This is a genomic window from Parasphingorhabdus sp. (assembly GCF_036963705.1).
In the GTDB taxonomy this organism is placed as follows: Bacteria; Pseudomonadota; Alphaproteobacteria; order Sphingomonadales; family Sphingomonadaceae; genus Parasphingorhabdus.
This window is the reverse complement of record NZ_JBALUT010000001.1, coordinates 48,453-106,123: the sequence shown is the minus strand read 5'-3', so window position 1 is coordinate 106,123 and position 57,671 is coordinate 48,453. Positions and strand designations below refer to the sequence as shown.

General features: G+C 52.3%; 56 protein-coding genes and 1 tRNA gene (1 of these 57 only partly in view). 33 read left to right on the top strand and 24 right to left on the bottom strand.

Features of this window, described 5'->3' with window-relative positions:
• Positions 1-98 carry the 3' end of a monovalent cation:proton antiporter-2 (CPA2) family protein gene (locus V7680_RS00580; RefSeq protein ID WP_335651337.1) on the top strand. It extends 1,669 nt beyond the left edge of the window, so the window shows 98 of its 1,767 coding nt (coding positions 1,670-1,767); its start codon lies beyond the left edge, outside the window; the stop codon is at positions 96-98.
• Between the two features lie 21 nt (positions 99-119).
• Here the strand turns inward: V7680_RS00580 and aroB are convergent, their stop codons facing one another.
• From aroB to V7680_RS00565, 3 genes are all read right to left on the bottom strand, one after another.
• Positions 120-1,220, bottom strand: a complete 1,101-nt coding sequence (aroB, locus tag V7680_RS00575) for a 3-dehydroquinate synthase (protein WP_335651336.1) — start codon at positions 1,218-1,220, stop codon at positions 120-122.
• Positions 1,217-1,726, bottom strand: a complete 510-nt coding sequence (locus V7680_RS00570; protein ID WP_335651335.1) for a shikimate kinase — start codon at positions 1,724-1,726, stop codon at positions 1,217-1,219. Before V7680_RS00570 ends, aroB begins: the two co-directional genes overlap by 4 nt.
• 180 nt (positions 1,727-1,906) lie before the next feature.
• The gene (locus V7680_RS00565) at positions 1,907-2,038 is read right to left on the bottom strand and encodes a hypothetical protein (protein ID WP_335651334.1); all 132 of its coding nucleotides are present in this window, start codon (positions 2,036-2,038) and stop codon (positions 1,907-1,909) included.
• Here V7680_RS00565 and V7680_RS00560 point away from each other — a divergent pair.
• The 4 genes from V7680_RS00560 (at position 2,028) to V7680_RS00545 (ending at position 7,410) form a co-directional block, all read left to right on the top strand.
• A complete protein-coding gene (locus V7680_RS00560) occupies positions 2,028-3,872 on the top strand; it encodes a hypothetical protein (protein ID WP_335651333.1) in 1,845 nt (614 codons plus the stop codon). The two genes, V7680_RS00565 and V7680_RS00560, sit on opposite strands and share 11 nt — an antisense overlap.
• A gap of 39 nt (positions 3,873-3,911) precedes the next feature.
• Positions 3,912-4,808: a tyrosine recombinase gene (locus V7680_RS00555; protein WP_335651332.1), complete on the top strand. Its 897-nt coding sequence runs from the start codon at positions 3,912-3,914 to the stop codon at positions 4,806-4,808.
• Between the two features lie 31 nt (positions 4,809-4,839).
• Positions 4,840-5,787: an acetyl-CoA carboxylase carboxyltransferase subunit alpha gene (locus tag V7680_RS00550; protein WP_335651331.1), complete on the top strand. Its 948-nt coding sequence runs from the start codon at positions 4,840-4,842 to the stop codon at positions 5,785-5,787.
• A 147-nt stretch (positions 5,788-5,934) separates the two neighbouring features.
• Positions 5,935-7,410, top strand: coding sequence for a M48 family metalloprotease (locus V7680_RS00545; RefSeq protein ID WP_335651330.1), 1,476 nt, complete (start codon positions 5,935-5,937; stop codon positions 7,408-7,410).
• 86 nt (positions 7,411-7,496) lie between these two features.
• On the opposite strand, the gene V7680_RS00540 is transcribed toward V7680_RS00545, so the two are convergent.
• A complete protein-coding gene (locus tag V7680_RS00540) occupies positions 7,497-7,682 on the bottom strand; it encodes a Flp family type IVb pilin (protein ID WP_335651329.1) in 186 nt (61 codons plus the stop codon).
• Positions 7,683-7,794: 112 nt separating this feature from the next.
• Positions 7,795-7,968, bottom strand: coding sequence for a Flp family type IVb pilin (locus tag V7680_RS00535; RefSeq protein ID WP_335651328.1), 174 nt, complete (start codon positions 7,966-7,968; stop codon positions 7,795-7,797).
• Positions 7,969-8,060: 92 nt separating this feature from the next.
• On the opposite strand from V7680_RS00535, the gene V7680_RS00530 reads away from it, so the two are divergent.
• Positions 8,061-8,483: a (deoxy)nucleoside triphosphate pyrophosphohydrolase gene (locus tag V7680_RS00530; protein WP_335651327.1), complete on the top strand. Its 423-nt coding sequence runs from the start codon at positions 8,061-8,063 to the stop codon at positions 8,481-8,483.
• On the opposite strand, the gene V7680_RS00525 is transcribed toward V7680_RS00530, so the two are convergent.
• Positions 8,480-9,358: a methyltransferase domain-containing protein gene (locus V7680_RS00525; RefSeq protein ID WP_335651326.1), complete on the bottom strand. Its 879-nt coding sequence runs from the start codon at positions 9,356-9,358 to the stop codon at positions 8,480-8,482. The genes V7680_RS00530 and V7680_RS00525 overlap by 4 nt on opposite strands.
• Before the next feature lie 39 nt (positions 9,359-9,397).
• On the opposite strand from V7680_RS00525, the gene V7680_RS00520 reads away from it, so the two are divergent.
• The 5 genes from V7680_RS00520 (at position 9,398) to V7680_RS00500 (ending at position 11,923) form a co-directional block, all read left to right on the top strand.
• Complete coding sequence (locus tag V7680_RS00520) at positions 9,398-10,135, top strand: ComF family protein (RefSeq protein ID WP_335651325.1); 738 nt, start codon at positions 9,398-9,400, stop codon at positions 10,133-10,135.
• Positions 10,136-10,213: 78 nt separating this feature from the next.
• Positions 10,214-10,471: a glutaredoxin 3 gene (gene grxC, locus V7680_RS00515; protein ID WP_335651324.1), complete on the top strand. Its 258-nt coding sequence runs from the start codon at positions 10,214-10,216 to the stop codon at positions 10,469-10,471.
• Between the two features lie 6 nt (positions 10,472-10,477).
• Positions 10,478-11,311, top strand: a complete 834-nt coding sequence (locus V7680_RS00510) for a carbon-nitrogen hydrolase family protein (protein WP_335651323.1) — start codon at positions 10,478-10,480, stop codon at positions 11,309-11,311.
• Positions 11,308-11,802 (top strand): DUF1178 family protein, encoded by a 495-nt coding sequence (locus tag V7680_RS00505; protein ID WP_335651322.1) that lies wholly within the window; start codon positions 11,308-11,310, stop codon positions 11,800-11,802. The genes V7680_RS00510 and V7680_RS00505 overlap by 4 nt, the downstream gene beginning before the upstream one ends.
• A gap of 44 nt (positions 11,803-11,846) precedes the next feature.
• Positions 11,847-11,923: transfer RNA gene (locus V7680_RS00500), tRNA-Arg, on the top strand.
• Positions 11,924-12,045: 122 nt separating this feature from the next.
• On the opposite strand, the gene V7680_RS00495 is transcribed toward V7680_RS00500, so the two are convergent.
• Together V7680_RS00495 and V7680_RS00490 are read right to left on the bottom strand one after the other, a co-directional pair.
• A complete protein-coding gene (locus tag V7680_RS00495; protein WP_335651321.1) occupies positions 12,046-12,471 on the bottom strand; it encodes a hypothetical protein in 426 nt (141 codons plus the stop codon).
• Complete coding sequence (locus tag V7680_RS00490) at positions 12,440-13,387, bottom strand: hypothetical protein (RefSeq protein WP_335651320.1); 948 nt, start codon at positions 13,385-13,387, stop codon at positions 12,440-12,442. The genes V7680_RS00495 and V7680_RS00490 overlap by 32 nt, the downstream gene beginning before the upstream one ends.
• Before the next feature lie 594 nt (positions 13,388-13,981).
• Here V7680_RS00490 and V7680_RS00485 point away from each other — a divergent pair.
• Positions 13,982-14,581, top strand: a complete 600-nt coding sequence (locus V7680_RS00485; protein WP_335651319.1) for a hypothetical protein — start codon at positions 13,982-13,984, stop codon at positions 14,579-14,581.
• 30 nt (positions 14,582-14,611) lie between these two features.
• Here the strand turns inward: V7680_RS00485 and V7680_RS00480 are convergent, their stop codons facing one another.
• The 5 genes from V7680_RS00480 to V7680_RS00460 form a co-directional block, all read right to left on the bottom strand.
• On the bottom strand, positions 14,612-16,141 hold the full coding sequence (locus V7680_RS00480) for a recombinase family protein (protein WP_335651318.1): 1,530 nt from the start codon (positions 16,139-16,141) through the stop codon (positions 14,612-14,614).
• Between the two features lie 763 nt (positions 16,142-16,904).
• Positions 16,905-17,801, bottom strand: coding sequence for a transglutaminase family protein (locus V7680_RS00475; RefSeq protein ID WP_335651317.1), 897 nt, complete (start codon positions 17,799-17,801; stop codon positions 16,905-16,907).
• A gap of 53 nt (positions 17,802-17,854) precedes the next feature.
• On the bottom strand, positions 17,855-18,169 hold the full coding sequence (locus V7680_RS00470) for a hypothetical protein (RefSeq protein ID WP_335651316.1): 315 nt from the start codon (positions 18,167-18,169) through the stop codon (positions 17,855-17,857).
• Positions 18,166-18,852, bottom strand: a complete 687-nt coding sequence (locus V7680_RS00465) for an RHS repeat-associated core domain-containing protein (RefSeq protein ID WP_335651315.1) — start codon at positions 18,850-18,852, stop codon at positions 18,166-18,168. The genes V7680_RS00470 and V7680_RS00465 overlap by 4 nt, the downstream gene beginning before the upstream one ends.
• A gap of 218 nt (positions 18,853-19,070) precedes the next feature.
• Positions 19,071-20,198 carry a tyrosine-type recombinase/integrase gene (locus tag V7680_RS00460; RefSeq protein ID WP_335651314.1) on the bottom strand — a complete coding sequence of 376 codons (1,128 nt, stop codon included), beginning with the start codon at positions 20,196-20,198 and terminating at the stop codon, positions 19,071-19,073.
• A 201-nt stretch (positions 20,199-20,399) separates the two neighbouring features.
• On the opposite strand from V7680_RS00460, the gene V7680_RS00455 reads away from it, so the two are divergent.
• Positions 20,400-20,651: a hypothetical protein gene (locus V7680_RS00455; protein ID WP_335651313.1), complete on the top strand. Its 252-nt coding sequence runs from the start codon at positions 20,400-20,402 to the stop codon at positions 20,649-20,651.
• 121 nt (positions 20,652-20,772) lie between these two features.
• Here the strand turns inward: V7680_RS00455 and V7680_RS00450 are convergent, their stop codons facing one another.
• Positions 20,773-22,686 (bottom strand): M1 family metallopeptidase, encoded by a 1,914-nt coding sequence (locus tag V7680_RS00450; protein WP_335651312.1) that lies wholly within the window; start codon positions 22,684-22,686, stop codon positions 20,773-20,775.
• A gap of 545 nt (positions 22,687-23,231) precedes the next feature.
• Here V7680_RS00450 and V7680_RS00445 point away from each other — a divergent pair.
• Positions 23,232-23,846 (top strand): TetR/AcrR family transcriptional regulator, encoded by a 615-nt coding sequence (locus V7680_RS00445; RefSeq protein ID WP_335651311.1) that lies wholly within the window; start codon positions 23,232-23,234, stop codon positions 23,844-23,846.
• 79 nt (positions 23,847-23,925) lie between these two features.
• A complete protein-coding gene (locus V7680_RS00440; protein ID WP_335651310.1) occupies positions 23,926-24,300 on the top strand; it encodes a nuclear transport factor 2 family protein in 375 nt (124 codons plus the stop codon).
• A 72-nt stretch (positions 24,301-24,372) separates the two neighbouring features.
• On the opposite strand, the gene V7680_RS00435 is transcribed toward V7680_RS00440, so the two are convergent.
• A complete protein-coding gene (locus tag V7680_RS00435; protein WP_335651309.1) occupies positions 24,373-25,848 on the bottom strand; it encodes a carotenoid oxygenase family protein in 1,476 nt (491 codons plus the stop codon).
• A 472-nt stretch (positions 25,849-26,320) separates the two neighbouring features.
• Positions 26,321-27,625: a sugar MFS transporter gene (locus tag V7680_RS00430; RefSeq protein WP_335651308.1), complete on the bottom strand. Its 1,305-nt coding sequence runs from the start codon at positions 27,623-27,625 to the stop codon at positions 26,321-26,323.
• 394 nt (positions 27,626-28,019) lie between these two features.
• Here V7680_RS00430 and V7680_RS00425 point away from each other — a divergent pair, with 394 nt between their 5' ends.
• Positions 28,020-29,048: a LacI family DNA-binding transcriptional regulator gene (locus V7680_RS00425; RefSeq protein ID WP_335651307.1), complete on the top strand. Its 1,029-nt coding sequence runs from the start codon at positions 28,020-28,022 to the stop codon at positions 29,046-29,048.
• 97 nt (positions 29,049-29,145) lie between these two features.
• Here the strand turns inward: V7680_RS00425 and V7680_RS00420 are convergent, their stop codons facing one another.
• Both V7680_RS00420 and V7680_RS00415 read right to left on the bottom strand, forming a co-directional pair.
• Entirely contained in the window at positions 29,146-30,186 is a 1,041-nt protein-coding gene (locus V7680_RS00420; RefSeq protein WP_335651306.1) for an SMP-30/gluconolactonase/LRE family protein, read from the bottom strand.
• Entirely contained in the window at positions 30,183-32,483 is a 2,301-nt protein-coding gene (locus V7680_RS00415; protein WP_335651305.1) for a glycoside hydrolase family 3 N-terminal domain-containing protein, read from the bottom strand. The genes V7680_RS00420 and V7680_RS00415 overlap by 4 nt, the downstream gene beginning before the upstream one ends.
• A 93-nt stretch (positions 32,484-32,576) precedes the next feature.
• Here V7680_RS00415 and V7680_RS00410 point away from each other — a divergent pair, with 93 nt between their 5' ends.
• Positions 32,577-33,119 (top strand): gluconokinase, encoded by a 543-nt coding sequence (locus V7680_RS00410; RefSeq protein WP_335651304.1) that lies wholly within the window; start codon positions 32,577-32,579, stop codon positions 33,117-33,119.
• On the opposite strand, the gene V7680_RS00405 is transcribed toward V7680_RS00410, so the two are convergent.
• A complete protein-coding gene (locus V7680_RS00405) occupies positions 33,096-34,454 on the bottom strand; it encodes a GntP family permease (RefSeq protein ID WP_335651303.1) in 1,359 nt (452 codons plus the stop codon). The genes V7680_RS00410 and V7680_RS00405 overlap by 24 nt on opposite strands.
• A gap of 385 nt (positions 34,455-34,839) precedes the next feature.
• Between V7680_RS00405 and zwf the strand changes: the two genes are divergently transcribed.
• Genes zwf through eda form a run of 5 tightly spaced genes read left to right on the top strand, consistent with a single transcriptional unit; the run spans position 34,840 to position 40,339 of the window.
• A complete protein-coding gene (gene zwf, locus V7680_RS00400) occupies positions 34,840-36,282 on the top strand; it encodes a glucose-6-phosphate dehydrogenase (protein ID WP_335651302.1) in 1,443 nt (480 codons plus the stop codon).
• On the top strand, positions 36,275-36,919 hold the full coding sequence (locus V7680_RS00395) for a 6-phosphogluconolactonase (protein ID WP_335651301.1): 645 nt from the start codon (positions 36,275-36,277) through the stop codon (positions 36,917-36,919). Before zwf ends, V7680_RS00395 begins: the two co-directional genes overlap by 8 nt.
• Positions 36,916-38,751, top strand: a complete 1,836-nt coding sequence (gene edd, locus V7680_RS00390) for a phosphogluconate dehydratase (protein ID WP_335651300.1) — start codon at positions 36,916-36,918, stop codon at positions 38,749-38,751. The genes V7680_RS00395 and edd overlap by 4 nt, the downstream gene beginning before the upstream one ends.
• Positions 38,751-39,722 carry a glucokinase gene (glk, locus tag V7680_RS00385; RefSeq protein ID WP_335651299.1) on the top strand — a complete coding sequence of 324 codons (972 nt, stop codon included), beginning with the start codon at positions 38,751-38,753 and terminating at the stop codon, positions 39,720-39,722. The genes edd and glk overlap by 1 nt, the downstream gene beginning before the upstream one ends.
• The gene (gene eda / locus V7680_RS00380; protein ID WP_335651298.1) at positions 39,719-40,339 is read left to right on the top strand and encodes a bifunctional 4-hydroxy-2-oxoglutarate aldolase/2-dehydro-3-deoxy-phosphogluconate aldolase; all 621 of its coding nucleotides are present in this window, start codon (positions 39,719-39,721) and stop codon (positions 40,337-40,339) included. Before glk ends, eda begins: the two co-directional genes overlap by 4 nt.
• Before the next feature lie 27 nt (positions 40,340-40,366).
• Here eda and V7680_RS00375 read toward each other — a convergent pair whose 3' ends face one another.
• Positions 40,367-41,467: a helix-turn-helix transcriptional regulator gene (locus tag V7680_RS00375; protein WP_335651297.1), complete on the bottom strand. Its 1,101-nt coding sequence runs from the start codon at positions 41,465-41,467 to the stop codon at positions 40,367-40,369.
• Between the two features lie 29 nt (positions 41,468-41,496).
• Here V7680_RS00375 and cysD point away from each other — a divergent pair, with 29 nt between their 5' ends.
• From cysD to V7680_RS00360, 3 genes are read left to right on the top strand one after another with little or no spacing between them, the layout of a single operon-like run.
• Positions 41,497-42,465, top strand: coding sequence for a sulfate adenylyltransferase subunit CysD (gene cysD, locus V7680_RS00370; RefSeq protein ID WP_335651296.1), 969 nt, complete (start codon positions 41,497-41,499; stop codon positions 42,463-42,465).
• Complete coding sequence (gene cysN, locus V7680_RS00365) at positions 42,465-44,390, top strand: sulfate adenylyltransferase subunit CysN (RefSeq protein ID WP_335651295.1); 1,926 nt, start codon at positions 42,465-42,467, stop codon at positions 44,388-44,390. Before cysD ends, cysN begins: the two co-directional genes overlap by 1 nt.
• A gap of 8 nt (positions 44,391-44,398) precedes the next feature.
• Complete coding sequence (locus V7680_RS00360; RefSeq protein WP_442954949.1) at positions 44,399-45,130, top strand: 3'(2'),5'-bisphosphate nucleotidase CysQ; 732 nt, start codon at positions 44,399-44,401, stop codon at positions 45,128-45,130.
• 12 nt (positions 45,131-45,142) lie between these two features.
• Here V7680_RS00360 and V7680_RS00355 read toward each other — a convergent pair whose 3' ends face one another.
• Both V7680_RS00355 and V7680_RS00350 read right to left on the bottom strand, forming a co-directional pair.
• Positions 45,143-45,529, bottom strand: a complete 387-nt coding sequence (locus V7680_RS00355) for a response regulator (RefSeq protein ID WP_335651293.1) — start codon at positions 45,527-45,529, stop codon at positions 45,143-45,145.
• 16 nt (positions 45,530-45,545) lie between these two features.
• Positions 45,546-46,331 carry a response regulator gene (locus V7680_RS00350; RefSeq protein WP_335651292.1) on the bottom strand — a complete coding sequence of 262 codons (786 nt, stop codon included), beginning with the start codon at positions 46,329-46,331 and terminating at the stop codon, positions 45,546-45,548.
• 420 nt (positions 46,332-46,751) lie between these two features.
• Here V7680_RS00350 and V7680_RS00345 point away from each other — a divergent pair, with 420 nt between their 5' ends.
• Both V7680_RS00345 and V7680_RS00340 read left to right on the top strand, forming a co-directional pair.
• Positions 46,752-47,144 carry a response regulator gene (locus V7680_RS00345; protein WP_335651291.1) on the top strand — a complete coding sequence of 131 codons (393 nt, stop codon included), beginning with the start codon at positions 46,752-46,754 and terminating at the stop codon, positions 47,142-47,144.
• Positions 47,141-49,438, top strand: coding sequence for a CHASE domain-containing protein (locus V7680_RS00340; RefSeq protein WP_335651290.1), 2,298 nt, complete (start codon positions 47,141-47,143; stop codon positions 49,436-49,438). The genes V7680_RS00345 and V7680_RS00340 overlap by 4 nt, the downstream gene beginning before the upstream one ends.
• Before the next feature lie 849 nt (positions 49,439-50,287).
• Here V7680_RS00340 and V7680_RS00335 read toward each other — a convergent pair.
• Positions 50,288-50,455: a hypothetical protein gene (locus V7680_RS00335; protein WP_335651289.1), complete on the bottom strand. Its 168-nt coding sequence runs from the start codon at positions 50,453-50,455 to the stop codon at positions 50,288-50,290.
• 199 nt (positions 50,456-50,654) lie between these two features.
• Between V7680_RS00335 and V7680_RS00330 the strand changes: the two genes are divergently transcribed.
• From V7680_RS00330 to V7680_RS00315, 4 genes are all read left to right on the top strand, one after another.
• Entirely contained in the window at positions 50,655-51,170 is a 516-nt protein-coding gene (locus V7680_RS00330) for a helix-turn-helix transcriptional regulator (RefSeq protein WP_335651288.1), read from the top strand.
• A gap of 63 nt (positions 51,171-51,233) precedes the next feature.
• Positions 51,234-51,572 carry a hypothetical protein gene (locus V7680_RS00325; RefSeq protein WP_335651287.1) on the top strand — a complete coding sequence of 113 codons (339 nt, stop codon included), beginning with the start codon at positions 51,234-51,236 and terminating at the stop codon, positions 51,570-51,572.
• Positions 51,573-51,860: 288 nt separating this feature from the next.
• Positions 51,861-52,628 carry a JAB domain-containing protein gene (locus V7680_RS00320; protein ID WP_335651286.1) on the top strand — a complete coding sequence of 256 codons (768 nt, stop codon included), beginning with the start codon at positions 51,861-51,863 and terminating at the stop codon, positions 52,626-52,628.
• A gap of 447 nt (positions 52,629-53,075) precedes the next feature.
• Positions 53,076-53,672, top strand: a complete 597-nt coding sequence (locus tag V7680_RS00315) for a hypothetical protein (protein WP_335651285.1) — start codon at positions 53,076-53,078, stop codon at positions 53,670-53,672.
• Positions 53,673-54,197: 525 nt separating this feature from the next.
• Here V7680_RS00315 and V7680_RS00310 read toward each other — a convergent pair.
• Positions 54,198-54,365: a hypothetical protein gene (locus V7680_RS00310; protein ID WP_335651284.1), complete on the bottom strand. Its 168-nt coding sequence runs from the start codon at positions 54,363-54,365 to the stop codon at positions 54,198-54,200.
• A 342-nt stretch (positions 54,366-54,707) separates the two neighbouring features.
• On the opposite strand from V7680_RS00310, the gene sthA reads away from it, so the two are divergent.
• Together sthA and V7680_RS00300 are read left to right on the top strand one after the other, a co-directional pair.
• Complete coding sequence (gene sthA / locus V7680_RS00305; protein WP_335651283.1) at positions 54,708-56,129, top strand: Si-specific NAD(P)(+) transhydrogenase; 1,422 nt, start codon at positions 54,708-54,710, stop codon at positions 56,127-56,129.
• Between the two features lies 1 nt (position 56,130).
• Positions 56,131-57,240 (top strand): GGDEF domain-containing protein, encoded by a 1,110-nt coding sequence (locus V7680_RS00300; protein WP_335651282.1) that lies wholly within the window; start codon positions 56,131-56,133, stop codon positions 57,238-57,240.
• The last annotated feature ends 431 nt before the right edge of the window (positions 57,241-57,671 follow it).

Below are 57,671 nucleotides of genomic sequence, written 5' to 3'. Positions count from 1 at the left end.
GCGATTGCGACCGGCTGGAAGCGCAAATGAAATCCGGCGGTGACATGCTAGCCGGTGCGGAGCTCAGGTTCGAAAATAATCCGGTCAAGAAATTCTGATCGGCGATTTGCCGAAGTGGGTTAGTCCGTTTCGTCCAGAAACGCCGCGACATCTTCCAGATCCACGTCCTGCGCCAGAAATGACTTGCCGATGCCGTTGGCGAGCAGAAAGGGCAGGGTACCGCCGCTCATTTTCTTGTCGTGCATCATGTGGCCGACCAGTCGCTTGCCCGATGCCTGAACCGACGCAGTTGAGAGGTTGTAAGGCAGGCCCACAGACTTCAGATGCGCGGCGACTCGTTCCGCATCCGCAGCGTCGCAATGGTCGCGCCGGACCGAATATGCGAATGCAAGCGCCATGCCCGCTGCGACCGCTTCACCGTGGACCAGCTTGTTCGAAAAGCCGGTTTCTGCCTCTAATGCGTGACCGAAAGTATGGCCGAGATTGAGGAGAGCGCGGCGACCGCTGAGCTCTTTCTCGTCTTCCGCGACGATCAGGGCTTTGGCTCGGACGCTGTGGGTGATCGCTTCGCTAAGAGCCTCCGGATCGCGGCGCAGTAGTTTGCTGCTATTGGCTTTGCACCAGGCGAAGAAATTGGCATCGTTGATCAATCCATATTTGACGACTTCGGCGTAACCTGCCCGCAATTCTCTATCCGGCAAGCTGTTCAGCACCAGGGGGTCGATCAGCACGAACCGGGGCTGATAGAAATGCCCGATCAGATTCTTTCCCGCAGCGCTATTGATCGCCGTCTTGCCACCGACGCTGCTATCGACTTGCGCAAGCAGGCTGGTCGGTATCTGGGCAAATCCGCACCCACGCTTGACGATAGACGCGGCAAATCCGGTAAGGTCTCCTATGACGCCGCCACCAAGCGCCACTAGCGTATCGGACCGCTCGACGCCTTCGGACAGAAGCCAGTCGGTTACCAGTTCCAGCTGACGCCAACTTTTGCTCGCTTCTCCTGCAGGGAGGCTTCTGACGACAAGTTCAATTCCGCTGCCGTCAAAGGCTTGTTCCAGTTTCGGCAATATTTGTGGGCCGACATTCTCATCGCTCAGAACGAATAGCCGGCGGTTATTGGCGAATTTCTCGAGATGTGTAGCGGCCAGTTCCAGAGCACCGGGCTGAACCAATATCGGGTAGCTATGATCGTTTAATTCAACAGTGATTTGGGTCAACGCTGCAATGCCTCAATGATCTTGTCTACGGTTGTCTCATGGGGCGAATCATTGCCCATGACATGAATATGTGCGGTGGCATAAACCGGATTTCGCTTCGCGGCCAGATCGGCCAGAATCTTCGCCGGATCACCGGATTTGAGCAACGGCCTGGTGTTGCGCCGCGAAACACGTTTTACCAAAGTGTCGATATCCGCGTCCAGCCAGATCGCAATTGCCTTTTCAAGAATTAACGCGCGGGTTTCTTCGTTCATAAATGCGCCGCCGCCAGTGGCAATAACCTGACGTTTTCCTTCGATCAGGCGGGCTATGACGCGCCGCTCTCCATCGCGAAAATAGTCTTCGTCGAAGCGGTCGAAAATTTCTTCGACTGTAAGGCCCGCTGCCCGTTCGATTTCCTCATCGGCGTCCACAAAGCCAAGACCCAGCTGTTTTGCCAGGCGGCGACCCACTGTGGTTTTGCCCACACCCATCAATCCGACAAGCACAATCGACTGGTCCGCCACGGAATCAGGTCTTTCACCGGAATTTCCTGCTGAATTGTCGAAAGAGGCTTTAATGTTTTTGTCCATTGGGGCAAAGGCTATACAGCGGTTAGCTACGGGTGCAATTTCCAATGCTGATTATGCTAGTTTTTTAACCGTTCGAAAGATTGAACCACATCAATGCCGCGTCAGTTAGTATATTTAATTCTGTTTGTCGTGATCTTGATCGGCGCGGCTTTCTTTTTTGCGTCGATGGACGTCGAACAGCCGCTGCAACCGGTTGAAAAGCCCGTAATTGGTGATGATCTGCAATAAGATGCGAATGCGTATCAAGCATATTTCTTTCGCCGCTGTGAGCCTTGGTGCGCTTCTTGTCGCGCTTCCGGTATTGGGACAGAACTCGCCAGAGTCTTTGCTTCCTCCAGGTTTTGGCGATCCTGCTCCTACTCCTAGCCCCGCACCGGTGGTAGCACCGACACCAGCGCCGGGGCCGGTTTCAGCACGGCCCGCCCCTCCTCAATCGGGCGATTCGCCGGGCAGGACTGTTGAAGATCGGACTGTTGCGGAAATCGACTCAAATTTGCCGGCGCTTAAGCTCGACGAAAATGGAGAACTTGATCTGAATGCGCTGGATGACGCACTCCAGCCCCAATATCGTCTATCCGCAGGAGAGCGGCGGTCGATGTTAGAAATCGGCGTGCTGACGCCACAAACCAATGGCCTGCCGACTGGTGCCTTTGGCGATGAAGGTGGTCAATATCTGACCAACTTGATCAAAAATTTGAATGGGCCGATCATTTCTCGCTGGGGTTCAATACTGCTCCGTCGCGCGTTGCTCAGCAAGGTTACCAGCCCCGAGAATGTTAATCCGGCGGATTGGACTGCCGAACGGGCTTGGCGGTTGCTGTTGATGGGCGAAGCCGATGCCGCTCGCTCGCTGGTTTTGAAAGTCGACGGTGATAATTTTACTCCACGTCTTTATGAAGTAGCCATGCAGGCTCATTTGGCGACCGCGGATCCGGCCGGTATCTGTCCGCTTGTCGATGGTGGTGCGCGCGTTAGCGAGGCGCCGACATGGGTAATGTTCCGACCCATTTGTGCATCTCTTTCGGGCGAGCAAAGCAGGGCGAGCAGCTTGCTGCGGCAAGCGAGACGCGACAAAGCGGCTACAGGAATCGACTATTTGCTAGCGGAAAAGACGATTGGCGCCGGTTTCGAGGGTCGCGGCGCTGTTTCAATCCTCTGGGATGATATCGAATTTTTCAATAACTGGCGCTTTGGTTTGGGCGCGGCTACCGGCGTTGAAGCACCGGATCGTCTCTATGCCCAAGCTGGCCGCCACGTACAGGGTTGGCGTGCACGGGCACCTATGCTTTCGATGGATTCGCGGATGAAAGCCGCAGATACCGCAGCCGCCATGGGCGTATTTTCCAGTCAGGCGATGGTTGATCTCTACTCGGCAGCATATGATGATCCCGAAGCCAGCGCCGACCGGAAGGCTTTGGCGTCGACGTTGCGTCAAGCCTATACCAACGATAATGCGAAAACCCGCATTGCAGCGATGCGCGATTTATGGGGCCGGTCCAAAGGTGCGCTAACGCGATATTCGGCAAAGATATTGACCGCTCGCGCAGCTGCAAAAATTCGCCCCTCTACTGAGCTTGACGAACAAAGTGCAGACCTTATCGCTTCAATGCTTTCCGCCGGCCTCGATCGCAGTGCCGTCAGATGGGCGGAAATTGTCGATGAGGGAAGTGACAGTTGGGCTCTGTTAGCCGTGGCTTCGCCGAGCAGGAATATTCCGGTCTCATATGACGCGCTCGGTGACTTTAGCAGCAATGACGTTAGTGAAGAGCAGCTCCGCAGCAAATTTTTACTGGCGGCGATTGCTGGCTTGGGACGAGCCGATCAAGAGACAGTTGACGATTTTGCCAATGATCTGGAGGTTGACTTCAACCGCTCGACCAGATGGACGCGAGCAATCCAGTCGGCCGCTCGCCGTGGCCAGCAAGGTACCGTGGCGTTACTTGTTGCAGTCGGTATGCAAGGCCGGGACTGGCGCGCAATGTCGCCGTTGCACCTATTTCACATCATGCAAAGTTTGAAACGCGTCGGTCTGGAGCCAGAAGCGCGCATGATTGCTGCAGAAGCCTTGTCACGGACATAAGCTTTGCATCGCAGGCTGTGAGGGCTATTCTTGAGCGCTATGAGTGATGATGCCAATCTGATTGAACGCTTCCTTGAAATGCTCGTCGCTGAGACCGGCGCCTCTCGGCACACGTTATCGGCTTATCGGACGGATCTGGAACAAGCGTCGGCGATAATGGGCGGTAGCCTGTCCTGTGCAGACCGGGAGCTGATCAAAAAACTGCCATCTCGTTGGCGTCATTTGCAGAATAGCACGGTTGCTCGCAAAACATCGAGCCTGAGGCGTTTTTTCGGATTTCTCGTGGAAGAAGGATTTCGGGAGAATGATCCGTCCAATGCGCTACCCCGCCCAGGTGTCGTCCGTTCATTGCCCAAGACCCTGTCCCATGCCGAAATAGGAAATCTTTTCCGGTTGATTGCCGAGGGATTGGATTGCGATCCAGTTAAACCTCCCGCCCTCCGGCTTTCGGCGATCATGGAACTGCTTTACGGCTCCGGTCTCCGGGCAAGTGAACTGGTAAGCTTGCAACGTTCGTCACTTTCTGGCGACAAGCCTTTTCTTATCATCAAGGGAAAAGGAGGAAAGGAACGACTGGTCCCTATTTCGCAACAGGCCCGTGTTGCTGTGCGTCGATGGATGGAATTTGTTGAGCCCAAGGAAGTCTGGCTGTTTCCTTCGCGAAAGAGCCACATAAGTCGGATCAGGCTATATCAGATTATCAAGGAACTTGCGGTCAAGGCCGGGATTAACCCTGCAAATATTAGCCCGCACGTTTTGCGTCATGCTTTTGCGACCCATCTCTTGGAAGGAGGGGCTGATCTACGGGCATTGCAGACCCTGTTGGGCCATAGTGACATCAGCACGACGCAAATCTACACGCATATCGACAGCGCGCGTCTGGTTGAGCTGGTAAATAATCGCCATCCCTTGAGCCAACGCAATCTCGCGCGTTGACGTTTCGGCTGTCCGGTTCTAACTCTTTTTCATGACATCATATCTCGATTTTGAAAAACCAATTGCGGCCCTCGAATCCCGTATTCTTGAACTGAAAGACACGGCGAGCGAAGGCTCGCTGGATATTGAAGCGGAGATTGAAAAGCTTCAGAACAAGTCAGCCAAAATGCTGGCCGATACCTATGCCAAGTTGACTCCCTGGCAAAAAACGCAGGTCGCTCGGCATCCGGAACGCCCGCATTTCAAAGATTTTGTAGTCGGCCTGTTCGACGAGTTTTTGCCGCTCGGCGGTGATCGGAATTTTGGCGACGACCAGGCCATTATTGGCGGATTTGCTCGCATGGGTGACCGGCGAATGGTTGTTATCGGCCATGAAAAGGGTGATGATACACAAAGCCGTTTGCGGCACAATTTCGGGATGGGAAAGCCGGAAGGTTATCGGAAGGCCATTCGCCTGATGGACATGGCTGATCGGTTTTCGCTTCCAGTATTGACCTTGGTTGACACATCGGGAGCCTTTCCGGGCGTATCGGCAGAGGAACGGGGGCAGGCCGAAGCAATTGCTCGGTCGACTGAAAAATGCCTTTCGCTTGGTGTCCCGATGATCGCAATTATTGTGGGAGAGGGCGGCTCGGGTGGCGCCGTCGCTTTAGCTGCGGCGGAACGCGTGTTAATGTTTGAGCATGCCGTCTACTCGGTTATCTCACCTGAAGGCTGTGCTTCGATTCTCTGGCGCACGGGCGACAAGGCCGATATTGCTGCGGATGCAATGCAAATTACCGCTCAGAATCTGGAGAAACTCGGTGTCATCGACCGGATCGTGATGGAGCCCGTCGGCGGCGCGCACCGTGACCAGAAATTGGCGATTGCAACACTGAGTAAGGTTATTGAAGAAGAATTTGCGGAGCTCGAGAAGTTCGATCGCGAAGCGTTGCGCAGATTGCGTCGTGAAAAATTCCTGCAAATTGGCGCGCTTTGATCCAGACGATCTAGAATTTGCGTTGGCTGACGCGGTTGAAACGTCATTTTACAGGTGGAACCCTTTACCCGTTGATCCGTTCTTATACACTGCGACTATGAGGAGCTTGATATGAGACAATTTTCGACACGATTGACGACACGATTTATGAGTGCAGCTGGAGTCATCGCTTTAGTGGCGTGCACCGGAAGCGGCGCGGGGGCTGGTGCGGTAGATTCTGCGGGAAGTCAGTCGGGCGAAGCTCGGTCGATATCGGCAGCGGAAAAGCAGAAAGGTGCAGAGGCCCATCCACAGCTGCTGGAGGAATTTGGCGGTGCATACACCGGTCCTCAGGTTGCCTATGTCGTGGAAGTCGGACAAAATATTGCTGTGCAATCGGGCTTGGGCAACGCGCGCAGTGACTTTACCGTAACGCTGCTTAACAGCCCGGCGAACAACGCTTTTGCCATTCCAGGAGGCTATGTCTATCTCACGCGCCAATTGATGGCGTTGATGAATGATGAGGCCGAGATGGCTGGAGTTCTGGGCCATGAAGTCGGTCATGTTGCTGCGCGACACAGCGAAAAGCGGCAAAAGGCTGCGACGCGCAACAGTATTTTGGGCATTTTGGGTCAAATCGGATCCCAGGTTTTGTTGGGCGATTCTGCTATCGGACGGCTTGGGCAGGAAGTTTTCGGAACCGGCAGCCAGCTGCTGACCCTTAAATATTCTCGCAAACAGGAATATGAAGCAGACGACTTGGGGATTCGCTATCTCGGTTCGGCGGGCTATGACCCGCAGGCTCTTTCAACAATGTTATACTCATTGGCTGCGCAATCGGCGATTGACGTGCGAGCAGCGGGCCGTGATGCCCGCAGTGCTCCGGAGTGGGCGAGCACCCACCCCGATCCCGCGCGCCGCGTATCGCGGGCGGCAACAAATGCCAGCAAATTGACCGGTGCAGGCGGGCTTCGCAACCGGGACCGGTTTCTGCAAAAACTCGATGGAATCTTGTACGGAGACGATCCGAAGCAAGGCGTGATCGAAGGGAATAGCTTTCTGCATCCGGATTTGAAGCTCAAATTTACCATTCCAAGTGGTTTCTCGATGCAAAATGGCGCTCGTGCAGTCTCGATTAGCGGATCAAGTGGGCAGGGACAGTTTACGACCGCTGCATATAATGGAAATATGACGACCTATATTGATGCCGCCTTTAGTAAACTAGCGGGCGAAGGAAAATCCATTTCTCGCAGCGCCATCCAGCAAACAACTGTGAACGGGTTACCGGCTTCCTATGCGACCGCGCGGGTTGATAGCAACAATGGTCAGGTTGACGTGACTGTTTTTGCTTATGAATTCTCGAAAAACAGCGCGTTTCATTTCACAACCATTGCGCCGGCCGGGAATGCTTCGGTTTTTTCGTCAATGTATCAAAGTATTGCGAGGCTTTCTGCAACTCAAGCCGCCGCGATCAAACCGCGTAAGGTCGATGTCGTTACCGTGAAAAGTGGCGACACAATTTCGAGCCTGTCATCGCGGATGGCCTATTCGGATCTTCAGCAGGATCGGTTCCTGGTGCTCAATCAACTGCGGGCGACCGACGGATTGCGGGCCGGACAAAAGGTCAAAATCATAACTTACTGATCGTTGTCGATTGGTCGGCGCATAAAAAAAGACGGCAGCCCTTTCAGGCTGCCGTCCATTTTTTGCTCCGAAAAGCTTAACCGGTTTTAGGCACCAGCGTTGTTGTTGCCTTTGGTCATTTCGGTGTCAACTTTGTTGAACGTGTTCTTCAAAGTGTTACCCAATTGACCCATTGCAACAATAGCTGCAACAGCGATGAGAGCTGCAATCAGGCCATATTCAATGGCGGTCGCGCCTTCTTCATTCTTGAACAATTTACGTACGATTTTCATGTCTGGTCTCCTAGATTTGACAAACTTCACTTACCCAATTGAACATGTTTTATGTCCAATATTCAACAGACTAGAGTAGAAACCTTACCAAAAGATTAAGTGCGGCCGCGTTTTATGAAACTAGCGTTACCTCACTGGCAACATCGCTCCACATATTTGTGGTCGATTTAGCAACACCGGAAATCGCAATTAGCGCGGACAACGCGATGAGAGCTACTATCAAACCATATTCAACAGCCGTCGCACCCGATTCAGAAAGAGATAATTTTTTAAAAAGATTAGTCATGTTTCTCTCTCCGCGGATAAAGTTCTGCTAAGTCGTGAACAACACCGGTTTCACAGAAATGGATTAACAAAATCCTTACATCGCATAAAAAATTGGAAAAAAATCCGACATATCTGTTTGTCACTGCCGCTGCTCTTATCGATCAGAAGGGCAGAATTCTGGTGCAGAAGCGGCCGGAAGGTAAGCCAATGGCTGGCCTCTGGGAGTTTCCTGGAGGCAAGGTTGAGGTCGGGGAAATTCCTGAAGTCGCGTTGATTCGCGAGCTGAACGAAGAACTGAGTATCATTGTCGAAGCGCAGGATCTCGAACCGCTTGCCTTCGCCAGCGAGCCTTTAGCGGAGAAACATTTGATCCTGCTTCTATATATATGTCGCAAGTGGGTAGGGCATGTTGAAAGCCCCGACTCGCTGGATCTGCAATGGCTACCGGTAGCAGAGATCCATGATCTTCCGATGCCGCCGGCAGACGGCCCATTGGTCCAAATGCTGTCAAACAGCCTTCGGGACCCCGTTTAGTCGTCGGTATGGTTTTTGTCGGCCCGGGAGAGAGTTGTTGTCAGGGACGCTTGCCCACTACCGCGCCGCGCGGGTTTCGGTTGGTCAGGGTGAGGTGCCCACGCGCAGAGATACAATATCGTCACGGTTTCGGAGAATTTCCCGTGCGGTTCGGCTTGCGTGGCAAACAAGGTTCGAATGCGGTTGTAGACATTCCTACCGATGGCGGAGTGGTTGTTGGTCATGATATTACTGCCCCCGACATCCCTGATATCGGAGATCAGACGCCCGAGGCTTGAATAGTTCAGGCGCAAGTTGTCGCTGTCTGCCACTGGCAAGGTCAGCCCGACACGCGTCAAGAGATCGCCCGCTGTCCGGACATCGATTTGGGGATGAATATGTGCCGATACCCGGTCGCCCTCGGCTTCCATGATCACGGATTTGAGTGAGGGAAAGCTTTCTGCACTGATCAAGGCTGCCAATAATAACCCATCGGGAACCAATATTCTCCGGCATAAAACAAGCGCGCCCGGCAGGTCATTGACGGTGTCGAGGGAGCCTATGTTTATAATCAGGTCAAAACTGTGATCGGCGAAGGGCAATCGATCATCGTCGCAAATTACGCCGCCGAGTGATTTGGCAACTCGGGCGCTGGAATCCGCGAATACCGCTTTAATGCCGCGCGTTTGTAATTCTCTTCCAAGCTTGCTTGCCGGGAGCCCGATTATCAGCGCTCGCCGGAATGTGCGTTTGACCACATCAAGGCGTTCGAGAATTTCCTCGACCATGATCTGTGAAAAAAAATCGTCACCATTTTCCCGTGCAAAGGCGCGATCACGGACGATGCGTCTTTTATTGCGGTTAAAAACTTCAGGAATATTGACTGTATCGGTCATGTGTCTTGCGGCTTTAGGAGTGCTCGACAAAAAGATCAAATGCCGTTGCCGCCCATATTCAAGCCCTTGATCGATTTTGCCTTGCCGCCAAGATGTCCAGTGTGCGGGGTCACAGTGGAAGCGGATAACCGTTTCTGCCTGTCATGCTGGCAGCAACTGGATTTTCTGGTCAAGCCGTGGTGCGCAGCTTGCGGTTTGCCGCTGGCCTTCGATGGTCCTGAAGTCAGTCTTTGCGTAAAATGCCTGATTGAGCCGCCGGTGCACGATGGGGTCCGGTCGGTGGTACGCTACAATGACCTGAGCTCGCTCATCGCGATGCGCCTGAAATATGGTACCCGCCTGGGGCTCGCGAAGCTGATTGCCGAGCACCTGCAAAAGTTCGTCAGGGAATCTTCCGATAATGCAATCATCGTTCCGGTGCCTCTCCACCGGTCACGTTTGTGGCGCAGGGGATTCAACCAGTCGGTTCTGATCGGCCGAGAGCTCTCTCGAAGCTCCGGTATCGGGATGAATTACAATGTCATTTGCCGCCGCAAGGCTACCCCTCCATTAAGAGGCATGACTGGCAAGCAGAGGCGGAGGACCGTCGAGGCGGCATTTACCTTAGGAGACAACCTGGGTGCAGCGATATCTGGCAAGTCGGTCTTGTTGGTTGATGATGTTTACACGAGCGGATCGACAAGCAGTGCCTGTGCTCGGCTGCTCAAAAAAGCCGGGGCGAAACAAGTTCTCGTTTTCTGCTGGGCCCGGGTTATAAGCGAAGCCGAAAATGGCTAGTTTCTAGTGCAGTTTGGGATTGCTTGAATTCCATCCACCGGCAGCCCATTTCGAGACTAATGGTAGAAAGAACGAAATATGCCGAAAATTGAAATATATACAAAATTCACCTGCGGTTTCTGTTTCCGGGCCAAGGCTCTGCTGAAAAATAAGGATGTGGGCTTCGAGGAAACCGACATCACCATGGGCGGTGCCAAGCGCGAGGAAATGATCCAGCGATCTGGCGGCCGTACCACAGTCCCCCAGATATTCATCAATGACCAACATATCGGGGGGTCGGACGATCTTGCAGCTTTGGACCAATCCGGTGAACTCGATGTGCTTTTGGCGGGCTGATCAATCTTGAAAATCGCGGTAGCCCAGATGTGCAGCGGGATTGACCCGCATGAGAATGGTCGGCAGCTCGCTTCGCTTATCGCAGAAGCTGCTGCTGGCGGTGCCGCGATAATTTTTACGCCAGAAATGACCGGATTGTTGGACAGGGATCGGTCGCGAGCCGCGAATGTGATCCGGAATGAAGCAGATGATGTCGTTCTGTTGGCAGCCCGGTCACAAGCCAAAAAGGCGAGGATATGGGTGCAGCTTGGCTCGCTTGCCATGAAGGTTTCCGACAGGCCGGGAGAGAAATGGGTCAATCGGTCCTATCTGATCAGTCCCGATGGTGAAATTTCCGCCCGATATGACAAGATCCATTTGTTTGATGTCGACATTAGCCCTGACGAATCTTTAAGGGAATCCTCCGCTTATGCCGGCGGGAAAAATGCGGTCGTGGCTGCGATCCCGGGAGCAACGCTGGGCTTGTCGATTTGCTATGATGTCCGGTTTTCGGGCTTGTACGAAGCTTTGACCAACGCCGGTGCCGACTTATTGTCCATTCCGGCAGCATTTACGGTACCGACCGGAACAGCCCATTGGGAAATATTGCTGCGCGCCCGCGCGATTGAGGCCGGTGCCTTTGTCGTCGCGGCGGCCCAATCTGGCAGGCATGAAGACGGCCGCTCGACCTATGGACACTCGATGGTGGTCGATCCCTGGGGCGAAGTTTTGCTCGATATGAGTGAGACGACCGGGCTGGATTTCTGTGAATTGGACTTTAGGAAAGTGCAGGAGGTGCGTTCCCGCGTTCCTGCTGTGGCCAATCGCAAAAAATTCGAGCTGCCGGCAAAATTGACATGATCGTCTTCGACTTGATCTGCGCTGATGAAGAGCACCGTTTCGAGGGCTGGTTCGGGTCCTCAAAGGATTATGAAGATCAACAGAATAGAGGATTGCTGGATTGTCCGCTGTGCGGTTGCACAAATATCACGAAAGCAGCCATGGCCCCCAACCTCGGCCGAAAAGGCAATCAGCAGCCTGCAGTTGCCAAACCGGCCGCGGACCAATCTGAGGGCAATGCTGCCAAGCCAGTGAGCAACAAACCAGTTGTGCCTGCAGAATATCGGGAAATCATTGGCAAGCTGGCCAAGGCGCAGGAGAAGCTTCTCGCCAGTTCGGAATGGGTCGGCGACAAATTCGCCAGTCGGGCCCGCGATATCCATTATGGCGACGCGGACGAGAAACCCATACACGGGACCGCATCACAGGATGAGGTTGCCGAATTGGTAGAAGAGGGTATCGCAGCGCTAGCGCTGCCTTTGCCTGTGTTACCTCCCGAATCCAAAAATTGATTCTGGCGTGCTCCGATCAATGTGGCTAAACCCGCAATCACAATGCGCCCGTAGCTCAGTCGGATAGAGCATCAGATTCCTAATCTGGGGGCCATGGGTTCGAATCCCGTCGGGCGCACCAATCTTTTCAATGAGTTAGATGGAAATTTGTGAAATCTCGATTGGGTTAGGCTCGGTATAGGCTCTATATAATTCGTGCCTTGCGGTTACATTTTTTGGGGTTTATCAAAAAAAAAGGGACAGCTAACGCGTCCCTTTAGAAATTCTCACAATACTTGGTTCGAATCCAATTACGTTCCCTCGCAGCAAACCCATCCCAACGAAACCATCATAGGCCTGTCTAGGATTCCTTCTTTTTGGTTTATTACCTTCTTCGTAAGGATTTTCTAACAAGACCAAGGCTTCGCATTGTCGGACAAGGCCATGCCATTGGATGTAGGGAAATGCCAGAACCGCTTGAGCAACGGTGCCATCAGCCATTACGACGTCTTCGATTTGACTAGAAATCTGCCACTTTAAAGCTAATGCTAACTCCATTGGCGCCAGCAACTCGACATTTACACCGGTATCGATCATAAATGGCGTGGTTGATTCTGAACCCGCAATCGTTAAGATTGGGACGATTGGTTGGTTTAGATCACTGTAGTAACCTATTAGCTCTTCCGCCATAAGTTGGAACTCCTATCACTGCGTTCCAACTAGGAATACTGTTGTCGAATTTTCTCGACCATTGCTGATGAATTTCAAGTCGATCGTCCCCCATTAGGTATTCGCCTGTATTGACGTTTATTCTTATACACCTGCCCTGATTTTCATCTATCAGGTTGGCAGGAAGATTTTTATAGAACTGTTTCCCTCGGTTAGCAATTTCTAGAGCATGATTTTGAAGCTCTGTAATATTTGCAATGTTAATCTCGGCCATAGACTGTGCTTCCTTTTCAGAAACAACTGCGAACTGGCCTCCATCAAGAGAACCATTTCGAGTTCTCTCAACTGTTGATTGTTCATTTGATTGGATTGATTTTCCAGCAGATAGATTGGTACTATCAGATACAGAAAAGCCAAATCCTTTGAGTACTTTAGCACAAATTTGATCAAATATTGCAGACGACATCTGGCGGCGCTGTATTTCTAAATCTGCCGTGATAATACCTAATTCTTGCTGCCGAAGGTTCAATTCACGCCGTAGCTCTATTTCCAATTCCTGATCCCAAAAATTCCAATCAATAAATGGGAAAATAAAAAATGGTACGAGAAGAATAAGATATGTGAAATCATAAAATACTAACGCCAGACAAACGCACATTAACGCTGCAACCGTTTTTCCAGCTAGTATCTTTAGAACTGCACGAATAGCTCGTTTGTCATTCTCCGTTCTGCCATTCATTGGTTTGCGCACTGCTATTGCTGCAAGCCGAAAAACTGACCGGGTGGGAAGTTGGGTGAGTATTGAAGACGCTTTTCCGGCAAGTTTCATCTTGACAGATTCAGGCCAAAACAGTGCTGTTGAAATAATTGTCGACAATGTACTTTTTGCAGTTGTTAAAGGATAATCTTTGTCTAACAGAATCTTCCAACAGGTCAATCTGTCTCCCAAGGAAATCGGACAGATCGTTCGATAGAGTTTTTCTTAACTGACGAAGAAAATGCCACAAGTTTGTGTCGCTTATCGGGGCATCTGGTCTGGGGCGCTCATCTTGGCGATTGCGCTTTAGTTCACATCACTAAGGAGTAAATTTTTTACGGTCAGTATTGCTAAATTTTTCAGTTCGATGAACTTTCTGATTTCAGCAACCCCTTCGTGGGTGATCGAACTAATTCGATCTTCAATCCGAGATGGGTCACCATTGTGAACAGACTTTTTGTCTGCACGTTCCGTCTGAAATATGGCTTAAAACAAGACTGCTAGATTCAGCTGAGGGCTAATTTGGGAGGCAATTTCGTAAACCCTTGAGGGGAATCGAACTTTGAATATGGCTACAAGGTAACCTTTTTAAGGATTGACAATTTTTCATAAAATGATTTGATTCAATCAGTTCCTTGAAACGTAGTGGTCATAGCCAATAGCTCCCGAAGATCGGTAGTTATTGGCTATGACTGCTCACCGATAATGGTCGAGAGTTCGCTGGCGGTAACAAGTTCAATCTGAACCCGTTACATTCAATGAAAGGAACCCGTCATGACTCAGTCTGACAAGTTCGTTATGTCTCCTGGAGACGTCTATCATCTCGATAAAGCTTTTTTGAAGGCCGGCTATAAACCAGCTGACATCACTGCTCTTCGGAAGGGTACGATGGCGACAGCCGTTTTAGAAGTTTTGCGAGGTAAAGCAAAAATTGAAGCTACTGAGCATGTGATTGATTGTTCGAAAGTACCTAAAGTTCCAGAAGCCTACGAGTGGGAACCTGCCTTGAGTACCTTCGTGACCAATCGTGTCGTTTGGAACGCGTCCGATGTCTGTCTGAAAACTACAGGTCCGAATCAAAAAACCTTAGATCACGTTAGTGGTCATTTATCCAAACTCCCGGTTACATTTTTGCCCGTGAATGTTATGGAATATCTTTTAGATAACCAAGAGCTGATTCCAGCTGAGTGGAACGGTAAGTGTGTTTTCTTTTTTGATGTTGCTTATGTCAGTCACCAAGCTGAACACCGGAATCAAACTCTCTATCGTTGCATGTACCAGATCCTGCGCAAAGGATTCTGGACTGATGGTCGACGGTTTCTTTCGGACGAATGGGATCATGACAGAGATCGGGTTGCTTTGATTAAACTCTAGTCCCACTGTACTTAGTGCTCACCCTGCTGCTCACGCGGCAGGGTTTTTCTTTACGCAATTTTTAAGGCTCATGTCTTTTAAGAAGCATATCAAACTGTCCTGTACTTTTGGAAAAGTTCGATCTCTGCTCCGACAAGGGTCACCAGAGGGGGTGGAGGCGAGATTTCGCACCTCCAACAGCCAATTCTGTGGCTCTAAATATACGTTTTTTCCAATCACGACGCGGTTCGATGTGGTGATTTCGACGATTCTTTGTTTTTGTCCTCGATCTGCCATTTCGTGGCTCTTTTGCAGGCTTTTTGTCAGTTCGATGATACTCCGTAGGTGTGCGGCTTTAGCGGCGTAGTTTGCGGCTGAAGCTTGTTCTTGTTGCAACGTTTCTGTTTCCAGCAACAATCCTTGTTTGCGTTCATTGAACGTATCCTTGTCGATCATGCCATCAACCAACGCGTCAGTGAGACGATGCTGTCTGGCTGCAAGATTATCCTTTCGTAATTTCAAACCAGTATCTTCGTCACTGTGCTGGGCTTTTTCCACCCAGCGCTCAATCGCTGCGATCGCGTCTTTGGCATTAACCTCGGTCAGTTCTGCTTGAGCTAAACAGGCCTCGATGGCAGCGACGAGAACATCCTCGCGCACCGTCTTGGTGTCGCAGTCACGTACCGGGCAACGATAATAGACAAACTGCTTTTGCTTCTCGGGCACCATTGGTCCAGCACACAGTCCGCACCGAAACAGCCCTTGGTAGGTGTGATTGTGTTTGGTGACCTTCGGTCCCGCTTTACCGGATTTTATCTCCTGCACCCGCTCATAGAGGGCTGGGCTAATCAATCGTTCGTGGACACCGGGAAAAGATTTGCCAGTGCGCTTAATGCGGATCACGCCAACATAGAAAGGATTGTCGAGGAGGGTTTCAAGACCGTGCAGCGATAGTCTCCCACCAACGCGATTGGTGAGGCCCATTGCTTGCAGTTTCGGTAATAGGGTCTTCATTGAATATTGTCTGGTGGCATAGAATTCGAATGCCTGCCGCACGAGTGGCGCTCGTACTGGATCAGGTGTCTTGGCTTGCCCTCGACCAGTATCAACATAACCAATCGGTGCTCGAAACGGATACAGTCCCTGTTTCAAACGTCCGTTCATACCCTTTAAGGTTTCTTCGCGCAGGTTGCGGACATAATCAGCGGCGATCACGGCTTGTATCTCAGCAGTGAGGCGACCACCACGTGAACGGAAATCAAGACTGTCGACGGCGGTGTGAACATCGACCCCGGCATCAATCAATTCGCCAATCTTGGCGTACTCGGTCAGGTTTCTGGTCAGCCGATCCAGCTTATGAATTATCAAGGCATCAGCTCGACCTTGCCTGAGTTCCTTGACCATGCGGGTGAAGATCGGACGGCCACATTTGGCGGCAGTTTCCTTTTCTTCAAACCAATGGGTGATGCTGAGATTCTGACGACTCGCAAAATCAGTGATAGCTTCTCGTTGCGCCTCCAGACTGACACCTTCACCTTGGCGGAGTGTGGAGACGCGAATGTATGCATAACACCGCTTCATAGCTGATCTTGGTTAGTGGACTCCGAATCTATCACATTCTCGGGATTCGTCGAATCGACCGGCCACGGCCAAGTGCCTTCTCGCACCCGGCGTTCGTAGATTTCTCGACATATTTCTAAGTATGCAATCAGGCGTTCGTCCATCCCTTAATGGTATGTGACGGACAGCGCCTGTCTAGTCCGCCCAATATACCCCAAGTCGATATTTATCCCCGGCGTTGTGGTCTAATTTTATCGGGCTGTCTGAACGGACAAGCAAGCGCACTAGCGAAATGGAATATTCTGTATTCGAATAATAAGCGGTCTAGACAAGCCTGCTATTTTCCTGAGAGAATTCTATTCAGACAAACTCCAGCAACCGCGACCGTAACTGACCACCTGACGCGCTATGACTCGACCAGAAGGGCGTTAGTCCTTCTGGACTCAAGTGGCTTCTAGCGGGTCGGGTGTGGCCAGCGAATAGAGGTCGCGGTTGCTGACATACTCCGAACTTCAAATTTTTCTGTCTTGATAGATAGGGTAACCGGTTTGAAAATGGGGATAACTGCCGCCCGGCGGGCGGGCTTCAGAATATTCTTCTTTTTAACAAAAGCATATTCTGAAGTCGCGGAACGGATGCTAGCAATTTGGCTCGACTATGAGTGGGTATGTGTCGCTGTGTATGGGGATTGGTATTGCCGGTTTATGGGGATAGAGGAATCACACTTCGTATCCCCATCGGAGATCACGAATGTTTGCCACGTAGATTTTGAGGGATGCTCTATTCATTTGATATCAACTGGCTCCCAACCAAGCGATCTCGCTTTATTATATGAAAGCCTATTTATCTCATGCCAGTGTTCAAACAACACTTGCTCTCGCGGTGGCATTCTTGTGCCAGGCGGATATTTTCTTTCGAAGTCTCGTTCCAGTATCATTGCTGCCGCTGACGCTTGCTTGGCAAAAGTAAATCCATCTTTTGGATAATTTTCCAGAATAGCTTCCGAAACTCTGATAGCCTCACGGTACTGTCCGGTATCCATCAAATATTGAACAACCGTCGCCGCCATATGAGCTATGCTTTCACGCTTTGTGAGCGTCCGCAGATACAAGCCGCGCTCGATTGCCTGATCACTGATGGGAAGTTTTTGACGGTACCAAATGTCTCGCGCTGGATACCCGCCGCTAGTAGGCTCGATGTTGATACTACGACCGGTGGTGGAGTTGGTGTAGCGAATGAACATATGCAGTGGCGCGGTGGAAAGATGAACATTTAATCCAAGCCTTTCTGCCAAAATTAGATGCAAAACGGGCATGGAAACGCAATTACCACGCCGTGTTTGTAAATAGGTTGAAAGTAATTTGTTTTCGACCTTCAATCCGAACGGATCGTCATGATCGTATGAGAAAGGTATGTTGTCGTTCCATTTGCCAGCGTCATAGATGACTTGACGCACTGCTTTCAGCTTATCGATGTCACTTGGATTTGGTCCGGCTACTACCCACGCTTCGGCAGTCATAAGCTTGAGTTGGGACTCAATTTTCTCGACATCGACGGACGGATTTACAATTTTGTCATACCCATACTGAGCATTTTGATAGCTGAGTTTATCATCAGGCGTGGAGAGCACAACTCTTACTGCATCAGCTGGATTAACTGCTGCAATGACTGCAACTGGCACGAACGCGATCAAAACGCAGCAGAAGAAAGCGAACAGTATCAGTCGATGAGACATCAATTAAGTTTTTGAATTAGTGCTTCACAAGCTTTTTGAAAGTCGCTTAGATAGAATGCATCATATTCTTTTTTTTCTTCCAGTTTGTGTTTGAGCGCCTCTGGTTGCCAAAGTTTTTCGGTGTCGATTGATGGCAAATGATCGGTATCTGAATTGATTGCAATGAAAGGTAGGATGTATTTTCTTTCCACCGGATGTCCCTCAGTTTGCCAGCGATTGAAAATTGCCAATGACAAATCAACTGGACTTGCACATTCCTTTAGGCCTTCAAGCACCAAAGACTTGAGTGATAATTTAGCATGTTCCTTACTCATTGATTTTTTGGGACCTTTTGGAACTCGTTCACGATAGACTTCGGATCATAGACTTTGCCAGTTTTTACATTTTTCACAGCGTGGACAGAAACACTCAAACCATCTCCAACCTTTTGTGCATCGCTGGACACTTTTACATAGTCGCCCGATCTACCACCAAACTGCTTTGCATATGCCTCTCCGCCTTTGAAACCGACGCTAGAGCTCCCACCTGCAATAACTTCACCGCCACCTGAAGCTACCTGTTTTAATCCACTTTCAGAAGCTAGCTGTTTCTGTAAGCCTAACTTAGAGGCAGAGCTGGTAGCTGGACTAGCGGTTCTCGATGCTACCGCAGCAGCCCCCCCGTCTGGAGTGGGCCCATTTGCAATATCAACTGCGATGGCTACAACGGTCGCAAATATACCTGCTTCCGTGGCGGCTTCACTTCCAATTTCTGACAAAATTTGCTCTTCAGACTTACCTTGCGCGCGTTTGTCAGCGATCTGAGCTTGCAGTTGCATATCCTGCACAGTTTGTTTGCCGTCAGGATCTGTGTTCGTTACCGGGTTATTGTGGACATAAGCATATAGATTGTATTGGTCTTCATATCCAATCGGGTCGGTTTGAAGATAGCGAGCCTGCGCCGATCCAATGCAGGAAATAGCCATGACGAGCACGATAATATAATGTATAAATTTCAAAGCATTCTCCAATCAACGGACTGACAAAGATGCAACCATGCTTTTATTATTATGCAGTTGCTGCCATCAATTAGGCTGAATTGCAATCTCAAATACAAACGTTCGAATGTTCATGTCGGTCTGTGCGATGAAAGTTGGAAAAGATCAGCCTTAACAATCCAAACAGACTGTCATTCCTTTGGGTCAAGAATGTCTTCATCAGATCGCTAGTCGCTACGCTATCCCTCTATATGACGTTCAAACATCCTCACCGCGTTTCTCATCTCATCCAGATAACTATGCCGATTATATATCGCCGCCACGCCACTGATGGTTCCCGAAACATGATTGAGTAGCTTTTCAGTGACATGAATTGGCGTACCAAGCTGCGCCAACGTCGAACTGTATGTTCTGCGCAAGTCATGCAGCACATATGGCTCGACACCGTCCAAGGTTGCGTCAAATCCTCGCTTGTTCTTGCTCCAGCTATTGAAGTGATTGGCTCCCGGCTTGCGACCCGGAAACACAAAGTCGCTACCAACATGCTCCGGTAGATTATTCAAAATGTCCGCCACTTGCTCACCATAAGGCAGTACATGCAAACGACGATTCTTGGTGAAATCAGCCGGAAAAGAAATCAGACGCTTATCTTGATCAATCCATGACCACCGCAATCCACCGATCTCACCTCGGCGTTGTCCGGTGAGTATGAGTAGCTGGACAATGGGGCCGTAGGGCCAAGGATAGGCACTGGCCTTTTGAAATATCTCCGCCAGTTCTTCCGGTTGCAACACGCGTTCGCGGGATCGTTGTCTTGAGGGCGGTTGCATCGAGATGATGGGATTGCTGGATAGATACTCTTCGCGCACCGCCCAATTTAAAAATACCTTCATCGCCACAAAGGCATGACGTTGTTCTGACGGAGTATCTTTCAGTCGGTTCAATTTTGTCTGGATGTCGGCGCGAGTAATTTCATTCAATCGCTTTCGACCAAAGGCAAAGTGAGTGGTGAGCATACGACGATACTCGGACACGGTGCCAGGACGATTTTTGACGGAGCTGGCTTCTAGGTATAGCGCCAGCGCCTCCAGATACGGCGGAGACGGACGTTTATCGATTAAGCCTAGTGTGAGACCAGCTTGCAGTTCTTTCGCTTTATCTCGGGCTTGTTTGAGCGTGATGGCTGGATAGCGACCGATGGTGAAGCGGCGGCGCTCGACGCCGTGCACTACCACAAAGGTCTTGGTGCCACCTTGCGATACCCGCACCCCGAACCCTGTCTGACCAACGTCCCAATAGGTGGTTTGTCCCTTGGGCGGGCTGGGTAAAGCCCTGATGGAAATATCGGTGAGAGCGTGGCTAGGCATCTTAGGCTCTCTATAGGCTCTTTGATTATGTGGGTAGGGGTGAAAATCAGTGTTCACCTAAATTCAGTTTATCTATTTGAAATTTAATATATAAAAGTGCTGTATGAGATTGTCTGAAAAGCTATGTTTACTTGCTACAGCAAATTCCTAATCTGGGGGCCACAGGTTCGAATCCTGTCGGGCGCACCACCGCAGATTTTTATGGGGAAACCGCCATTCTCACGCAAGGCGGCCAAAGCTGCGCGCCGATTGGGCAGCATCGAACCCGCGAGTGCAATTTCTACTGCCATGCCGATCGCGGAAAGACTGTTCTTGGAAAACTATCGGTGGCAAGCGGACCTCGAGCGGTTGCTCGCCGCGATAGCTGGTTCGGACGCATTCTCGGAGATTCACTGGTTTCGCTCCGTTAAAGGCGAGACCGGAACGATTTCACAATCCTATTTCTCGGTATAATCGCCCAAACCCGTCCGCAGTAAAGTTGCACATATTTTCTGAATAGGCACCGGCCGCTGGAAACGGCTTACGATAGAGTTTGTCGAAAATGATATTCTCGGCCGCAAAGCTTCATTATCCGTCAATCACCACCCAACATTATTTCATCCACAGTCCCGGTCGTGACAGCATGATAGCCGCCCCGCGTCTGTTCATAAATGCGCTTCGCGATGGGTTTGCCCCAGCGCCCTTGCTCGACCAGCGTTTCAAATAAAGGCGAGACAAATTTGCGGCGTCCGACCGTTCCCAAAAACTTTTCCGCAAGCGGCACCGCGGGCTCGTAACGGTTTTGCAGCGCCAGTTTGAGCCAGGCGAACAGAATCTCGTTATTGCCTGATGCCGACAGGCCAAAGTCGCTATCCAGCCTGGCCAGTTCATCATCCGGCAACTCCTGTGGCAGCTTGCTCAGCAGGCGCAGGCGCTCGGCGCTGGTCCAGTTCTTCCATAGGCCGTTATCGACACGCCGACTAGCGGCATAGGCTTCTGCCGCCTTGTCTACCTCTGCAAAAGCGGCTGGATCGGGGCGCAGCGCGTTGGCAGGCAGTCCGGGCTGGTAGACCCACTCGTCCAGCAACAGTGCCGCTTCCAGCTCTTTGTCACCCTTCACGAGATTCTCCCGCATATCGGCGAGGAACATTGCCGATGTAGCTGGCTCGAATGCGTGCCGGTCAAACCAGCTGGTCAGCCAGATATCAAATTTTTCTCGTCCGGCGATCGCTTCGACGGTGTGCAGAAAGGCCGCCCCCTTGTCATATATGACACCGCTCGCTCCGCCTTCCGGGCTGGCGTCATCGCCGGTCAGATGGAGCGCCGTAATCGCTGCGTCCGAGCCTTTTTCCGCAATAGTTTCTTCCATCCCTGCAAAGTTCAGCGCGCGTTCCTGGCTCGCTCGCTTCTTACCGTATAATGATTCGATTATCCGGTTCTCGAAATAGCTGGTGGTGCCTTCGTTCAGCCAGCTGTCCGACCAGTTCGCGTTTGTGACCAGATTGCCCGACCAGCTATGCGCCAACTCGTGTGCGACCAGGCCGGTCAGGCTGCGGTCTCCGGCGATAAAAGTCGGTGTGAGGAACGTCATCACCGGATTTTCCATCCCGCCATAAGGGAAGCTGGGAGGTAATACGATCATATCGTACCGGCCCCAGCGATACTCCCCGTAAAGGGCTTCTGCTGCGTCGATCATCTTTTCGGTGTCGACCAGTTCTGCTGCAGCTTTTTCGAGCATCACCGACTCGGTCCACACGCCCGAGCGGGGACCGAGTTCTTGAAATATGATATCACCGGCCGCAATCGCGATCAGATAAGGAGCCACCGGTTTGTCCATGGAAAAACTGAAAGCACGGCGGCCTTTGCCTGCGCTCACCGGATCGCCGCCTGAAAGGCCGGACATTACCACGGCCAAAGGTTCCGGAGCCGTAATCGTGGCTTCCCATGTCTGGCGGATACCGGGGCTGTCTTGCGTAGGTATCCAGGTCCGGTTCAACGTCGGCTGGCCCTGGCTGAGCAAATAGGGATGCTTGCCGCCCGCAGTCTGTTCGGGTGAGAGCCATTGCAGCGCCTTGGCATCCGGACCAGACTTGTAAGCAATCACAATATGTCGCTTGTCTCCGATCGTCACCCGCAACGGCGCGCCCATACCGTCCTTTTCCGCTCCCAGTTCGAACGGCAGATCTTGGTTCTCGCCATCGGTGACCGAAGATATTTCCAGACCCATCGTATCGAGAATCAGCGTGTCCGCATCGTCGGCTGCCAGTATATCCAACTCGGCAGTGCCGCTGATATTTTCGTTTTCGAAATCGAGGGCCAAATCCAACGCCACATGTGTCACCCGCGCAACTTCAGGCTGGGCATAGCTATATGGGTCTTTTGCATCCGCGCTTGTGAGCAGCGGTGAGACCATCGGTGCTTCTTTGGTTGCCTGAGTATCGCCGGACATGGAACAAGCAGCAAGCGCAAAGGCACCAAGGACCGGGGACAGGATAGCGAACAGACGCATTAAAGTTCTCCGAAAATAGAATATTCTTTCACCATGACTATGATTTCGATGCAGTGGTTGCAAATGATTACGCAATCTGTGGGCGTATCATTTTATGTCGGAGCAGGCCCCCGGTCTGGCAGCATTCCGGGTTGATAGCATTGCAGAAGGACGGGGATGCGTCAGAATCAGGCACGGGTGGTTGGAAGAATCGAACCGGGCACTCAGCGGGTTCGGACGATTTTGAGCGTTGTTTACGCCATCAGGAGCTTTTTACGCTCATGTAGTGCGTGGTGAGCGGGCCAGGCCGTTCACCACATTGATCCCACGGGAGAGGAGGGTCAAAACTGTCCGCGGAGTGTCACTCCAAAGGTTCTTGGCTGCAAAAGGAAGAACGCTCCCAGAGAGACGGTGAAATTGAGCAGCAAGACGTTTGACATAGGACAGGCTTTAATAAATGACAGGGCAGAGCTCGTAGTTTACACAATCTTATATTTGTATAGTAGCTATACAAGGTGGCGTTATTATCAAGTAGGAAATGAAGCGATGGTGAGGAACGCATACCGATGAAGAAATCTGCGCAAACAATATCTTTGCAACGCGTTTCGGATGATGTGATCTTTGATGCTGTCCGTCGCAGCATAGATGCCCATGGCGCAACCAAATTCACCATGACCCACGTTGCCCAGTTCGCAAAACTGACAAGGGTTCAGTTATACAACCGGTTCGGATCTCGCGACGCCTTGATATTGGCCTTGCTGGTAGACCATGTGATTTCGTTCAAAAGAAATGTGACGCATGACATATTGGCAGCTGATGATCTGGTTCTCGGAATCCGTGAGGCGCTGATTGATGGCATCAATCTCGTTAAGGAAGATCCATATTTCACGATGCTGATCATGCCAGCGGTTACCGGGCAAACCCAGGTCGATGGCTCGTCTAAAGCGATTATGAAACTAGGGCGCGAACAATGGGTCCCGATTGCGAAACGTGCGATCGACGATGATATTTTCAAACCGGACCTGGTGCCGGAGGATATCGCGGACTGGCTTACCTTTAACGAGATTACCCTGCTTAACGCCGCGAAAACTTATGGTAAATCGCTTGATCAATGCAGGGTCTATATCGACAATTATATATTGCCGTCGCTGCTGTCCTCGAAGGCAATCGACAAATCTTGATTCATAGGCACACGGTAAAGCCCGTTGGCCCGGTGTCTCGCAGAACTGACAATCAACGTTAATACAACAAGGATATACGATGGAAATATTGGAATTGGCGAAACGCTTTATCGATTGTTTGGGCGAAGGCGATGTCGAGGGCGCACGGAACTGTTTTCACGAAGATGCGGAAATCTGGCATGATTTTGATGGCAAAACCCAGACGCGTGAAGAAAATCTGGCGACCTTGGTCTTCATGATGTCCAGAACGAAAAAGCGGGAATATGAAATCTTGCGGTTGGAGGAAATCCAGGGCGGTTATCTTCAGCGCCACACCCTGCACGTCACGTCACAATCGGACGAGACATATAGCGCCGAAGCGCTGGTCATCGTCACGGTGAAAGATGACAAGATTGCACGGATTGAAGAATTTCTGAATCCTGCTCCATTGCTGCCCGCTTTGCGCGCAGCCTAAGGCTGAAACCATCAGGAGGGGGCCATAATACTGGCCCCCTCAAAATTCCAAATCGATGGGTCGTATAACGGTTCAGGCCGTCTGGACTGATGGCGAAAGCTCATCAGCATTGGCCCAAACTGCATGGGTTCCGCTGCAAATCCGGTGCGGCAAAATGATCTGACAGACTGGACCCGCCTCGATATTCTTCGCATCCAGTAAAACGCATTCCGAGCGATCCAGATTCATATCCGTGATGAACGTAACCAGATAGCCGTCATCTTCAGACGTCGCATTCTTGCGCGCAATGAAGGGCGCTTCCGAACCATAGCGTCCTTCGCCAAATTCAAATTGCTGGGTTGCGCCAGTTTCCAGGTCATGTTTGATCATCCCGGTAAACAGAAAATAGCCGTCCTCGCCGGTGACGCTATAGACATAACGATGCTTTTGCCCTGCGTAGGCCTGATTGATTGTGCCGAACTCCACAATCTCTTCGTCATATAGCCGCTCTTCGATTGTCTGTCCGGTTGCGAGGTTGAAGCGCCAGCGGTGCAAGTGGGTTTTCAAAGAGTGCAGATCTAGATTGGACGCCATCGCCTGATATTCGTCTGCCACCGACTTGAGCGGCGCCGGACGCGGATCTTCCTGGAAATAGCCATCCATGACCAGCTCGTCACCTTCCTCGTAGGCGTTCATGAAATGGAGGACATAGGTCGATTCTGCTTCAAACCATTTAATGTCTTCGGGCTTGCCATAGCGCGGTATGACCGCAAATCGCGACGGCATATTTTTATCGAAAACCGGAATGTAGAAACCAGCATCCAGCGCCGCCTGTGGCCAGAACATCGGGAAATCATTGAGGATCGAATAATTGGGCGAAAAACACATGTCATGCGGCAGCCGCGGTCCAGGCAGCTCGACCGGAATATGATGCTTCAGCTTATTGTCCGGTCCGACCACACCATAATGCATATAGGGCGCATGGGTAGAATAGTTGAAAAACAGCAATTCGCCGGTGGCCGGATCGACCTTTGGATGGGCGGAAATACCATCCAGCGGAACCCAGCCATCAATGCCAAGCGTATCCAAGGTTTGCGGATCGAGGCGATAGCCTTCGCCGCATTGCCAGAATGTCGACAGGATATTGCCCGCGTGCACAACCACATCGGTCGAGCTGCTATCCTTGATATGGCTGTGCGCCCCCCAACCGTGCCGTTCTGATTTCTTCGGATTGCCCATGCAGCCGATCCACAGAGAGCGACCGGCTTCTTGTTCCGCTTCAAAGCCGCGCGTCCGGACGAATCGGTTTTTATACTCCGCCTTGCCCTCTGAAAAGCGTATCATGTGCAGCATGCCGTCGCCGTCAAAGGGGTGATAGCGACCGATCGCATCATGCACAGGATTTTCGGTATTGCGGACGTAAATACCGTCAATATCGTCAGGAATTTTACCGATCACCTGCATATCATCCGCATCATATTCATCAAAATTGGGTGTCCACGCACCGGTTAGATAGGGGTGATCATTGTCCGAGAGAGTGGCCGGTATTCTATTGATGAGATGAGGCATATGCGAGCTTCCTAATCAGTGCTAATTCTGACCTCGACTATACAAAAATAACAATTTGTCAAATGACGATTCCCAGTGCCGAGCAATGAGTTGGGAGCAATGAAAATCTGCCACTCTAACAGCTGAAAGCAATTGGACAGGTATCACGCAAACGCTCACGGAAACCCGAAGAATTCGCGGCCAAGGTGGCTGCAGATTGTGCCCTGCTACGCGGTGACTCCTATAACCGAAGTCAGCGAGAGAATCCGTCAAAATTTGCACTCGCAATTCAGATGAACCCAAATTTCCCAATAAGCTGAGTGCCCATCATGATTATGTCGGGCGCACTATTGTGCGGTTATTCATTTGTCGTGGATCTGGCCGGGTGCACGACAGAAGCTCGCCGCGCCTGCACCCGGTATCGAAGCCTGCTTGGCCAGCCTCCATATGTTGGACGGAAGAACGTCCGATGGCAGGGCCTTATGCGCGTTACTCAACCGGCTTGTAGCCGCTGACGCTCGGTATAGAGGCCGTAGGATGCGATGACTACATAACAGACCACTGGAACCAGCAGCGCCGCCGTCAAGCTGGTGATGTCCGCGACAAGGCCATAGCAGGCTGGCAATATCGCCCCGCCGACAATCGCGGTTGCCAATATTCCGGAAGCTTGCGCAGCCTTGTCCGATTTCATACCCTCGGTTGCGAGGCTGAATATGGTTGGAAACATAATCGAGTTGAACAACCCGACGAGTGTCAATGTCCAACCTGAAATTGATCCGCTGCTGAAGGCCGATATCGCGATCAGCCCGATGGCAACGGCGGCGAAGGTCATCAATACCTTGCCGGGTTTGAATATCCGCAGCAGAAAGGCGCCAACGAACCGGCCAACCAGCGCGCCGCCCCAATAATAGCCGAGCAGCGCGGCAGCCGATTCATGGGTGAGGTTCATCACCCGTTCCTGGCCGAGATAGGCGACCAAATTGCTGCCGATGGTGACTTCGGCACCGACATAGAGAAAGATGCACAACGCACCGAATTGTAGGCGTTTGTCATTGACGAACAGGCTCCACGTGCCTTCGACTTTCACCTTTTCGGCTTCTGTCTTGTCCATGACTTTGCGGAACAGGAAGAAGAAGGCAGCAATTGCGATCATTGCGATGGCTACCGCGATATAAATGTCGGTGATGACGCTGGCTTCTGAAACGCGAAAAGCTTCCAGTGCGGGTTCCGAAAGGGTGGTTGGATCAACGTCGGATTTCTCGCCCAATATATAGCGTGCGCCAAAGCTTACGATCAGGAATGCGCCGAGCGAATTGAACATCTGGGCAAAGGTCAGGCGGCTATGCGAGGTTTCCGGGGGGCCGAGTGTTGTCACCAGTGGGTTCATCGCCACCTGCAGCAAGGTAATCCCGCCGCCGATCATGAACAACGCTCCCAGAAAGTTGAGATATACGCCGCTGTTGGCCGCAGGAATGAAGAGCAGGGATGCCGCCGCGATGATCAGGAATCCAAGGATGAATCCTCGAATAAAACCAATTTTTCGCAATAACATACCGGAAGGAATGGAGAAAAGAGCGTAGCTCATGAAGAAGGCGAATTGCACCAGATTTGCTTCAAAATTGGAAAGCTGGAACATGGCTTTGAACTTCGCGACCAGCGCGTCGTTGATGTTGGTAACGCCAGCCAGGAGGAAGAAGACGGCGAACACTAATAATAGCACTAAAGTGGTCTTGCCGCCGGCGCTGATATAATTGCCAGATGCCTGTGTATCCGACGCATTAGGAATTGGTGTTGCCAATGTCTCTCTCCCGATTTTATTTTTTAAAAACATATCCTGACAAGGTTGTCATTGCAATCTTATTCGCCGCCTATTCTTCAAAAACATCTCGCCTTTGCTGAAAACGGCAGTCTCAGAGGCAGCGGATGCTGTTGGCGAGCGATGCGAACGAATCTCAAGTCTAGCCTGGTCCGAAGAGGTGATGTGGGGGTCGGGATCGGTTCCGCTGGTTAAATATACCGAAGGCATCGATATGCCCCGCGCCTGCATCGGCCTGAGTCGAACAGCCAACAATCATTGTACCTGTGGGGACTGCCAATATTATGTTATGACAAGCTTGTCTGCCATGGTCTAGCGGTTGACATGCGGCATAATAACTGGGCTATGGGCTACCGGATAAGTTGGAGGGAAATAAATGACGCAAACATCACGCCGATCGACGATGGTTGATGTTGCGCGCGAAGCCGGCGTTTCCCTGAAAACTGTCTCCCGGGTTCTGAACGAAGAAATTTACGTGCGTGAGGAAACCCGACTTGCAGTTCTCGAAGCTGCCGAGAAACTCAACTATAAGCTTAACCAGGCGGCGCGAACCTTGCGCGCCGGATCGGCACAGATTGTTGCGCTGCTGGTGAACAACCCCAGTCCCAGCTATCTCGAGAATGTTCATCTCGGCGCGCTCAAGCAATGTCACGATCTTTCGATGCAACTGGTGGTCGATGAATGTCCGGACGGCATCGAAGGTGTAAAACGGATATTGAAGAATCTGACTCCGGTCGGTCTGATAATCACGCCGCCGCTGTGCGACGATCCGGAAGTCATAGCTCTGCTGGAATCGCAGCATGTCAGCTATGTGCTGATTGCGCCGAATGACCCGCATGCGGTCCGGTTGTCGGTGAATATCGATGATGTCGCCGCGGCGCGGGAAATTACCGAATATCTTTTGAACCTTGGCCATCGCCGGATCGGCTATATCCGCGGTCACCCCGATCACGGGGCTTCCGGCAAACGCTATCAGGGATATTGCGAGGCTTTGGCCAAGTTCGGTCTCGAACCGGATGAGGATTTAATCCGTCAGGGCTTCTTCGATTATTCGACCGGATTGCAGTGTGCAGAGTCGCTGCTCGATATGGAAAAGCCGCCAACCGCTATTTTTGCCAGCAATGATGATATGGCTGCTGCCACGATTGCGGCAGCCTATCGCAGGCATATCGATGTGCCGGGGCAATTGTCTATCGTCGGCTTTGATGACACTTCAATCGCGGCGATCATCAGCCCGCAACTCACCACCGTGCGTCAGCCGATATCCGAACTCGCTGCTCGCGCTGTCAGCCTGTTGTCTGACAATAGTTCGCGTCGGTTGAGCGGAGACAAATCTGAAGATATCGTGTTCCTTGACCATTCGGTGATCGAACGGGATTCTGCCGCGGCGCCGCCAGCGCAATAGCTCTATCTCCGACATTCTCGTCAGTGAAGCTCTATCGAAACCCTGCGAGTATTGCTGGAAACCAGACATCACCACACCCTCAGGCTGGGAGCTTCAACTAGGCAAATCCGATACCGCGGATTTTGAGTGGGATGCGCAGCAATTTGTCGCTTGCTGTCATGTAGAGTGTTCGCCCATCGTTTCCAAAGGTACAATTGGCGCAGGCCTTTCCCGTATTGATCCGTCCGAGAAGCCGCCCGCTTGGCGAAAGGATCAGCACACCACCAGGCCCGGTCGCGAAAACATGACCGGTCACCGCCACGCACATCCCGTCCGGCAATCCTGGTGCTTCATCGCCAGCCAGGCTTTGCGCATCGAAGAATACCCCTTTGTCGATGATGCTTCCATCTCTTCCAATCACATAAGATTTCAAAATCTGACGGGCCGGATCAGACTGAGCGACATATAATATGCTCTGGTCTGGCGACAGGGCAATCCCGTTGGGTCGCGTCAGGCTCGCGTCGATCAGACTGATCGACCCGTCCTTGGCCAGTCGATAGACGCCGTTTTGAGACTGCTGCTTTAGCACCGACTGGTCGCCATCCTTGAGGCCGTAAGGGGGGTCGGTGAAATAGATATTGCCGTGACGATCTTCGACCACATCATTCGGGCTGTTCAGCGGCTTGCCCTGATACTGGTCGGCCAGAACCGTCTCGACCTTGCTGTCGATATCGATGGACGTAACCGCGCGCTTGCCGTGGCTGGCCGCGATCAGCTGTCCGTCCTTGCCGATCCACATACCGTTGATCCCGGCGCTGTCAAACGGGGCAGGGTCCTCGCCATCCGGCAATCCCGAGGGCTTGAGGAAAATTTCCAAATCCGCTTCTTCGCTCCACATGAAGACAGTATTTTGCGGCACGTCGGAAAAGTATAGCCGATTACGCATTTGATCCCATACCGGACCCTCGGACCAGGAGAACCCGGTGGCGAGCGTTTCCAATTGGCCTGCAGGATCAATAATCGCGGCAAGTTCGGGAGAGAAAGATTCTACCGTTGGAGATGCCGTCGATTTGCTGTCTGCTGCACCATCACGGGGCACGCAGCTAGCGATTGTGACTGCGGCGATGCCGCCGACAAATTCCCGTCTCCGTAATCTCATTTGACCGCTACCTTGGTTGCAATTGCCGACGCCGGAACCTTGCTTTCGACAGTCTCGGTCAATTCGAACTCGCTGGTTAGCACGATGTTTTCGGCGGAGCTTCCCACCATGGCATCGAACGCTCCCGCCTCGCTGCGCCATTTCCCGTCGGGCGCGTAGAAAGCGAGCTGGTCGCTGGTCAGGGTGAAGCTGACTGTCCTTTTCTCCTTTGGTTTCAAGCTGAGACGCTTGAACCCGCGGAGCATTTTCTGTGGCTGGGCGATGCTGGCGACGCGATCGCGCAGATAAAGCTGAACCGTCTCGTCGCCGGCGATTTTGCCGTTGTTGATGAGAGTGACGGAGATAGTGAGTGGTGTGGAGCTATCCACTGTTTGTGCGCTCAGCACAAGATTACTGATCTTGATATCCCCGTAGCTCAGGCCATGGCCGAAGGGGTAGAGCGGCGTGATCGGCAGATCGCTATAGCGGTTGGTGTCCTTGGTCGGGTCGGGATCGGCCGGACGGCCGGAAGGATATTCGCTGTAGGAATAGGGTACTTGTCCGGTAGTGTGGGGGAAACTGATCGGCAGCTTGCCACCCGGAGCGGACTTGCCGAAAAGCACATCGGCCAGTGCCGAACCGGCTTCGTTGCCCAAAAACCACGTCATCAAGATTGCGTCGGCTTTCTCAGCGATATTGGATATTGCCAGAGGGCGACCACCGGTCAGTGCGACGATCACCGGCCTATCAACCGCCAATATCGCATCTGTCAATATTTGCTGCTCTTGCGGAAGTGAAACATCCGACCGGCTGCGTGCTTCGCCGCTCAGGTCATAATCTTCACCGGTTACCAGGACGATGATGTCGCTGTTTCTCGCAAGCTCTACTGCCTCTTGCAACGCATTGGGATTGTCCGGGTCAATGCCAGCGGCATAGTCGACGACTGCGCCTTTACCTGCCCCTGACTTGATTCCGTCCAGCAAGGAGACAACTTCGGCTTTATCACCTCGAGCACGCCACGAACCCAACTGGCTTTGCGTGTCGGTCGCGAGAGATCCGATAACTGAAATCCGCTTCGCTTTGCCGCCAAGCGGCAGAATGGCATTGTCGTTTTTGAGCATTACGATCGAGCGGACCGCCACCTGACGGGCGGCATCGAGATGGTCTTGCGCGCGCAAGGTGACCGCTTCTTTCGCTGCATCATGATAGATGAAAGGATTGTCGAACAGTCCCAGCTTCTGTTTGGCTTTCAGCACATTGCGAACTGCATTGTCGAGATGCGTCAACAGGGCAGGATCCCTGGTCACAGCTGCGGACAGATCGTCAGCATAAACCAGACTCATCATGTCCATATCGATGCCCGCTGAAATCGCTAGCGCGCCGGCATCGCTGCGGGTTCTTGCAATGCCGTGGTTCATCAGCTCCGCGATCGCGTTCCAGTCGCTGACGATCATGCCGTCAAAGCCCCATGTGCCTCGGAGAGTGCCGTTGATCAAATCTGCGTTGGCGGTGGTCGGCCGACCGGCAATATCGTTAAACGCCGTCATATAGCCGCCGGTTCCGGCCGCCATTGCTGCATAAAATGGCGGTAGATATGTCTCGTGAAGGCTGCGTTGGGAAATGTCTGCTGAGCCATAATCACGGCCGCCAATCGGCGCGCCATATGCGCCGAAATGCTTGGTTGTCGCCATGACGGTATCACCCGCAGCCAGGTCCTGGCCTTGGTAGCCGTGGACTTGTGCTGCAGCCATGATGCTGCCGAGATAGGGATCTTCACCCGATCCTTCGACAACCCGCCCCCACCGCGGATCGCGGGTGATATCCACCATGGGGGCGAAGGTCCAGTGAAGGCCGCTTGATGCAGCCTCACGGGCGGAAATCCGAGCAGTGGTTTCCCATTGTTCCGGCTCCCAACTGGCAGCGATTGCCAGTGGAACCGGGAATATCGTCCGGTAACCGTGGACCACATCCATCGCGAAAAGCAGCGGGATTCTCAGCCGGCTTTCTTCTACCGCGATGCGCTGCAATTCCCGCAAAGGCTCCGCTCCGGCAACGTGCAGATAGGAGCCAACGCCGCCGGCCCGGACTCGGTCATATTCTTCCGGGGTAAGTTTGGAATTGAGGTTTTTGGAACGGCCGCCCGCGGCCTGATTCAGCTGTCCGACTTTTTCTGCCAAGGTCATTTGGAGAAGCAATGATTCAACAAGGTCGCCTTGCTCTGCCGACAGCGAAGTCTGCTCTTCAGCCCTCGTATCACCAACTGAAACCATCAGGCCACCGAACAACAGACTCCCGAGGGCAAGCATGGCTTTGATCATTGTTCTCTCTCCGTTGGCCTATCATCGGTCATTTATGACAACCTTGTCAATAGTTGTTGTATATGATGACGATTACCGTTTATGCGACCTGCCATGGCGAGGCATTCGACAACTGAGGACGCTCGGATCGCTGACGAGGGAATGATCATCGTGATCATGGGGGTTGCCGCGTCAGGGAAATCCCTCATCGCCGAAACACTGGCGAGGCAAACGGGTTGGGCGATGGTCGAGAGCGATATCTATCATCCTCAGGCCAACCGGAAGAAAATGGAGCGTGGAACGCCATTGACCAACGCCGATCGCATGCCGTGGATTGATGCATTGGGGAAGGCGATAGTTTCGGGCGATCACGGTCCGGTTATCGTAGCTTGCTCGGCGTTGAACCACGAGGTCAGGTCGCGTCTGGAAACTGCTGTGAACGGGCCGTGCCAATGGGTGTTACTCGAAGTGCCGGTAGAAATCCTGGCCGAAAGAATCGCGGCGAGAAAAGACCATTTCATGCCAGCCTCACTTTTGTCGTCACAACTGGCAGCGCTGGAGTTGCCGGACAATCCGATATGCGTCGACGGTACGCGAACGCCGCAGGAAATCTGCCGCGCGATATTGCAGGCGCTAAACGAACGGCGAGAGCAATAAGGCGACGAGAAAGCCGGTGACACCGGTCAGGCTGGAGCTGATCGTCCAGCATAGCAAAGTTTCCGATGTTGTCAGCCCGAAATAGCGGTTTATCAGCCAGAATCCGCTATCATTGACATGGCTGAAGGCGGTAGCTCCACCAGCAATCGCCACCGCTACAAGCGCCAGTTGCGGTTGCGACAGATCGGCGGCCAACGCAATCGGGTAGGTCAAGCTCGCGGCGGTAATCATCGCGGCGGTCGCCGATCCTTGTGCAATCCGCAGCAGCAGCGCAATCAGAAATCCGCATAGGATCGGTGTAATGCCAAATGAAAGCGTGGCATCGGCCAGAGCTTGGCCCGCCCCGGTGTCAACGAGCACCTGTTTGAAAGCACCCCCTGCGCCGGTCACCAACAAAACCACGCCGACCGGCTCGAGTGACTTCTCGATTGCCTGCCTCAGCGCAGTGCGCTTTTCCGGATTGGCTGGTCGCATAGCCAGAAAGGCAGCCCCGCAAGAGATTAGGAGCGCGATGACAGGTTCGCCGAGTGCTACGATAATAGTTCGGGACAAACCCTCTGGCACGCCAATAACATCGACCAGCGCGCCACAGATTATCAGCGTCAATGGCAGCAGGACAAGCGCTAGCGCGGTTTTGCCGAGACCGCTGTCAAACTCCGTTGATGGTTCATCGCTCTGCATCAAATCCAGAGCGTTGCCCTCGGGAAGCCATCCGCTCTTGAGCGCGAAGCGTACATAAACCGGGCCGCCGATAATCGCCGCCGGCACGCAGGCGATGACGCCGAACAGCATCACCCAGCCGAGATCGACTCCTAGTTGCTCTGCTACTGCGACAGGGCCGGGGGTCGGAGGAATGAATGCATGCGCGCCAGCCAGGCCAGCGAGAAGCGGGAGGCCGAACGCCAATGGAGGCAGCCCAAATCTCCGCGAGAATGCGAGGACCAAGGGGAATAAAATGATGAAAGCTACATCGAAGAAAACCGGGATTGCGACGATCACGCCGACAAGACCCAGCATCCAGCGGGTGAGTCGAGGACCGCTGCTGCGGGTAACAAAATGGGCGAGGGCGGTGATACCGCCGCCATGTTCGACCAATATGCCGAACATCGCGCCGAGACCTATCACTGCTGCGATCGCACCAAGCGTGCCGCCCATTCCCTTCGCCACTGCCGCGATAGCCTCCGGGGGTGCGAGACCTGCGCCAAGGGCCGCAGCAATCCCGGCAATCAGCAGCGCTGGAAACGGATGCATCCTTCCGCGCATGATCAGGGCAAGCAGCGCGATGATGCTGAACAGCATTGCGATCAACGGTCGGTTTTGCGTAATCCACTCCATATAGTTTCCCCGCCCACTCCGTTTGATTATCAATTTATGACAACGTTGTTATACACGCTGATAACTTGCATCTGGTGTGATGGCAATATGTCGGCGGTCGCGCTGATTTTGAGTGTTGGTTTGTGGTGAAGGAAGTGACAGGGGCCTCGCCGCAGACCGATCAAGCCGAGCCTGTAATATTATAGCCAGACCGCGCGCAGGGCCATTGAGAACGATTGCTGCATGGCTGGATCAGATGCTTGGTCCGTTCGACTGAAGCCAGAATCAATTTTATCGCGAAAATACACCTACGCGATTGCCTTTTCCTGACAACGCTGTCATTAGGTGTCACGAAAGGGACGGTAACATCCGTCTTGATAGCAAAACAGGGACCCATTGTTAGAAAATGAACAGTTCGGCTACGCTATTGCTTTTCGGGGCAACCGGAGATTTATCAAAGCGGATGCTTTTTCCGTCGCTATATGCGCTGCATGAAGATGAGTTGATTGCAGCCGATGTGAGGATTGTCGGCACCGCGCGGAGTGAGTTGGACGATCAAGAATTTAGGGACATGGCTGCGTCGGCGCTGGAACTATATTTGCCGGAAGATCGCCAAAGTAAGGATATGATATCCAGTTTTTTAAAGCGTCTATCCTATCAGCAACTGGACGCTTCATCGACCGAAGGCTTTAGTGACCTGGCTAATAAAATTGGCGATATTTCTGGCGGTCTCGCGATCTTCCTTTCGACCGCACCGTCTCTATTCGAAGCGACAATCGCGGGTTTGAAGTCCGCCGGATTGACCGGCGAAAATGTCCGTATCGGTCTTGAAAAGCCGCTCGGCAACGATCTGCAATCTTCCAATGCGATCAACAACGCCGTGGCAGAAGCGTTTCCAGAGGATCGCATCTTCCGGATCGACCATTATCTCGGCAAGGAAACCGTCCAGAACCTGATGGCCTTGCGTTTTGCCAATATGATGTTCGAGCCGCTGTGGAATTCCAACGGTATCGATCACATCGAGATTACGGTTTCCGAAACCGTCGGTCTGGAAGGGCGTCACGGCTTTTATGAAAAAACCGGCGCACTACGCGACATGGTGCAAAATCATATTCTGCAGCTTGTCGGTTTGATCGCAATGGAGCCGCCGGCGAATCTCGATGCTACCTCGGTTCGCGACGAGAAGGTCAAAGTATTGCGCTCCTTGCGGCCGGTGATTGCCGAAAACGTGGTGCGCGGGCAATATGGCGATGGCGCGGTCAAAGGCGAGGCGGTTTCGTCTTATCAGGAAAATCTGGGAGAAAGCTCGGAAACGGAAACCTTCGTCGCGCTGAAGGTGTTCGTAGACAATTGGCGCTGGCAGGGCGTGCCATTCTACGTCCGGACCGGCAAGCGGCTCGCGGAACGACGCAGCGAAATTGTCGTGCAGTTCAAAAGTGTGCCGCATAATATTTTTGCCGGTGGCGGCACCAAGCTGAACGCCAATCGGCTTGTTATCCGGTTGCAACCGGAGGAATATGTGCGGCTTCAGGTAATGGCGAAAGAGCCGGGGCTCGACCGCGACGGTATCGTGTTGCGTGAAGTGCCGCTTGATCTGTCGCTGACCCAGGCATTCTCAAAAACCCGCAAACGCATCGCCTATGAAAGGCTGTTGATCGATCTGATCGAGGGCGATCCGACATTGTTCGTCCGGCGGGATGAGGTCGAGGCGCAATGGCATTGGATCGATGCCATCCGGGACGTGTGGGAAAAGAATGATATCGGCGTCAAATCATATGGTTCGGGCAGCTGGGGTCCATCTGCTGCGATCGCGTTGACCGAGCGGGATGGAGTGAGCTGGAATGACTGATATGCAAACGGCAATATCTTCTTCCGTCTCGATCAGTTGGGCCGTCAAGACCGATGCGCAGAGCGTGGCGGACCATGTCGCCAAGGTCGTCGAACAACCGGGCAAGCATCGTATCGCGGTGCCCGGCGGCAATACGCCAATCGCGATTTTCGATATCCTCTCCCGCCAGACCTTGCCTTGGGGAACGGTGACAATCACCTTGACCGATGACCGGATCGTCCCGGTCAGGCATGCTGCTAGCAATCAGGCCAAGCTCGCGAGAGCCTTCGACGCAACCGCTGCGCATGTCGAACCACTGGTTCGCGGAGAGCAAGTCGCGCCGTTTGATCTGGTCTGGCTGGGCATGGGCGCCGATGGCCATATTGCTTCGCTATTTCCCAATATGACCTGCGACGAGGAGGAGACACCGGCGGTCATCCACACTGTTCCTGACCCGTTGCCGATTGAAGCGCCCTTCGAACGCCTGAGCCTGAATATGGCCGCGCTGTCGGCAACAAAGGAAATCATTCTGGTGGTTCGCGGCTGCGACAAGAAAAATATTCTTGAAGCAGCCATTGCTGGCGATACCGATGTACCGGTGGCGCGACTTTTCCGGCGAGCGAACTGTCCTATTACGATATTCTGGAGTCGCTCATGACGCTGAACACGACAGTCGAAAAAGTTACCAACAGGATCATCGAGCGGTCGCGATCGTCGCGCAGCGCCTATCTCGACCTGATTGACAAGCAGCGCGAAGTCGGGGTGCATCGACCCACTTTATCCTGCGGAAATCTTGCTCATGGGTTCGCCGCCAGCGGCGACGACAAGGCCGCCATTCGCGGCGGCAAGGCGATGAATATCGGTGTGGTCACCGCCTATAATGACATGCTTTCGGCCCACCAGCCTTACGGCCGCTATCCGGAGCAGATCAAGATTTTCGCCCGCGAGAAAGGAGCGACCGCTCAGATTGCCGGCGGCGTTCCGGCGATGTGCGACGGGGTGACCCAGGGTCAGGACAGTATGGAGCTGTCGCTGTTCAGCCGCGACGTGATCGCGATGAGCACCGCGATTGCGCTCAGCCACGGGATGTTCGAAGGCGCGCTGCTGCTCGGTATTTGCGACAAGATCGTACCGGGATTGCTGATCGGTGCGCTGCGTTTTGGTCATCTGCCGACGATTTTGGTTCCGGCCGGACCGATGCCTTCCGGTCTTGCCAATAAAGAAAAAATCCGCGTCCGACAGCTGTTTGCCGAAGGCAAGATAGGCGAAGAGGAACTGCTTGATGCCGAGAGCGCCAGCTATCACGGTGCCGGAACCTGCACCTTTTTCGGCACTGCCAACTCCAACCAGATGATGATGGAGATGATGGGGCTGCATATTCCGGGCAGCAGTTTTGTGAATCCTGGCAATAAACTCCGTCAGGAACTGACCCGCGCGGCGGTGCATCGGGTGACCCAAATCGGATGGGGTGTTGGCGAGGATGCTGCTGCGGACTACCGGCCGCTAGGCCATTGCATCGACGAAAAGGCGATCGTCAACGCGGTCGTGGGCCTGCTCGCGACTGGCGGTTCAACCAACCATGTGCTGCATCTTCCAGCCATTGCCAGAGCGGCGGGTATCATCCTGGACTGGGATGATATGGACGAGCTGTCCAAGGCAGTGCCGCTGATCGTGGCGATTTATCCCAATGGTGCTGGCGATGTGAATTATTTCGCGGCGGCGGGCGGAATGCCCTTTGTCATCCGCGAACTGGTCGATGCCGGACTGGCGCACGGCGATATCAAAACCGTCTATGGCGCTTCCCTCAGAGAGGGCGCCCAGGAACCCTATATCGATGATGGCCGGCTGACGTTCAAAGACGCACCGGCGAACAGCCTGGACGAAACTATCCTGAAGACCGTGGCTGACCCGTTCAAGCCCGACGGGGGTTTGCGCTTGCTGAAAGGCAATCTTGGTCGAGCGACTATGAAAACCAGCGCGGTGGATGAATCCCGCTGGACCATAGAAGCGCCAGCACGGGTTTTTGACGATCAGAATGATGTCATGGCCGCTTTCAAGGCGGGTGATCTGGAAGGGGATATGGTGGTTGTCGTCCGCTTTCAGGGCCCTGCAGCAAACGGAATGCCGGAACTTCACAAATTGAGCTCTCCATTGGGGGTCTTGCAAGACAAGGGTTTCAAGGTTGCTTTCGTAACGGATGGGCGGATGTCCGGAGCCAGCGGCAAAATCCCGTCGGCAATTCACGTGTCTCCGGAAGCCTATAAAGGCGGACCGTTGAGCAAATTACGGGATGGTGATTTGATAAGAGTTTGTGCGCAAGAGGGAGTCCTCGAGATACTGATTGATGAGGCAGAGTGGAAAAGTCGCCCCAAGGCAACGCCGCCACCGCGGCCACTAGGCACCGGGCGAGAGCTTTTTGCGATGCTGCGACATCATAGCGATGAGGCCGAAAAGGGTGGTTCTGCGATGTTGAGCGAGGCAGGACTGTAATGGTGCAGGAAATCGTCGTTGCCGATATTGGCGGAACCCATGCCCGTTTCGCCATTGCAGTCATCGAAGACAATCATATCGCGCGCCTCGATAACCAAATCACCATGAACAGTGCAGATCACGCGACTCTGCAAATCGCATGGGAGGCTTATGGTTTCGAAGTTGGCCGCAAGCTGCCTTCCGATGGCGCGATAGCGGTTGCTGGGCCGGTTGGCGGCGATGTGCTGCATCTGACCAATAACAGCTGGATGATCCGCCCCCATTTGATCCAGGAAAAGCTGAAGCTGGAGCGTTACAGCCTGGTCAATGATTTTGGTGCCGTAGGCCACGCCGTCGCGTTGCTGGAAGATCGACATTTTGAACATATTTGCGGACCGGATATTCCGCTCAGTGCCGAGGGATTGATAACGGTTCTTGGTCCCGGAACCGGTCTCGGCGTTGCTCATGTTATGCGGCAGGCCAGGGATTACCAAGTGACCGAAACCGAAGGCGGACATATCGACTTTTCACCGCATGATGAGGTTGAAGACCGGTTACTAAGGCATTTGCGCAAAGAACATAGCCGCGTTTCTGTTGAACGGGTGGTCGCGGGACCGGGCCTGCAGACCATTTACCATGTGCTCGCCGAAATTGAGGGTCAAGCGTCCAAACGCATGGACGACAAGGCTCTCTGGCAACTGGCTCTCTCCGGCGAAGATAGTCTGGCATCGGCCGCGTTTGACAGATTCTGCCTGTGTCTCGGCGCATTCGCCGGTGATATAACTCTGGCGCAAGGTGCGCGGTCGGTGGTGATTGCAGGGGGGCTTGGTAGCAGGATTGCACATAGATTGCCCTCATCAGGATTTCGCGAACGGTTCAAAGCAAAGGGACGCTTTCAGTCATTGATGGAGCAGATTCCGGTCAAGCAACTACTCCATGAACAACCCGGCCTATTCGGCGCCGCCGGTGCCTTCATCAAGGAACATCAATGAAACCGATCGAACGGATCATGCGGACGGCACCGGTCATACCGGTGCTGGTGATCAATAAGGTAGCGGATGCTATCCCGATTGCCTGGGCTCTGGTCGATGGCGGTCTCAATGTTCTGGAAGTCACTTTGCGGACTGATGCCGCTTTGGAGGCGATTGCGGAAATGACGCAGGTAGAAGGCGCTATCGTCGGCGCCGGTACGGTAACCAATCCGGCCCAGCTGGACGCTGTGTTGTCCGCAGGTGCCCAATTCATCGTATCGCCAGGCCTGACGGAAAGCCTCGGTCAAGCCGCAATTGCAGCGGACGTGCCGTTTCTCCCCGGCATTGCCAATGCGGGCGACATCATGCGCGGGATGGATCTCGGGCTTGAGCATTTCAAGTTTTTCCCGGCGGTAGCTGCGGGCGGCATCCCATCGCTGAAAGCGCTTGCCGGTCCCTTTGGCGGATGCAAATTCTGCCCGACCGGCGGTATTACCCAAGCATCAATGGCCGATTGGCTCGCGCTATCGCAGGTTCTTTGCGTCGGAGGAAGCTGGATCGTGCCTTCAGGGCCGATAGATAGTGATTTGATAAGAGCGAATGCCAAGGCTGTCACGCGAGCCAACCGACCTATTTGACCCGCAGCAGTTCCATTGGTCTGCTTGCTAGGTCAGTGCCACGATGCTCGCCAGAATCAGGCGCACAAGATCGGCCTGACCGCGCGTGCCGGTCTTGGCATATATCCGCTTCGAATAGAGCCTTGTGGTTTCATGGGTCAGGCCAAGCAGAATTGCGGCTTCCCTGATAGTCACGCCGTGGCTGATATGCAGGGCAAGCCGGGCTTCCTGAATGGTAAGGCCGAAAAGATTGGCCAGATGGTCGCTGCGCTCGGCGCTGTTGGATCGCTCGCCATGGACAAAGGCGATGGCAACCGGCTGAATCGCACCCGCCAGGTCTGCCGGTGGATTGGTGAGCAGCATATCCAGCCATGGTTCGTCCGACAGATGCACGGTCCGCACCACGCTTTCCCCGGCCTGACGCATTTTTAGAAACTGGCGCAAGACTCCTTGGGCATCGGCGCGCTCGGCGATCAGCCGCCCGTCGGGCGATTTCCGCAGGGTTTGCCCTTCTTGAACAAAGGCTTCCGCCTGTTCGCTCATGTCAATGATCCGGCCGGAGCCGTCGAGCATGAACCAGCCGAAATTGAGCCGCATGATTGCATCGGCGGATATTCCTGCCTTCAATCTTTGGCGCTCGAGTTCGGAATGGGTGCCGGCGGCAATTGCCAGATGATTGGCGAGGGCGCCCAGCAGCGCGCCGTCGCTGGCAGAGAAATTGCTGTCCTTGCGTCCGAGAGAAATCCAGATTTGCCCGCCATTGGGTTCTGCTACCCGCATGATGCGGGCAAAGCGAACATCGGGGTCCCGCAGGAACAGCGCCTTGAACCTGCTTTGACGCGGGTCATCGGGGTCGAGAAACTCGTCGAGGGAATAGACGCGGTTAAGCCGCATGGCATAATGCGGCAGCGCTGCGACCTTCCCGAAGTCCTTCTGATATATTTCATTTATATCGCCGGAACCCTGCTTGGTGACCGGAATTTGGACTGATTGCAGCCAGTCATGGTCACCCTGAAAAAACAGATTGGCATAGTCGGCTGCTGTTCTGCGCTTGAGCTGCGCGAGAAAATTCTCCCATGGCGGCGCGCCCAGCGTACCGCGGTGCAGCGCCGCGATCAGATCATGTTCTTCGCTCAATATCACCGACATTCGCGGTCTATATCCCATATGGGAACTGTATGCGAATCAAAAGCGCCTATTACACGTTCAAACAAATAGAACTGGACCCCCAAGTGACCCGTATTTTGACCCATTTAGAGCGGCTTGAAGCCGAAGCCATTCATATCATGCGTGAAGTCGTCGCCGAGGCGCAAAAGCCGGTGATGATGTATAGCGTCGGCAAGGATAGCGCGGTTCTGCTGCATCTCGCCAAGAAAGCTTTCTATCCATCTCCTCCGCCGTTCCCGCTGCTCCATGTCGATACGACCTGGAAATTCAAGGATATGTACGCGCTGCGCGAAAAGGCCGCGCTAGATGCAGGGATGGAATTGATCGTCCATCACAATGCGGAAGCGAAGGAACGCGGCATCAACCCGTTTGATCACGGTCCGCTCCATACCGACATGTGGAAAACCGAAGGGCTGAAGCAGGCGCTCGACCTTTATGGTTTTGATGTTGCCTTTGGTGGCGCGCGGCGTGACGAGGAAAAAAGCCGCGCGAAAGAGCGCGTATTCTCGTTCCGCACCGCTAGCCACGGCTGGGACCCCAAGAACCAGCGTCCCGAATTGTGGAATCTCTACAACGCCAAGAAAGCCAAGGGAGAAAGCATCCGCGTTTTCCCGATCAGCAACTGGACCGAGCTGGATATCTGGCAATATATCATGGCGGAAAATATCGAGATCGTGCCACTCTATTTCGCCGCGATGCGCCCGACCTATATGCACGAGGGCAGCCTGTTCATGGCCGATGATATCGACCGTCTGGGAAAGGTGATGGGACATAAGCCCGAAATCACCAACCGGTCCGTCCGGTTCCGCACATTGGGGTGTTTCCCGCTGACCGGCGCGGTCGAAAGCACCGCATCGACCCTCGCTGAAGTGGTGCAGGAAATGCTCCTCACCACCACCAGCGAACGGCAGGGCCGGGTGATCGACAAGGATGAAGGTGGCGCCGGCATGGAGAAGAAGAAGCAGGAGGGCTATTTCTGATGACCGATGGAACCGGAAATGACTCGATCTACAAGACCGACGCGCTGATCGGCGAGGATATTGACGCCTATCTCGCCCAGCATCAGAACAAGGAACTGCTCCGCTTCATCACCTGCGGCAGCGTCGATGACGGCAAGAGCACGCTGATCGGCCGTTTGCTCTACGACAGCAAGATGATCTTCGAGGACCAGCTGGCGGCGCTGGAAGCGGATAGCAAGAAGTCGGGCACCCAAGGCCAGGAGATTGATTTTGCGCTGCTGGTGGATGGTCTCGCTGCTGAACGCGAGCAGGGCATCACCATCGATGTCGCCTACCGGTTTTTTGCGACCGAGAAACGCAAGTTCATCGTCGCCGATACACCGGGCCATGAACAATATACCCGCAATATGGTGACCGGTGCGTCGACCGCCGATGCCGCGGTTATATTGATCGATGCGCGCAAAGGCGTGCTGGTCCAGACCCGGCGCCATTCCTATCTCGCTCATTTGCTCGGGATCAAGAATCTGGTTCTCGCGGTGAACAAAATGGACCTGGTGGATTATGACCAGGACATTTTTGACAGTATCGTCAAGGAATATGGCGAATTTGCAACAGAGATCGGCATAGAAAGCTTCACTGCGATCCCGATCTCGGGCTTCAAAGGCGACAATATAACCGACGCGCCATCGACAAATATGCCTTGGTACGACGGGCGGGCGCTGATCGCCCATCTCGAGAATATCGAGATAGCGACCAATGCTGCGCAGGAAAAACCGTTTCGCATGCCGGTGCAATGGGTCAACCGTCCAAACCTTGATTTCCGGGGATTCTCCGGACTGATTTCTTCCGGTATCGTGAAGAAGGGTGATCCGGTCCGGATCGTTCCGTCGGGCAAGAACAGCGTCGTCAAAAGCATCGTCACTCTGGATGGCGAGCTCGATGAAGCGGTTGCCGGCCAATCGGTGACCATTCTCCTCGATGACGAAGTCGACTGCTCGCGCGGTGACGTAATCGCTTCCGCTGGCGATCCGCCCGAAATTTCCGATCAATTCGAATCCACCATAGTCTGGATGAGTGACGAAGCACTCAAGCCCGGCCGTGGCTATTGGCTCAAACTGGCCACGCAGACGGTCAGCGTATCGGTGCAGGAACCGAAATATGAAATCAATATCAACACGATGGAACGGCTTGCTGCCAAGACGCTGGAGCTCAACGCCATTGGTGTTGCCGAAGTGCATACCGATAAGCCGATCGTGTTCGAACCCTATGCCGATAGCCGCGCGCTCGGTGGCTTCATTCTGATCGACAAGATCACCAATGCGACGGTTGCGGCCGGCATGCTGCATTTCAGCCTGCGCCGCGCCGCCAACGTCCACTGGCAGGCGACGACAATCACGCGGGAAGAGCATGGGTTGCTGAAAAACCAGACGCCGCGCGTCTTGTGGTTTACCGGCCTCTCGGGCTCGGGCAAATCGACCATCGCCAACGAGGTGGAGAAGAGCCTCAATCTGATGAACCGCCATACGTTCCTGCTCGACGGGGATAATGTACGCCATGGTCTCAACAAGGATCTCGGTTTTACCGAAGCGGACCGGATCGAGAATATCCGCCGGGTTGGTGAAGTGGCGAAGCTGATGACCGATGCCGGTTTGATCGTGCTGACCGCCTTCATCAGTCCGTTCCGCGCGGAACGGAAGATGGTGCGGGAAATGTTGCCCGAGGCAGAATTTATCGAAATTTTCGTCGATACGCCGCTGGCTGTTGCTGAAGAACGCGACGTGAAGGGCCTCTACAAGAAAGCCCGTAGCGGTCAGCTGAAAAACTTCACTGGTATCGACAGTCCGTATGAGCCGCCGGAAAATCCTGAAATCGTAGTGAATACGGTTGAGATGACGCCCGCAGAAGCGGCCGAATATATCATCCGCCAGATCATGCCGTTGAAATGAGTGATATTATGACCGACACCGATCTCGCCGCCGATCTGGCGCTATCAGCCGGCCGGATTTTGTTGGACCTGCGCGAAAGTGGCAAGTTCGAGGGCAAAGCCCTTGGCAAAGCCGGGGACGAGGCGGCCAACGCTTTTCTGGTCCGGGCCTTGCGTGAACAACGACCCGACGACGGCCTGCTTTCCGAAGAAAGCAAGGACACCGCAGAGCGGCTAGGCAAATCGCGTGTCTGGATCGTCGATCCGGTCGATGGCACGCGCGAATATGGGGAAGGGCGATCGGATTGGGCTGTCCATGTCGCCCTGGCCATTGATGGTGTTGCGTCGATCGGCGCCGTCGCGTTACCGGGGCTTGACGGTGGGCTTGTCCTCCGCACCGATAAAATTGACGAATTTCCGGGCTATGATGGCCCGCCACGTCTGGTTGTCAGTCGTACCCGTCCTGCCGCGGAAGCGGTATCGGTGGCTGAGCGTCTGGGCGGAGAATTGGTTCCAATGGGATCGGCAGGTGCAAAAGCAATGGCCGTGGTGCGGGGAGAGGCTGAAATATATCTTCATTCCGGCGGTCAGTTCGAATGGGATAGCTGCGCGCCGGTGGCGGTTGCATCAGCTTATGGCCTACACTGTTCGCGCATCGACGGCTCGCCGCTCGTCTACAACCAGCAAGATACGTATATGCCTGATCTATTGATTTGCAGGACGGAATGGGCGGACAAGGTTTTTGCGTTGCTCAAAAGCTGAGCGAACGCGCGATCACATATTGCCGCCGGCACGTCCTTCTTCCAGCAAAGAACCAGCGACGAAGAGCAAATATTCAGGATCAAACGGCTTTTTTACATAGGCATCCGCTCCGGCATAGGCCGCAAGACTGATATCCTTTTCGCTTTGCCTTCCGGTCAGCATCAATACCGGCATATTATACAACGCTTGGTCCAGCCGCATTCGCTCCAGCACTTGTATCCCTGAAAGTTCGGGCATCGAACAATCGAGAATTACAAGATCCGGGCTTTTGAAAGCGATCGCTTGCAAAGCAGATTTACCATCAGCCACAACGCCCACGATGTGGCCATCCTTGGCCAATGTGCTGCGCACAATTTCACCCATAAGCTCATCGTCTTCTGCATAGATAATTCGGGCCATAGCTTCGTTTAACCTTTCACGCCGCGGCCAGAAAACGCTCGACCGCGAGCTTCGTTTTCCTTGGTCGATCGGCTATTTTCCACTGTTTCAGCCCATCTTCGATAAGTTTTGCGTGATTGCCCAAATTCGCTTCACCAAACATCGCAGCGGTTCCGGCAAGCTTATGCATCTGATCGGATACTTCGCGGATCTCCATTCCCGTAAAAGTGCCCTTTCTCAGGAGGCTGGCTACACTGTTGATGGCTTCCTCCTTGCGCAGGCGATAGCGGCGGATCAAGTCGTCGGACATACAGCTTTGCGGTTCGCTGGACGGCTGCCAACTTTCTTCCACTTGCTTGGGCTTTACCCATTGTTGTAATATGGAATCGAGATTGGAAATGTCGATTGGTTTTGCAATATGGGCCTGCATGCCTGCCGCCAGACAATTTCTTATGTCATCGCCAAAGGCGTTCGCAGTGAGCGCAATAATCGGGAGCATTTCTTCTGAGATCCCACTCGCCCGGATCATCCGTGTGGCTTCGTAGCCATCCATTAAGGGCATCTGGATATCCATAAGCACGAGATCGAATGGATTTTCCTGAGCTATCGACTGGTCCACCCGTTCGACTGCTTCGATACCGTCTGCGGCCATTTCGGAGTCATATCCCAATCGCTTGGTCATAGCCTCGATAAGAATCTGGTTCACATCGTGATCTTCGACTAATAACAGGCGGGCCTTGGTCCTGGGTGAAGTTTGGGCTGTGGTCTGGTCCGAAAGCGCACTGCGTCCAGGCGTTTGGTTAAATCTGTCTATTCTGCTCATGCTTATTCCCCATCTCTGGCACTCGCTATCTGGGTTCTCGTTTCAAACCGGACTTCACTTGGGCCGTAATGAATGACGGTGATTTGGGAGTTTGGTTAAGAAAAAATGTGCTCGCGATCAACGGTAGCAGATTTGGCAACGCCGCCGCGTTTGATACTCCCAAAGCAAAATCATGCTTTGCGACGTCGGAGAAACCAGAGCGTTTGCTGACTCCATTTGTCTAAACATGGCTCGGGAATTTCGTCGAATTTCAAGCGAAGTGGCTATTATTGCCAATCTGACTGTGAATAAGACGGTTAATTTACCGCAGCTCTACCCGTTATAACTTCAAGGCGCGGAGACGATCGGTTCTGCGAGAATAGACATATCTATTTGGTCATACCGCCATTGGCTAGAAACTCGAACACAAAGGAACTTGAAGTGGCGAATATCTTGTTTGCGGATGATGATGCTTTGCTCGGAGACTTGGTTTTTCACAAGCTCGAGTCTTGCGGCCATCAAGTGACAGTCGTGGACAATGGATATAGCGTGTTGTCAGCGGCACTGCGAGTTTCCCCGGATATTGTCATCTTGGATAACCTTATGCCCGGCTTGACCGGACCGGAGGTAATGCACAATCTCAAAAGGGATGCCAGAACTGCAGAAATCCCGGTGCTGGTTCTGACCAGCCAGACGGGTAAAAACGACATGGCAGATGCTTATCGATCAGGCGCATCGGACTATATGGAGAAGCCATTTTCTCCGCATGATCTGGCTAACCGGGTGGCCACATTGTTGGGTGCGCAGCAATTCTTGCAACAAGTTGGCCTATGATATTGGAAGATTTGCCTGAACATACAGATTCTACAGGAAAAATTCTTGGGCTATTTATACTGGACCGGACTTCGGCGATCACGTTATTACTTGGAATGGTCGTGCTGCTTGGCCTTACAATCTTTTCATGGAATTCGACCAAAACCGCGACATATGAGAGAAATCTGGCGGCCTTCAAGACCATATCCAAGGATAGCGAGCAGGCACTCACCCACAGGATTGAATCATACAAGCAATCGCTGGACAGCGGGGCTGCGTTATTCGCAGCGTCTGACCGCGTCACGGTAAGAGATTGGAAGACCTTCGTCGGTATTTTGAAGATTGAGGAAACGTTGCCAGGGATTAACGGGATCGGTTTTATCGAGCCAATATTGAGATCGCAGCAACGAGAATATCTGGCGGATCTTTCAGCTCGCGGTGTCAGTGGCGTCACAGTCCACCCGCGAACCGAATGGGCCGAAATTTTGTCGATCTCCTACATCGAACCAATATCTTCGAACAAAGAAGCTGTAGGACTTGATATCGGTTTTGAGAATAACCGGCGTTCGGCTGCCTATCGGGCAAGAGACACCGGCGAGGCGACAATTACCAAACGGATATTCTTGGTGCAGGACAAAACAAAAAGTGCCGGCTTCCTGCTGCTTCGACCAATATACGACACGGGGCGTTCTTTAACTTCCGTTTCGCAGCGACGTGCTGCCTTTCGTGGTTGGATATACGCGCCATTTGTCGCTGTCCGCTTCATGCAGGATCTAACCGCAAGCCAAGGCAAAAATTTTGATATTACAGTCCATGATGGCAATTCCACGGATCCAGACCAATTGATTTTTACGAGCAACGAGATATCCCAAAAATCCCGGACGCCGCAATATTCGGTGACCGAGACATTGCCGATCATGGGGCAGAAATGGACCGTCACCTGGCGCAGCACGCCTGAATTTGAGAGCAGTGTGGGGACACAAGAGCCTATGTTCGTCCTGATTGGTGGACTGGCTCTAATGCTAGCTTTCTCGACGCTGGTGATTTTTTACGCCCGCCGCGAGGCCTATGTAAAAGACGAGGTTGAAAGCAAAACCCAAATACTCGTTGATAAAGAAAAACAGATTGTGAGCGCGTTGAATGTTGCCGAAGCTGCGACAGGCGCGAAGTCAAAATTTCTTGCCAATATGAGTCATGAAATCCGTACGCCGATGAATGGTGTCATCGGCTTTACCCAATTGCTGGACGACGGGACGTTAAATGATACCCAGCAGAAATATGTTCGGCTGATATCCGATTCCGGCTCTTCGATGATGACTTTGCTCAATGACATTCTGGATATTTCCAAAGTAGATTCAGGCACGATGGCAATCACACCGGAACCGTCCGATGTGCGTCATTTATTGAATAGCTGTGTGAAGCTATTCTCTCCGAATGCGGAAGAAAAGCATCTGACAATGTTGGTGGATCTGGATGAGAACCTCCCGCATTGGATAAAGGTGGATGGGTTCCGGCTACGTCAGGTTGTGATGAATCTATTGGCAAATGCGATCAAATTTACCGATTCCGGTTATATCACGATATCGGCAAAAATTACGAACGCTGATCAGTTGGAGGGTGGTTGTTCAGAACTGCATGTTTCGGTCGCCGATACCGGAACAGGCATCGCTCCTGATCGCCAAGCTGTTATTTTTGAACCGTTCATCCAGGAGGATGATTCAACTGCAAGAAAATATGGTGGCAGCGGCTTGGGTTTGACGATTAGCAAGCAGCTTATCGAATTAATGGGCGGTTCGATTAAAATGAAAAGTCAACTGGGCCGGGGCTCAGAATTCACCGTCACAATACCTGTGGAAAGGTTCGATGAGGAAGCGCCCGGAAACCTAATCAAGCTCCCATCCAATTCTGAGGTTCGGCATGCGGAAACAGCGATTGTGAAACGTATTCTGGTCGCGGAAGACCATGATGTTAACCAGCTGCTGATCGGAGAAATGCTCACAAAACTGGGATATGAATACGAGCTCGCCGTCGATGGCGCCGAAGCTGTTGCGATGATCCGCAGGGCGGATATGGCCAGAAATCAATATGACTTGGTTCTGATGGATTTGCAGATGCCATTTGTCGATGGTTTCAAGGCGACAAATATGGTTCGAAGCCACGGAATCGACGCGAACGCGCTGCCCATTGTAGCATTAACCGCAAACGCGTTTGATCAGGATGTTGACCGCTGCATAGAATCCGGAATGCAGGCACATTTAGCGAAGCCGCTGGCGATCGACGATTTGCGCAACGCAGTGCTAGATTGGGCAGCCTGACGGCATCTCATATGCGCTTAATCGGCCCGATTGACAGCGGAAGTCGCAGCCATGTTGAATCCCGTACATTTTCTTGTCTTTCGGAGGGCCGGCATCAAGATCTTCAAGCATGCGAGATTTTTCCGGACGAGGACTAAATTCGATCGGAATTTGACCGTTCATACGAATATCATTGGCTGGCGTGATGTTGGTCAGGCGTCCTGATGTCTCGACGACCTTCCGTACAGGACGGTTTCGAACATTATGGGCAAAGGAGATATTCCATGAGCATTTTCGCAGCCGTTCTATTTCCTATCTATTTTGCAACATCGGCAGTCTCTGTTGGCGACAGCAGAAACGATCGGCCCGATCTGACCGAAATTATCGAGAGTCGGCCTATATCGGAATGTTCCGAGACAGAGCTAAGATTTGTGATTGGCGGCATTCCGGGTCAAACCGAGAGTGAATATTGTAGCTCGCAAAACACCGTTGATGACCAATCCGGATCATAGATGCCTCCAAGTCTTCCAGTAACACATAAGTTTCCATCAGTGCAGGCCTGAGCGTCGCCAGCCGTGCGCTGCTTGTCCGACTGAAGAAGACAGTGGCGGATTGGCAAGATTGTAAGGCTCATGGTCAGGTCAATGGCCAAGAGACAAATGGGCATTAATTCAAAAGGTCTTTTGCAAAGCCAACGCCAGCTTCTGAATTTACCCTGGCCTTGCGGATAAAAGTCGACTGAATCGGTGGCGTGGAAGACTTTGAGCTATTCGCAGGATTGGGATTCTGGGCGGATTTCCGATCAATACCGCCAAGCAGTCATACCAACACCGAGATTGGTAGAGAGTGTTTGTCCGGCAACTTTCAGCGTCAGCGGTCAGCAGATAAGTCGGGTGCATTGCTGGAACCAAGAGCCTCCAAAGCTTCGACTATCTTCAATGCCGGCAGAAAAAGTTGTTGCTCGTCAAGTTCGGTCAATATCTCTTCAAGTGTGCCGATGACCGCAATTCTTTGGCGTTTTTCTTTTTTGTCGGTCAAGTTGAAAACTCCTCGGTGGTTTCACATCATCAATAATTGCCCGATCGTCTCAATGAGATCAGCAATTCTTGGTTAACGGAATAATGGGTTCAAACTTAATCCTGCTCTCCCGAACCGACCTCCTCCCGCACGCATTGTGTTAGTTGCGTTCGCTGCATGGCAAAGCTATGGTAAACAAGTTATTCATGGGGCACTAATTTTGGAAGATATCGCGCTAGAATCATCGCGTGTGGCAAAACTGACGGAGAAGCAGCGAGAATGCCTGCATCTCGTTGTGCTGCGAAAATCCTCGAAGGAAATTGCCCGGATATTGGAGATTTCGAAGCCGGCCGTTGATCAACGCTTGGTCAGCGCCCGCAGAGTGCTGTGTGCAGCTACGCGCGATGAGGCCGCTTTAATATATGCCCGGGCATCCGGGACCTATGATCGGATACTATACGATCCGGTAGGTGTTCCCTCCGATGATGTTTTCGGCTCACAAGGTTCTCAGGACGAGCGATCAACTTCTGTCATGCTCGAAGAAGTATCAACCACTTATGACGTCGATATTTCGAGTGACACAAATTTTTGGTCGCAAATCCAGAAGGAACCGGGTCGCGCATTGGGAACGGGTCAAAGAATTGCTATCATAGTCGTGTTGACTATCGGAATTTTGGCAATTGTATTGATCGGTTTGTCAGTCTCCCAGTCTCTTTCTAGTCTGTTGGCGGCCTAAGCAGCCACTGGGCTCTCGCTTTTTTAAACAACATGAGTCCGCGATTTGCGGGAAGGAAAAACTATGTCTTATCAAATCAAGATTGCCACCGATCAGATCAAGCAAGATGTTCCCCTGACAGAAGCCTCCATAGATGAAGCGCTAATCTCAGTGTCCAACCTGATGTCGACATTGATACGGGCTCGCCTGGAAACAGGTGTTCCAGCGGCGACGGGGCAAGGTGCTGTTCGCAGGTTAGCAAAAGCGCAGATGGCTCTGGTTGAGGCTAGCAGCGACGTTTTGAGAGTGCACGGTGAATTGCTGAAAGTTGGACGGGAATATGCAGGCATGGATGTGCACGAAACCTGCCCGCCTGCTCAAGCGACTGCTGGCGAAGGAAAATTGTTTTCTGTGGCCGCTTGAGCGATCAAAGGTTGACTGAAATGCTCGAGGATGTTCCACCTAAGCAATGCGAACTCTCGTTTTCCTCCTCTTCCTCGGTGCGATTTGCGTATATGCGCTGTATCGAGGAGGGGGACCAGAACGTTGGGTCGCCGGCATCATTGTCGGCATGGTTGCTTTGGATCCCGCAGTTCACATCTTTACTCCGCTTGAATATGCCAAACTGGATCCCGGGCACCTGGTCATCGATTTGGCGGCGTGGATTGCTTTGCTCGCGATCGCACTTCGCGCAAACAGGTTTTGGCCGCTATGCGTAGTTTCGCTTCAAACGATTGCGCTGGTAGCTCATACGGCAAAGATGCTCGACGTGACCATACATCCAAAAGCTTATATGATCATGCAAATAGCTTCTTCTTATCCGTTGCTGGTCGTGCTGTTCATCGGAACATTATACCACCGGAAGAGATTGAGAGCCATCGGGACGGACATGTCCTGGCGCAGCTCATAGCCGTTGTTGCGCCTGGCGAAGCCGCCAGACTTTCGAACGAGCTGCTAAATGAATTTGGTTCGATTGGCCGTGTTATGGGTGAATCGGAAGCAGCACTTCTCAGAGTTCTTGGTGCCAATCAGGCGGTGATGCGTCTGCTCAAGGCAACCGAAAAATTCATGTTTGCCAATCTGCAGAACGAATTACCCCGTAAGTTGTTTTCGGCCACCGATCAAAGACTTGTGAAATATCTTCAGGCGAGGATGGGCTCGCGCACCACAGAGATAATGCGTGTGATGTTTCTGGATAGTTCGAACCATCTACTGTTCGATCAGGAATTTGGCGCAGGTTCTCCCCAGCGAATGTTTGTCCAGCCGCGATGCATATTGAAACGCGCATTGGAGCTTGATGCCAGCGGTATTATTTTAGCCCATAATCACCCAGGCGGAAATGTCACACCCAGCAAATCGGATATAGAATTTACCCGATCTATCAAAACATTGTGCCTGGAACTCGAAATCCGATTGCATGACCATATTATTATCACAAACGATGGCTGGACCAGCTTTAGAAAGTTAAAAATAATATGACTCTAGAGCTGGAAACAAAATATACTGAACGAGCGAGAGCCGAGCTACGGAAGCAGCGACAACGGAACATATATTTCTTGAATTCCCATATTTTTGGAGATCCGGCTTGGGAGCTTGTGCTTGAAGCCTATATTGCAGCAAGCGAAAGCAGATGTGTTATCCTGTCGGACCTGGTTAGCAACTTGCGCAGACCAGTTGCAATCATCACCAGATTGGCGTTGATTTTGGAATCAGAAGGATATGTTGAACGTTGCCGCTCGCACGACAACGGGGATTTACGGTGTGTCCAGTTGACCGTGGATGCGCTTTCGTGGTGTGAACAATGTTTGGACTTGAAGTCTGATGACGGCGAATTTCAGAATAACTGATTGTCACGAAGCTTTTGCTGACCCAATATGAAATTTTGATGTTCGGATACGAACATCCCGCTCAGCTTCGGGAATGACAATGGAATTTACGTATAAAGAAATTCAGGAAATTTTGACGCGTAAGCATCATATTGCCGATGCCAACAGGACTGCTTTCCGCGGTAGAATTCAGCATATGCAACGGCTCGGTTTCCCCACCGGTGTCAATACAGGCAAGGGCAAGCGGGTCTCATATACCTGGCGGGAGTTATTGCTTCTGGCCCTCGCTTTTGAATATCTGGAAATAGGATCAACCCCAGATCGCTCGATTGCGGAAATCATCAAGATTGAAGATATGCTGTTGGCGGGGCTATCGAAAGTAATTCTGGCCGCCGAGAACGCTGATGGCTCCGAGCAAAGCAACCATTTCCTCTTTGCGGAATTGTCGGCCCTATTGACGCTCAAGGCGGAAGACAGCTGGCACCAACAGTGCAAAATATTGTCATTTGGAGATATTAAGCAGATTCTGTCATCCGAAGGGGATGACGCATATCGTTCCCCTTATGCCATAATCGATCTGAGGCAGTTCCTAGGTGGAATTTTTACGGGTGTTCTGGATGTCTGTGGATTGAATAATCAGATCATAGCAACGGACATCAAGGCCTGGGCTTCGAGACAATTGTCTGACGCGCTTTAGAAAGCTTGCTTTCTAGCCACTGATAATCACCCAAAACCAGCGATTACGGGAACAACAAAATTTGAAATGACGGGTTAGGAACGCAGTGTTTCGACCGTCAATAACTCTGAGATTCTGATTTTATGTCAATCCCAGAGGAGTTGGTCGTCATCGTACAATATTTTGGATCGCATGCGCTTTTTCCTGCACTCAGATTGTCGGTGATTTCTTCGCTCTCGCTGGCGATTTGCTTGTACGGTCCAGGTAGTCGGACTGAAGCAGCCGGAGCGACCAGTGGCGCTTCCACTAGTGTCGAAGCCAAAGCCGTCATCCATCGTCGTGTGGAACTCCGGCAAGATGGTTCTGTGATATCTGACTCTCTGGATGGAAATCGACAGATGCAGGTCGATGCGCACGAATGCGATCCCGAGATCCGCAGCAGAGACGCGGATTGTGTTTTTCTGATTTATGAAATTCAATAGTGCCGCGAGCAATCGGTTTTTAGCGAAGGGTAAGCAGCAGACGCTGTGGGTCAACGCAACTTGATCAGTCGCGTTTAGTTGTCTCTGAATCACCCAACTCTATCTGTTTCAAAGCGTTGATCGCTTCTTCGACTTTTATGGCAGGAACCGCCAAATCATTCTCATCGAGAAAACTCAATACATCTTTCAGTTTCTCAATCAGCGCACGCACATCTATTTTTCCACTATTCATGTCAGCTGACATTGCGTGTTTGGAACAATATTGAGCGATCTCATGCTATAACGTCTCGATTTTGAAAGCCAAATATTTAGCTGATCGGATAATTGACGGTCAGGCATTACGTTTAAGCGGTTACAAATACAACTTAAACTATCTAATTATATTGTTTTTCTGAAGCCTCATTCATGTTGTTCCAAAGTGACACATGCATATTATCAGATCTTGTCGAGGTACTAAATGGAGAATTTCCGAGCAGAATCAAATTCCGGGCACCCGTCAAATTAAAATTACAATGCTGGATTGTTTTAAGATTTCTTCGCTTCACCGTTAACCACAGCGTGAAGGGAACACAGCATGGCTAAATATGACTATGATTTTGTGGTAATTGGAGGAGGACCGGCTGGTCGCCGGGCCGCAATCCAAGCGTCAAAGCTCGGGAAATCGGTAGCCGTGGTTGACGATCAAAAACTGATTGGCGGCGTCTCGGTTCACACAGGCACCTTGCCGTCAAAAACGATCCGGGAATCGGTGCTATCGGTTACCGGATGGCGGGACCAGCATTTCAAATCACGGCAACCTCGCAATGGGGTCCACATGATGCAAGATTCCATCAATTCTAGACTTTCGACAACGCTAGGAGATGAAGTCGAGGTAATCGACAATCAGCTTGCCCGAAACAATGTGGCGATCCTCAAGGGCAAAGCGAAGTTTACAGATACCCACAAGCTGGCAATTCAGCAGAATTCACAAGGCCAGAGGACAAATTTTTCGGTTACCGCCGATAAATTTCTGATCGCGGTGGGTACCAAGCCATTTCGGCCGAAAAGCATTCCCTTCAACGGAACTACCGTGATCGACAGTGATAGTGTGGCAGCCAACTTGCCGATGCCCAAGAGCATAACGGTGGTTGGTGGCGGTGTCATCGGCTTGGAATATGCCACAATTTTTTCAACCTTAGACATCCCGGTAACGGTCGTGGAAGCCCGCGAACAGATATTGGAGTTTATCGATCGCGACGTTGTCGCAAATTTTGTCCATCAGCTCACGGAACGTGGGATCAGTCTTCGTTTGGGTCGAAAAATTGAAAAGATAACGCTGGATGATCAAGATCGCCCCAACATTATACTGGACGACGGTCGCCAGCTGCGGTCTGAAATGCTTTTGTTTACTGCCGGCCGCGTAGGCGCGGTGGATAGTCTTGGGCTCGAAAAAGTGGGAATCAAATGCGATAGTCGTGGTCGGCTGGTGGTCGACAAAGAGACTTTGCAAACCAGTCAGCCGAATATTTACGCGGCCGGCGACATCATCGGTTTTCCAGCGTTGGCTTCCACGTCGATGGAGCAGGGGCGCCAGGCGGCATGCCATGCTTTCGGTGTGCCCCTGACCAATGGAGGAAATAGTTTTCCATTGGGTATATATTCAATTCCGGAAATCGCCAGCATCGGTCTGTCGGAGGAAGATGCCCGAACGCAGGGCTACCAGGTGGAAATCGGCATTGCGCGTTTCCAGGAGACGTCTCGCGGACATATTCTGGGCAATTGCAAAGGCATGCTCAAATGCATTTTTGATCTCAATGACCGCAAGCTGCTTGGCGTCCACATCGTCGGAGAGGGTGCTACAGAGCTCATCCATATCGGACAAGCGGTCATCAACCTAAACGGCGGGATTGATTATCTGTCGGATAATGTCTTCAATTTTCCGACGCTCGCCGAAGCGTATAAAGTAGCTGCCTTGGATGCCTACAATCGGCTTCCGAAGCCCAGACTGAGGGCATGATGTGAAACTCGATATCAAAAATCTACTGGAAACCTATTTACGCGACAAGCGTGAAGTGGAGACTTGTCCGGTCTGTAAAGACCAGACAAGCGAATATTACCCTCTGGCCAAGATCGCTAGTTTTCTTGCTCAACATAAGCTGTCATTGAACGCCAAGAATTTTGAACTGGCGTGGGAATATGTCTGCGGTAACAAAAAAGAGCTGAAGGCCGAGCTGGATAAGGCTGCATCGGCATCCCTCCTAAATGATCAATCGGCACTTGAACTGCATGAAAAATATTTCAACTCATCTATCGATGAGCAGATTGAGAGAATATTTCTGCAAGCGGTCGAGCAAATTCGCAATACGACCAAGATGCTGAATACCGGCAGCGAAAATGCGATCCGGCACGAAAGCCAGTTGATCGAACAAGCCGACAATATCCGAGGCGGAAAAGGTAGCCTCGATAACGCCATTCAAAAGATGCTGGACCTTTCGACCTTGATGGTTGAATCCACTCGTGAAAACCAGAAGCAAATATCGCATACCAATGAAAGACTTGAAGCGCTTCAGCAGGAACTGGAAGTTGCGAGAAGCGAAGCTGATCATGACAAGCTGACGCGGCTTCCAAATCGCCGGAAATTCGACCGGGATCTCGATATCGCCTTCGAAAGGCTGCACGATGAAGAGCGGCCGTTTGTTTTGGCATTTGTTGATGTCGATCATTTTAAGCGGATAAATGACACTTTCGGGCATGACTGCGGCGATCGCGTATTGCGCTTGATCGCAGATCAACTGTCTCTTCTGTCGAACAGTCGTTGCAATATCTCCCGCTACGGCGGTGAAGAATTTGCGATAATATTTGAAGATGACGAGATAGATTGTGTCTACGAGCAGATTGATGATTGCCGGCTTGGGTTGTCGAAAAAATCCCTGGTAGACGTGGGATCCGGGAAGCCTATCGGAAGAGTGACTTTCTCCGTAGGCATGGCCCAATGTTTGCCATGTGATACGAAGCAAACCCTTTTGAGAAAGGCTGATGGCGCGCTGTACAATGCGAAATCAGAAGGCCGGAACATGGTGCGAAAATATTCTAATGACTTCGAGAATCGCAGAATTTCCGACAAATAATATTTACATGGCGATACTCACTGTAAAGTGTGAACTTCCGCTTACCATCCGGCGGATATCCGTCGGTGTGCTTGTTCTCTCCGATATAATGGCGGTATCTGTCGAGGCGAGAGAGTAGCAATTCTTTACGATCGTGCCCCGCTGGTACCAGATCAACAGTCTTAGAGTGCGCAAGGGGCCTCCGTCATGGATGGTCCCTTTGTCGCTGTAACAAACAAAAATGCTATGATGGGAATTTCCGGCAATTGGATTTCCGGTCCCCCAAATTCAATTGGGTAGGACGATGAATCGTCCTACCCAATCCTGAAGAGCGCATACCAGGTGCACTGCATTCACCAAAACTGTGGCCTGCGGGGGCTGAACAGCTTGGTAGAAAGTTTTCAAGCTTTCTGACATCGCGTATCCGAACCAAAGCCCTTTAGATCAATTGG

Coding starts and splice junctions, on each gene's coding strand:
- V7680_RS00560 (WP_335651333.1), top strand. CDS start 2,028: ATGCGTATCAAGCATATTTCTTTCGCCGCTGTGAGCCTTGGTGCGCTT.
- V7680_RS00555 (WP_335651332.1), top strand. CDS start 3,912: ATGAGTGATGATGCCAATCTGATTGAACGCTTCCTTGAAATGCTCGTC.
- V7680_RS00550 (WP_335651331.1), top strand. CDS start 4,840: ATGACATCATATCTCGATTTTGAAAAACCAATTGCGGCCCTCGAATCC.
- V7680_RS00545 (WP_335651330.1), top strand. CDS start 5,935: ATGAGTGCAGCTGGAGTCATCGCTTTAGTGGCGTGCACCGGAAGCGGC.
- V7680_RS00540 (WP_335651329.1), bottom strand. CDS start 7,682: ATGAAAATCGTACGTAAATTGTTCAAGAATGAAGAAGGCGCGACCGCC.
- V7680_RS00535 (WP_335651328.1), bottom strand. CDS start 7,968: ATGACTAATCTTTTTAAAAAATTATCTCTTTCTGAATCGGGTGCGACG.
- V7680_RS00525 (WP_335651326.1), bottom strand. CDS start 9,358: ATGACCGATACAGTCAATATTCCTGAAGTTTTTAACCGCAATAAAAGA.
- V7680_RS00520 (WP_335651325.1), top strand. CDS start 9,398: ATGCCGTTGCCGCCCATATTCAAGCCCTTGATCGATTTTGCCTTGCCG.
- grxC (WP_335651324.1), top strand. CDS start 10,214: ATGCCGAAAATTGAAATATATACAAAATTCACCTGCGGTTTCTGTTTC.
- V7680_RS00505 (WP_335651322.1), top strand. CDS start 11,308: ATGATCGTCTTCGACTTGATCTGCGCTGATGAAGAGCACCGTTTCGAG.
- V7680_RS00495 (WP_335651321.1), bottom strand. CDS start 12,471: ATGGCGGAAGAGCTAATAGGTTACTACAGTGATCTAAACCAACCAATC.
- V7680_RS00485 (WP_335651319.1), top strand. CDS start 13,982: ATGACTCAGTCTGACAAGTTCGTTATGTCTCCTGGAGACGTCTATCAT.
- V7680_RS00480 (WP_335651318.1), bottom strand. CDS start 16,141: ATGAAGCGGTGTTATGCATACATTCGCGTCTCCACACTCCGCCAAGGT.
- V7680_RS00470 (WP_335651316.1), bottom strand. CDS start 18,169: ATGAGTAAGGAACATGCTAAATTATCACTCAAGTCTTTGGTGCTTGAA.
- V7680_RS00460 (WP_335651314.1), bottom strand. CDS start 20,198: ATGCCTAGCCACGCTCTCACCGATATTTCCATCAGGGCTTTACCCAGC.
- V7680_RS00455 (WP_335651313.1), top strand. CDS start 20,400: ATGGGGAAACCGCCATTCTCACGCAAGGCGGCCAAAGCTGCGCGCCGA.
- V7680_RS00450 (WP_335651312.1), bottom strand. CDS start 22,686: ATGCGTCTGTTCGCTATCCTGTCCCCGGTCCTTGGTGCCTTTGCGCTT.
- V7680_RS00445 (WP_335651311.1), top strand. CDS start 23,232: ATGAAGAAATCTGCGCAAACAATATCTTTGCAACGCGTTTCGGATGAT.
- V7680_RS00440 (WP_335651310.1), top strand. CDS start 23,926: ATGGAAATATTGGAATTGGCGAAACGCTTTATCGATTGTTTGGGCGAA.
- V7680_RS00435 (WP_335651309.1), bottom strand. CDS start 25,848: ATGCCTCATCTCATCAATAGAATACCGGCCACTCTCTCGGACAATGAT.
- V7680_RS00425 (WP_335651307.1), top strand. CDS start 28,020: ATGACGCAAACATCACGCCGATCGACGATGGTTGATGTTGCGCGCGAA.
- V7680_RS00420 (WP_335651306.1), bottom strand. CDS start 30,186: ATGAGATTACGGAGACGGGAATTTGTCGGCGGCATCGCCGCAGTCACA.
- V7680_RS00415 (WP_335651305.1), bottom strand. CDS start 32,483: ATGATCAAAGCCATGCTTGCCCTCGGGAGTCTGTTGTTCGGTGGCCTG.
- V7680_RS00410 (WP_335651304.1), top strand. CDS start 32,577: ATGGCGAGGCATTCGACAACTGAGGACGCTCGGATCGCTGACGAGGGA.
- V7680_RS00405 (WP_335651303.1), bottom strand. CDS start 34,454: ATGGAGTGGATTACGCAAAACCGACCGTTGATCGCAATGCTGTTCAGC.
- zwf (WP_335651302.1), top strand. CDS start 34,840: ATGAACAGTTCGGCTACGCTATTGCTTTTCGGGGCAACCGGAGATTTA.
- V7680_RS00395 (WP_335651301.1), top strand. CDS start 36,275: ATGACTGATATGCAAACGGCAATATCTTCTTCCGTCTCGATCAGTTGG.
- edd (WP_335651300.1), top strand. CDS start 36,916: ATGACGCTGAACACGACAGTCGAAAAAGTTACCAACAGGATCATCGAG.
- glk (WP_335651299.1), top strand. CDS start 38,751: ATGGTGCAGGAAATCGTCGTTGCCGATATTGGCGGAACCCATGCCCGT.
- eda (WP_335651298.1), top strand. CDS start 39,719: ATGAAACCGATCGAACGGATCATGCGGACGGCACCGGTCATACCGGTG.
- V7680_RS00375 (WP_335651297.1), bottom strand. CDS start 41,467: ATGTCGGTGATATTGAGCGAAGAACATGATCTGATCGCGGCGCTGCAC.
- cysD (WP_335651296.1), top strand. CDS start 41,497: ATGCGAATCAAAAGCGCCTATTACACGTTCAAACAAATAGAACTGGAC.
- cysN (WP_335651295.1), top strand. CDS start 42,465: ATGACCGATGGAACCGGAAATGACTCGATCTACAAGACCGACGCGCTG.
- V7680_RS00360 (WP_442954949.1), top strand. CDS start 44,399: ATGACCGACACCGATCTCGCCGCCGATCTGGCGCTATCAGCCGGCCGG.
- V7680_RS00355 (WP_335651293.1), bottom strand. CDS start 45,529: ATGGCCCGAATTATCTATGCAGAAGACGATGAGCTTATGGGTGAAATT.
- V7680_RS00350 (WP_335651292.1), bottom strand. CDS start 46,331: ATGAGCAGAATAGACAGATTTAACCAAACGCCTGGACGCAGTGCGCTT.
- V7680_RS00340 (WP_335651290.1), top strand. CDS start 47,141: ATGATATTGGAAGATTTGCCTGAACATACAGATTCTACAGGAAAAATT.
- V7680_RS00325 (WP_335651287.1), top strand. CDS start 51,234: ATGTCTTATCAAATCAAGATTGCCACCGATCAGATCAAGCAAGATGTT.
- V7680_RS00320 (WP_335651286.1), top strand. CDS start 51,861: ATGCGTAGTTTCGCTTCAAACGATTGCGCTGGTAGCTCATACGGCAAA.
- V7680_RS00315 (WP_335651285.1), top strand. CDS start 53,076: ATGGAATTTACGTATAAAGAAATTCAGGAAATTTTGACGCGTAAGCAT.
- V7680_RS00310 (WP_335651284.1), bottom strand. CDS start 54,365: ATGAATAGTGGAAAAATAGATGTGCGTGCGCTGATTGAGAAACTGAAA.
- sthA (WP_335651283.1), top strand. CDS start 54,708: ATGGCTAAATATGACTATGATTTTGTGGTAATTGGAGGAGGACCGGCT.